Annotated in this window: 58 protein-coding genes (2 of these 58 cut by a window edge); 17 read left to right on the top strand and 41 right to left on the bottom strand. The window is 49.4% G+C overall.

Going from position 1 to position 57,671, the window contains the following annotated elements:
* The 4 genes in view from EHS89_RS13260 to lnt are tightly spaced (at most 11 nt apart) and all read left to right on the top strand, a layout consistent with a single transcriptional unit that may run on beyond the window.
* Positions 1-364: the 3' portion of a PhoH family protein gene (locus tag EHS89_RS13260; protein WP_124926635.1), read on the top strand. Its footprint begins 623 nt before the window's first position; 364 of the gene's 987 nt are visible here — the last part of the coding sequence; its start codon lies off the left edge, out of view; it ends in the stop codon at positions 362-364.
* The gene (ybeY, locus tag EHS89_RS13255; protein WP_124926634.1) at positions 364-822 is read left to right on the top strand and encodes an rRNA maturation RNase YbeY; all 459 of its coding nucleotides are present in this window, start codon (positions 364-366) and stop codon (positions 820-822) included. Before EHS89_RS13260 ends, ybeY begins: the two co-directional genes overlap by 1 nt.
* A gap of 11 nt (positions 823-833) precedes the next feature.
* Positions 834-1,676 carry an HlyC/CorC family transporter gene (locus EHS89_RS13250; protein ID WP_124926633.1) on the top strand — a complete coding sequence of 281 codons (843 nt, stop codon included), beginning with the start codon at positions 834-836 and terminating at the stop codon, positions 1,674-1,676.
* 11 nt (positions 1,677-1,687) lie between these two features.
* Entirely contained in the window at positions 1,688-3,229 is a 1,542-nt protein-coding gene (gene lnt / locus EHS89_RS13245) for an apolipoprotein N-acyltransferase (protein WP_124926632.1), read from the top strand.
* Positions 3,230-3,267: 38 nt separating this feature from the next.
* Here the strand turns inward: lnt and EHS89_RS13240 are convergent, their stop codons facing one another.
* On the bottom strand, positions 3,268-3,801 hold the full coding sequence (locus EHS89_RS13240; protein WP_124926631.1) for a zinc ribbon-containing protein: 534 nt from the start codon (positions 3,799-3,801) through the stop codon (positions 3,268-3,270).
* Between the two features lie 124 nt (positions 3,802-3,925).
* Here EHS89_RS13240 and leuS point away from each other — a divergent pair, with 124 nt between their 5' ends.
* From leuS to EHS89_RS13220, 4 genes are all read left to right on the top strand, one after another.
* Positions 3,926-6,517, top strand: coding sequence for a leucine--tRNA ligase (gene leuS / locus EHS89_RS13235; protein WP_124926630.1), 2,592 nt, complete (start codon positions 3,926-3,928; stop codon positions 6,515-6,517).
* A 10-nt stretch (positions 6,518-6,527) separates the two neighbouring features.
* Complete coding sequence (locus EHS89_RS13230) at positions 6,528-7,037, top strand: LPS-assembly lipoprotein LptE (protein WP_170167499.1); 510 nt, start codon at positions 6,528-6,530, stop codon at positions 7,035-7,037.
* A 6-nt stretch (positions 7,038-7,043) separates the two neighbouring features.
* Positions 7,044-8,066 carry a DNA polymerase III subunit delta gene (gene holA / locus EHS89_RS13225; protein WP_124926628.1) on the top strand — a complete coding sequence of 341 codons (1,023 nt, stop codon included), beginning with the start codon at positions 7,044-7,046 and terminating at the stop codon, positions 8,064-8,066.
* A gap of 61 nt (positions 8,067-8,127) precedes the next feature.
* The gene (locus EHS89_RS13220; RefSeq protein ID WP_124926627.1) at positions 8,128-8,454 is read left to right on the top strand and encodes a c-type cytochrome; all 327 of its coding nucleotides are present in this window, start codon (positions 8,128-8,130) and stop codon (positions 8,452-8,454) included.
* 156 nt (positions 8,455-8,610) lie between these two features.
* Here EHS89_RS13220 and EHS89_RS13215 read toward each other — a convergent pair whose 3' ends face one another.
* A complete protein-coding gene (locus EHS89_RS13215) occupies positions 8,611-9,027 on the bottom strand; it encodes a GFA family protein (protein ID WP_124926626.1) in 417 nt (138 codons plus the stop codon).
* Positions 9,028-9,170: 143 nt separating this feature from the next.
* On the opposite strand from EHS89_RS13215, the gene EHS89_RS13210 reads away from it, so the two are divergent.
* Complete coding sequence (locus tag EHS89_RS13210) at positions 9,171-9,752, top strand: TetR/AcrR family transcriptional regulator (RefSeq protein ID WP_124926625.1); 582 nt, start codon at positions 9,171-9,173, stop codon at positions 9,750-9,752.
* 458 nt (positions 9,753-10,210) lie between these two features.
* On the opposite strand, the gene EHS89_RS13205 is transcribed toward EHS89_RS13210, so the two are convergent.
* The 18 genes from EHS89_RS13205 to EHS89_RS13120 form a co-directional block, all read right to left on the bottom strand.
* On the bottom strand, positions 10,211-10,651 hold the full coding sequence (locus EHS89_RS13205; RefSeq protein ID WP_124926624.1) for an OsmC family protein: 441 nt from the start codon (positions 10,649-10,651) through the stop codon (positions 10,211-10,213).
* 171 nt (positions 10,652-10,822) lie between these two features.
* The gene (locus EHS89_RS13200) at positions 10,823-11,695 is read right to left on the bottom strand and encodes a phosphatase PAP2 family protein (RefSeq protein WP_124926623.1); all 873 of its coding nucleotides are present in this window, start codon (positions 11,693-11,695) and stop codon (positions 10,823-10,825) included.
* The gene (locus EHS89_RS13195; protein WP_124926622.1) at positions 11,670-13,256 is read right to left on the bottom strand and encodes an ArnT family glycosyltransferase; all 1,587 of its coding nucleotides are present in this window, start codon (positions 13,254-13,256) and stop codon (positions 11,670-11,672) included. Before EHS89_RS13195 ends, EHS89_RS13200 begins: the two co-directional genes overlap by 26 nt.
* Positions 13,231-14,265, bottom strand: coding sequence for a glycosyltransferase family 2 protein (locus EHS89_RS13190; protein ID WP_124926621.1), 1,035 nt, complete (start codon positions 14,263-14,265; stop codon positions 13,231-13,233). Before EHS89_RS13190 ends, EHS89_RS13195 begins: the two co-directional genes overlap by 26 nt.
* 132 nt (positions 14,266-14,397) lie before the next feature.
* Positions 14,398-15,333 (bottom strand): lysylphosphatidylglycerol synthase domain-containing protein, encoded by a 936-nt coding sequence (locus EHS89_RS13185; RefSeq protein ID WP_124926620.1) that lies wholly within the window; start codon positions 15,331-15,333, stop codon positions 14,398-14,400.
* Entirely contained in the window at positions 15,333-16,322 is a 990-nt protein-coding gene (gene lipA / locus EHS89_RS13180) for a lipoyl synthase (protein ID WP_124926619.1), read from the bottom strand. Before lipA ends, EHS89_RS13185 begins: the two co-directional genes overlap by 1 nt.
* Positions 16,323-16,976: a lipoyl(octanoyl) transferase LipB gene (gene lipB / locus EHS89_RS13175; RefSeq protein ID WP_188885248.1), complete on the bottom strand. Its 654-nt coding sequence runs from the start codon at positions 16,974-16,976 to the stop codon at positions 16,323-16,325.
* Positions 16,976-17,257, bottom strand: coding sequence for a YbeD family protein (locus tag EHS89_RS13170; RefSeq protein WP_124926618.1), 282 nt, complete (start codon positions 17,255-17,257; stop codon positions 16,976-16,978). Before EHS89_RS13170 ends, lipB begins: the two co-directional genes overlap by 1 nt.
* Positions 17,258-17,332: 75 nt before the next feature.
* Positions 17,333-18,235, bottom strand: a complete 903-nt coding sequence (locus EHS89_RS13165) for an aminotransferase class IV (protein ID WP_308430931.1) — start codon at positions 18,233-18,235, stop codon at positions 17,333-17,335.
* Positions 18,236-18,253: 18 nt separating this feature from the next.
* Positions 18,254-19,393: a D-alanyl-D-alanine carboxypeptidase family protein gene (locus EHS89_RS13160; protein ID WP_229753591.1), complete on the bottom strand. Its 1,140-nt coding sequence runs from the start codon at positions 19,391-19,393 to the stop codon at positions 18,254-18,256.
* A gap of 218 nt (positions 19,394-19,611) precedes the next feature.
* Positions 19,612-20,442 carry a septal ring lytic transglycosylase RlpA family protein gene (locus EHS89_RS13155; RefSeq protein WP_124926616.1) on the bottom strand — a complete coding sequence of 277 codons (831 nt, stop codon included), beginning with the start codon at positions 20,440-20,442 and terminating at the stop codon, positions 19,612-19,614.
* A gap of 3 nt (positions 20,443-20,445) precedes the next feature.
* Complete coding sequence (gene mltB, locus EHS89_RS13150) at positions 20,446-21,453, bottom strand: lytic murein transglycosylase B (RefSeq protein ID WP_124926615.1); 1,008 nt, start codon at positions 21,451-21,453, stop codon at positions 20,446-20,448.
* Between the two features lie 145 nt (positions 21,454-21,598).
* Positions 21,599-22,735 carry a rod shape-determining protein RodA gene (rodA, locus tag EHS89_RS13145; RefSeq protein WP_124926614.1) on the bottom strand — a complete coding sequence of 379 codons (1,137 nt, stop codon included), beginning with the start codon at positions 22,733-22,735 and terminating at the stop codon, positions 21,599-21,601.
* A complete protein-coding gene (gene mrdA, locus EHS89_RS13140) occupies positions 22,728-24,671 on the bottom strand; it encodes a penicillin-binding protein 2 (RefSeq protein WP_124926613.1) in 1,944 nt (647 codons plus the stop codon). The genes rodA and mrdA overlap by 8 nt, the downstream gene beginning before the upstream one ends.
* A 19-nt stretch (positions 24,672-24,690) precedes the next feature.
* Positions 24,691-25,158, bottom strand: a complete 468-nt coding sequence (rlmH, locus tag EHS89_RS13135) for a 23S rRNA (pseudouridine(1915)-N(3))-methyltransferase RlmH (RefSeq protein ID WP_124926612.1) — start codon at positions 25,156-25,158, stop codon at positions 24,691-24,693.
* Positions 25,159-25,271: 113 nt separating this feature from the next.
* Complete coding sequence (rsfS, locus tag EHS89_RS13130) at positions 25,272-25,622, bottom strand: ribosome silencing factor (protein ID WP_124926611.1); 351 nt, start codon at positions 25,620-25,622, stop codon at positions 25,272-25,274.
* Between the two features lie 16 nt (positions 25,623-25,638).
* Positions 25,639-26,295, bottom strand: coding sequence for a nicotinate-nucleotide adenylyltransferase (nadD, locus tag EHS89_RS13125; protein WP_229753589.1), 657 nt, complete (start codon positions 26,293-26,295; stop codon positions 25,639-25,641).
* A gap of 18 nt (positions 26,296-26,313) precedes the next feature.
* Positions 26,314-27,570 carry a glutamate-5-semialdehyde dehydrogenase gene (locus EHS89_RS13120; protein ID WP_124926610.1) on the bottom strand — a complete coding sequence of 419 codons (1,257 nt, stop codon included), beginning with the start codon at positions 27,568-27,570 and terminating at the stop codon, positions 26,314-26,316.
* A 75-nt stretch (positions 27,571-27,645) separates the two neighbouring features.
* On the opposite strand from EHS89_RS13120, the gene EHS89_RS13115 reads away from it, so the two are divergent.
* Positions 27,646-29,289 (top strand): hypothetical protein, encoded by a 1,644-nt coding sequence (locus tag EHS89_RS13115; protein WP_124926609.1) that lies wholly within the window; start codon positions 27,646-27,648, stop codon positions 29,287-29,289.
* A 118-nt stretch (positions 29,290-29,407) separates the two neighbouring features.
* Positions 29,408-30,190, top strand: coding sequence for a sulfite exporter TauE/SafE family protein (locus tag EHS89_RS13110; RefSeq protein WP_124926608.1), 783 nt, complete (start codon positions 29,408-29,410; stop codon positions 30,188-30,190).
* Positions 30,191-30,291: 101 nt separating this feature from the next.
* On the opposite strand, the gene grxC is transcribed toward EHS89_RS13110, so the two are convergent.
* Together grxC and EHS89_RS13100 are read right to left on the bottom strand one after the other, a co-directional pair.
* Positions 30,292-30,534 carry a glutaredoxin 3 gene (gene grxC / locus EHS89_RS13105; protein WP_124926607.1) on the bottom strand — a complete coding sequence of 81 codons (243 nt, stop codon included), beginning with the start codon at positions 30,532-30,534 and terminating at the stop codon, positions 30,292-30,294.
* Positions 30,535-30,611: 77 nt separating this feature from the next.
* Positions 30,612-31,013 carry a hypothetical protein gene (locus EHS89_RS13100; protein ID WP_229753588.1) on the bottom strand — a complete coding sequence of 134 codons (402 nt, stop codon included), beginning with the start codon at positions 31,011-31,013 and terminating at the stop codon, positions 30,612-30,614.
* Between the two features lie 168 nt (positions 31,014-31,181).
* Between EHS89_RS13100 and EHS89_RS13095 the strand changes: the two genes are divergently transcribed.
* Together EHS89_RS13095 and EHS89_RS13090 are read left to right on the top strand one after the other, a co-directional pair.
* Positions 31,182-32,090: an AraC family transcriptional regulator gene (locus EHS89_RS13095; RefSeq protein ID WP_124926606.1), complete on the top strand. Its 909-nt coding sequence runs from the start codon at positions 31,182-31,184 to the stop codon at positions 32,088-32,090.
* A gap of 3 nt (positions 32,091-32,093) precedes the next feature.
* Complete coding sequence (locus EHS89_RS13090) at positions 32,094-32,531, top strand: DUF3465 domain-containing protein (RefSeq protein ID WP_211340342.1); 438 nt, start codon at positions 32,094-32,096, stop codon at positions 32,529-32,531.
* A gap of 235 nt (positions 32,532-32,766) precedes the next feature.
* On the opposite strand, the gene EHS89_RS13085 is transcribed toward EHS89_RS13090, so the two are convergent.
* Positions 32,767-34,695 carry an FAD-dependent monooxygenase gene (locus EHS89_RS13085; RefSeq protein WP_124926605.1) on the bottom strand — a complete coding sequence of 643 codons (1,929 nt, stop codon included), beginning with the start codon at positions 34,693-34,695 and terminating at the stop codon, positions 32,767-32,769.
* A gap of 228 nt (positions 34,696-34,923) precedes the next feature.
* Here EHS89_RS13085 and EHS89_RS13080 point away from each other — a divergent pair, with 228 nt between their 5' ends.
* The 3 genes from EHS89_RS13080 to EHS89_RS13070 all read left to right on the top strand — a co-directional run bounded on the left by EHS89_RS13080 (position 34,924) and on the right by EHS89_RS13070 (position 37,336).
* A complete protein-coding gene (locus EHS89_RS13080) occupies positions 34,924-35,676 on the top strand; it encodes a helix-turn-helix transcriptional regulator (protein WP_229753607.1) in 753 nt (250 codons plus the stop codon).
* Positions 35,677-35,787: 111 nt separating this feature from the next.
* Entirely contained in the window at positions 35,788-36,792 is a 1,005-nt protein-coding gene (locus EHS89_RS13075; RefSeq protein ID WP_124926603.1) for an MsnO8 family LLM class oxidoreductase, read from the top strand.
* Positions 36,793-36,985: 193 nt separating this feature from the next.
* Complete coding sequence (locus EHS89_RS13070) at positions 36,986-37,336, top strand: hypothetical protein (protein ID WP_124926602.1); 351 nt, start codon at positions 36,986-36,988, stop codon at positions 37,334-37,336.
* A gap of 152 nt (positions 37,337-37,488) precedes the next feature.
* Here the strand turns inward: EHS89_RS13070 and parC are convergent, their stop codons facing one another.
* From parC to EHS89_RS13040, 6 genes are all read right to left on the bottom strand, one after another.
* On the bottom strand, positions 37,489-39,780 hold the full coding sequence (parC, locus tag EHS89_RS13065) for a DNA topoisomerase IV subunit A (RefSeq protein WP_124926601.1): 2,292 nt from the start codon (positions 39,778-39,780) through the stop codon (positions 37,489-37,491).
* 65 nt (positions 39,781-39,845) lie between these two features.
* Entirely contained in the window at positions 39,846-41,735 is a 1,890-nt protein-coding gene (gene parE / locus EHS89_RS13060; protein WP_124926600.1) for a DNA topoisomerase IV subunit B, read from the bottom strand.
* An 8-nt stretch (positions 41,736-41,743) separates the two neighbouring features.
* Positions 41,744-42,373, bottom strand: a complete 630-nt coding sequence (locus tag EHS89_RS13055; RefSeq protein WP_124926599.1) for a YqiA/YcfP family alpha/beta fold hydrolase — start codon at positions 42,371-42,373, stop codon at positions 41,744-41,746.
* 99 nt (positions 42,374-42,472) lie between these two features.
* Entirely contained in the window at positions 42,473-43,240 is a 768-nt protein-coding gene (locus EHS89_RS13050; protein ID WP_124926598.1) for a metallophosphoesterase, read from the bottom strand.
* Entirely contained in the window at positions 43,237-43,677 is a 441-nt protein-coding gene (locus tag EHS89_RS13045; RefSeq protein WP_124926597.1) for a DUF1249 domain-containing protein, read from the bottom strand. The genes EHS89_RS13050 and EHS89_RS13045 overlap by 4 nt, the downstream gene beginning before the upstream one ends.
* A 45-nt stretch (positions 43,678-43,722) precedes the next feature.
* Entirely contained in the window at positions 43,723-44,346 is a 624-nt protein-coding gene (locus EHS89_RS13040; protein ID WP_124926596.1) for an NUDIX domain-containing protein, read from the bottom strand.
* 170 nt (positions 44,347-44,516) lie between these two features.
* On the opposite strand from EHS89_RS13040, the gene EHS89_RS13035 reads away from it, so the two are divergent.
* The gene (locus EHS89_RS13035) at positions 44,517-46,259 is read left to right on the top strand and encodes a SulP family inorganic anion transporter (protein ID WP_124926595.1); all 1,743 of its coding nucleotides are present in this window, start codon (positions 44,517-44,519) and stop codon (positions 46,257-46,259) included.
* Between the two features lie 30 nt (positions 46,260-46,289).
* Here the strand turns inward: EHS89_RS13035 and nfo are convergent, their stop codons facing one another.
* The 12 genes from nfo to rimM all read right to left on the bottom strand — a co-directional run.
* Positions 46,290-47,138 (bottom strand): deoxyribonuclease IV, encoded by an 849-nt coding sequence (nfo, locus tag EHS89_RS13030; protein ID WP_124926594.1) that lies wholly within the window; start codon positions 47,136-47,138, stop codon positions 46,290-46,292.
* A gap of 142 nt (positions 47,139-47,280) precedes the next feature.
* Positions 47,281-47,463 (bottom strand): hypothetical protein, encoded by a 183-nt coding sequence (locus tag EHS89_RS13025; protein WP_124926593.1) that lies wholly within the window; start codon positions 47,461-47,463, stop codon positions 47,281-47,283.
* Positions 47,464-47,493: 30 nt separating this feature from the next.
* Complete coding sequence (gene recJ / locus EHS89_RS13020) at positions 47,494-49,227, bottom strand: single-stranded-DNA-specific exonuclease RecJ (RefSeq protein WP_124926592.1); 1,734 nt, start codon at positions 49,225-49,227, stop codon at positions 47,494-47,496.
* Positions 49,220-50,059, bottom strand: a complete 840-nt coding sequence (locus tag EHS89_RS13015; protein WP_124926591.1) for a YdcF family protein — start codon at positions 50,057-50,059, stop codon at positions 49,220-49,222. Before EHS89_RS13015 ends, recJ begins: the two co-directional genes overlap by 8 nt.
* A gap of 96 nt (positions 50,060-50,155) precedes the next feature.
* Positions 50,156-51,550 (bottom strand): threonine synthase, encoded by a 1,395-nt coding sequence (thrC, locus tag EHS89_RS13010; RefSeq protein WP_124926590.1) that lies wholly within the window; start codon positions 51,548-51,550, stop codon positions 50,156-50,158.
* A 14-nt stretch (positions 51,551-51,564) separates the two neighbouring features.
* Positions 51,565-52,860 carry a homoserine dehydrogenase gene (locus EHS89_RS13005; RefSeq protein ID WP_124926589.1) on the bottom strand — a complete coding sequence of 432 codons (1,296 nt, stop codon included), beginning with the start codon at positions 52,858-52,860 and terminating at the stop codon, positions 51,565-51,567.
* A gap of 166 nt (positions 52,861-53,026) precedes the next feature.
* On the bottom strand, positions 53,027-53,779 hold the full coding sequence (locus tag EHS89_RS13000) for a DsbC family protein (protein WP_124926588.1): 753 nt from the start codon (positions 53,777-53,779) through the stop codon (positions 53,027-53,029).
* Between the two features lie 104 nt (positions 53,780-53,883).
* A complete protein-coding gene (gene xerD / locus EHS89_RS12995) occupies positions 53,884-54,813 on the bottom strand; it encodes a site-specific tyrosine recombinase XerD (RefSeq protein WP_124926744.1) in 930 nt (309 codons plus the stop codon).
* 64 nt (positions 54,814-54,877) lie between these two features.
* Positions 54,878-56,278, bottom strand: a complete 1,401-nt coding sequence (locus tag EHS89_RS12990; protein WP_124926587.1) for an LSm family protein — start codon at positions 56,276-56,278, stop codon at positions 54,878-54,880.
* Positions 56,279-56,441: 163 nt separating this feature from the next.
* Positions 56,442-56,801 (bottom strand): 50S ribosomal protein L19, encoded by a 360-nt coding sequence (gene rplS, locus EHS89_RS12985; protein WP_124926586.1) that lies wholly within the window; start codon positions 56,799-56,801, stop codon positions 56,442-56,444.
* A 16-nt stretch (positions 56,802-56,817) separates the two neighbouring features.
* Positions 56,818-57,567, bottom strand: a complete 750-nt coding sequence (gene trmD / locus EHS89_RS12980) for a tRNA (guanosine(37)-N1)-methyltransferase TrmD (protein WP_124926585.1) — start codon at positions 57,565-57,567, stop codon at positions 56,818-56,820.
* Between the two features lie 3 nt (positions 57,568-57,570).
* Positions 57,571-57,671, bottom strand: partial view of a ribosome maturation factor RimM gene (gene rimM / locus EHS89_RS12975; RefSeq protein ID WP_124926584.1) — the final stretch only. The gene runs 433 nt beyond the window's last position; 101 of the gene's 534 nt are visible here — the last part of the coding sequence; the start codon falls outside the window, past its right edge; its stop codon occupies positions 57,571-57,573.

Raw genomic sequence — 57,671 nt, 5'->3', positions numbered from 1 at the left:
TGAGCGCGTCTCTAAGTTGATCGAACGAAATGTGATTGAAGTGGCACCCCTGGCTTATATGCGGGGCCGTACCCTGAATGGTTCTTTCGTTATTCTCGATGAGAGTCAGAATACCACTCGCGAACAGATGAAAATGTTCCTGACCCGAATCGGCTTTGGCTCAACCGCGGTTATTACCGGTGATACCACCCAGATCGATCTGCCTAAAGGTGTGAGTTCTGGTTTAATCCATGCCAGCGTTGTCCTAAAAGACGTTAAGGGGATTGGTTTTACCCAGTTCACTGCGAAGGATGTCGTGCGTCACCCATTGGTTGGACACATTGTCGAAGCCTACGATCGGTTCGAAAAAAAGCAGGATAGCTAATGACCTATTACGTTGATCGTCAGTGTCAGATCGAAGATAAAGATCTGCCTGACGAAGCACAACTTACCGGCTGGGTATCTGCCGCTCTTGCAAACTATATGGATCAGGCGGAACTCTCGATTCGAATCGTATCGGCGGATGAGAGCCAGGCGCTGAATCATCAGTATCGCGGCAAAGATAAACCCACCAATGTATTGTCGTTTCCTTTTGAAGTACCTGAAGGTGTCGAGCTCGATCTGCTGGGTGATCTGGTCATCTGTGCTGCAGTCGTCGAGGCGGAAGCCAAACAACAAAACAAGACGTTATCTGACCATTGGTGCCATATGGTGATACACGGGGTCTTGCATCTGCTTGGATTCGACCATATAAATAACGAAGAAGCGGAAGAGATGGAGCAGCTGGAACGTGATATTCTGAGCGGCCTGAACATCTCTGATCCTTACATGTTAACCGAATAAGCGAGCACCTAATGAGCGAAGACCGATCGGGCAATGGCCAACAGAAATCCTGGTTTGGCAAACTGACCCAGGCGTTTTCTGATGAGCCGAAATCCCGAGAAGACCTGCTAGCCGATCTAAAAGACGCCGCAGATGAAAATGTACTGGACCAGGAAGCTTTCAGTATTATTGAAGCTGCCATGTCGGTATCTGATCAACAGGTACGGGATGTTATGATTCCCCGTTCCCAGATGGTTGTCGTTGAAGCCGATCTGACCCCTAAAGAATTTCTCCCGCTTATTATCTCTTCTGCACACTCCCGCTTTCCGGTTATCGGCGAGAATCCCGACGATATCCTCGGTATTTTGCTGGCAAAAGATCTGCTGCCTCTGTTTCTTGAGGGCGATCTGGAAAATTTTGATATTACCAAGCACCTGCGCAAACCAACGGTTATTCCTGAAAGTAAGCGGCTTAACATATTGCTAAAAGAGTTTCGTGCTACCCGTAACCATATGGCGATCGTTGTCGATGAGTACGCCGGCGTATCTGGTTTGATCACCATTGAGGATGTGCTGGAGCAGATCGTCGGTGAGATCGAAGATGAGCATGACAGTGAAGATGATGATGGCAATATCAAGCCGTTCGATCAAAACGGTTTCATTGTCAAAGCGTTAACGCCGATCGAAGATTTTAATGAATTTTTCGATGTAGGCTTACCCGATGATGACTTTGATACGATCGGTGGTATTGTTACTCAAAAGTTTGGTCACCTGCCCCGCAAGGATGAGACAGTACAGATCGATGAATTTAAATTTAAAGTGCTTAGTGCAGACTCCCGGCGTATCCGTCTGCTACAGGTTATCCGCTCAGAATAGGATCTTTGCATATGGCTGGTAGCACCCCTTATATAGTCCCCAGGGTTCTGCTAAGCCTGATTGCAGGTGTTATAGCCCCTCTCTCACTAGCGCCATTTAATTATTGGTATCTGGGGGCCGCTTCAGTCGCGCTCCTCTACCTGTTATTGCATAACTGCTCAGCCCGGGCCGCAGGCTGGCTGGGCTGGTGTTACGGCCTTGGTTTTTTTGGTACCGGAGTCTCCTGGGTTTTTGTCAGTATCCACGAACATGGCAATGCTCCTATCTGGCTTGCCGCCTCTATGACCGCCCTGTTTGTTGCCGCCCTGGCCATTCTTCCCGCACTGCAGTGCTGGCTATCGAACAAGTTATTCCGTAACGCTTTAGGCTTTGCAGCGCTCTGGCTCGTATTCGAATGGTTACGCAGCTGGTTTTTAACCGGCTTTCCCTGGCTGTATCTGGGCTACGGTGTGATCGACACCCCCCTGGCAGCATTTGCACCCTTCGGCGGGGTCTGGATACTCAGTCTCTATGTCGTCATGGTCGGCACTTTGAGCATCAGCTTCTTCAAACACCTGAAACACCCGCTTCAGTCTGCCGCTATCCTGGTGCTATTAGCCGTTCCCTGGATCGCGATTCAACAAGATAAAGTCCCCGGTGGATGGACCCTGAAAAAGGGTGAACCTTTAGATGTCATGCTGGTACAGGCAGATATCCCTCAGGCTCAGAAGTGGCAGCCAAGCCAGTTGGAAAACATTCTGCAAACCTATGTTGATCTGAGTATGGAGAGCAACAAGGTCGATCTGTTGATCTGGCCTGAAACAGCTATACCAACCTTTTATCGCAACGCAACCGGCCTGCTGAGTCCGCTAACCGATTATCTCGACGAGAGCCAGACAGCAATGATCAGCGGCATCCCTTCTATCGTTGTTGATCCGGATCACCCCAAAGGCAGACGCTTTCAGAATACCCTGACCATTTTTGCCGGCGGAGAAGGCAGCTATAACAAACAACGATTAGTACCTTTCGGTGAATATGTGCCACTGGAAGCCCAGCTAAGAGGACTGATCGAGTTCTTTGATCTGCCGATGTCTGAATTTAGCCTGGGTGATAAAGACCAGGCACCGCTATCCGTAAAAGGCAGTCAAATAGCACCGTTTATCTGCTATGAGATCGCCTATCCTGAACTGGTAAGACAAAACAGTATCAATAGCGACCTGCTGCTAACCGTCAGCAATGACACCTGGTTTGGCCAGTCTATCGCGCCGGCTCAACATATGCAGATTGCCCGGATGCGGGCATTGGAAACAGGTCGCTGGCTAATCCGTAGCACTAATAACGGTGTTACTGCGCTGGTTAACCCACAGGGACAGGTAACCGCCACTATTCCTCAGTATCAGACCGGGGTTCTGGTCGGGAGTGTGCAACCTATGAGTGGTCAGACGCCCTATCAGACGTTTGGTATTGAACCCTTACAGATCCTGATCGGGCTGATGCTGATTTTTGCTTTCTTTACCCGAGGCAGCTTGCCCGGATACCGGTTCAGTGGATTAAAACAGAGGTTGCAAAGCTAAGCGATTCGATAGCCGGACAACCTCTGTACTAAATATAATTACTGGTCCGGTTCCCAAGGGGCAAATGATCGTACAAACACCTCAGAACCACATTTTTTACAGGGTTCCAGACGACTGGTCTGGGCATTGATCATCTGATCACCGCAGATAATACAGGCAAAAGTGCCTGCCGCTGCGATCTCTCCGGCACGATACTGATCTTCTCCGCTCGCCAGTCGTTGCTCCAACTCGACAATACCGATGCGGGTTCGGTCAGCCAGTTCCATTAGCTGCTTTGAGACCTTATGTTCCAGAATATTAAGGTCAAAGTTAAGCCAGGCAGCGATCCCTTCGCCGGTTTCATGGGCATAATAACCCAATCGTTTCAGGTCCCTTTTCAGATAAGCACTCAGAAGATCCAACTCATCCCGGGTCATCTCTTCTGCGGCTAATTCCAGCTCTACCGCTTCTTCGATTTTCTGCTGCATCAAGTCCCAGGATTTATGCTCAGCGGACTCAAGCTCCCCACGTAACCGGTTAAGAACCCGGTCATACTGCGCACTCCGGTCATGACTACTGTTTTTGTTGCTCATATCCCTCTCCAAAGCCGACGAAAAACTATATGTAGGATTGCATATATTGTATCCTATGCGCCATAGATCAAACTTTCCATTGACCGGCACCAATCATATTGCCGGTTTTTTATGATGAGTCCAAATGAACGAACAATATAAGCCGCAGCAGATTGAGCCTCAGGTACAGAAACACTGGGTCGACAACAACAGTTTCAAGACAACTGAAGATCCGTCAAAAGAGAAATTCTATTGTCTGTCCATGTTCCCGTATCCAAGCGGACGACTGCATATGGGCCATGTTCGTAACTATACCATTGGCGATGTAGTTTCCCGTTACCAGCGTATGCAAGGTAAAAATGTATTACAGCCAATGGGCTGGGATGCATTTGGTCTGCCAGCAGAAAACGCAGCACTGAAAAACAATGTACCACCGGCAAACTGGACCTTCGAAAACATAGATTACATGCGTAACCAACTGGACCTGATGGGTTTTGGTTACGACTGGAGCCGTGAAGTCGCTACCTGTCACCCGGAATATTACCGTTGGGAGCAGTGGTTCTTCACCAAGCTGCTGGACAAAGGCCTGGTTTACAAGAAAGAAGCTGAAGTAAACTGGGATCCGGTCGATCAGACCGTACTGGCGAACGAGCAGGTTATCGATGGTCGTGGCTGGCGCTCTGGTGCGCTGGTTGAGCGTAAAAAGATTCCTCAGTGGTTCCTGAAAATTACCGACTACGCCGATGAGCTGTTAGATGATCTGGATAAGCTGGAAGAATGGCCAGAACAGGTTCGCACTATGCAGCGTAACTGGATCGGCCGCTCCGAAGGTGTCGAACTGAACTTCCACGTCGACGGCTTTGGTGAGCTGGAAGTGTTCACCACCCGCCCGGATACCCTGATGGGTGTCACTTACGTCGCAGTAGCCCCGGCTCATCCTCTGGCACAACAGGCAGCAGCGAATAATCCTGAGCTGGCTGCATTTGTCAGCGAGTGTAAGAACATGAAAGTGGCTGAAGCTGATATGGCCACAATGGAGAAGAAAGGTTTCGATCTGGGTATTGAAGCTATTCATCCGATCACTGGTGACAAAGTACCGGTCTGGACCGCTAACTTCGTACTGATGGACTACGGCTCCGGTGCGGTTATGTCTGTACCTGGGCATGATCAGCGCGATTATGAATTCGCCAATAAATACGGCCTTGAGATCAAGCAGGTCATTCGTCCGGCTGATGACAGCATCGCTATCGACCTGGCTGAAGAAGCTTATACCGATAAAGGCGTATTGGTTAACTCCGGTGATTTCGATGAGCTGGATTTTGAAATGGCGTTCAAAGCCATTGCCGCTGAATTGCAAAATTCAGGTAAAGGTAAAACCACGATCAATTACCGCCTGCGCGACTGGGGTGTATCTCGTCAGCGCTACTGGGGCACACCTATCCCTATCGTTAATTGCAACAGCTGTGGTGCAGTTCCGGTACCTGAAGAGCAACTGCCGGTTGTACTACCGACAGAAGTGACTTTTGATGGCGTAGGTTCGCCAATCAAGAAAATGGACAGCTTCAAGAAAACCAGCTGCCCTAAGTGCGGCGACGATGCCGAACGCGAAACCGATACCTTTGATACGTTCATGGAATCTTCATGGTATTACGCACGTTACGCCTGCCGTAACGCTGAAACCATGCTGAACCCGGAACAAGCTAACTACTGGCTACCGGTAAACCAGTACATCGGTGGTATCGAGCACGCAATTCTGCACCTGCTTTATTCCCGTTTCTTCCACAAGCTGATGCGCGATGAAGGCCTGGTTAACTCTGATGAGCCTTTCGAACGCTTACTTTGCCAGGGTATGGTGCTGGCAGAAACTTATTACCGTGAAGATGCTAATGGCGGTAAAGACTGGATCTCTCCAAGCGACGTTAAAGTTGAACGGGATGAGAAAGGCCGGGTAATTAAAGCGGTTCATCTCGAAGACAACCAACCGGTTCTTTCTGCCGGTATGGGTAAGATGTCCAAGTCTAAAAACAACGGCATCGACCCGCAGATGATGATCGACAAATACGGTGCCGACACCGTACGTCTGTTTATGATGTTTGCCGCTCCCCCTGAGCAATCTCTGGAGTGGTCCGATTCTGGCGTTGATGGTGCTCAGCGCTTCCTGCGTCGCCTGTGGAAACTGGTATTTGACCACCTGCAGTATCCGGGTGAAATTGCGGCTCTGGATGTTGATGCACTGGATGATCGTCAAAAAGACCTGCGTCGTAAGACTCACGAAACCATCAAGAAAGTGTCTGACGATGTTGAACGCCGTCAAACCTTCAACACCGCGATTGCCGCTGTTATGGAACTGAGCAATGCGATCAGCCGCTTTGTTGACGACAGTGAACAAGGTCGTGCGGTAACCCGTGAAGCACTGACTGCAGCGGTGCAATTGCTGGCACCTATCGTGCCGCATATCACGCACCAGCTATGGCAGGATCTGGGCAATAGCAGCAGCCTGCTGGATGTTGCATGGCCGACCGTTGATGAAACAGCAATGACCCGCGCCAATGTACAGATGGTGGTTCAGGTAAATGGCAAAGTACGGGCTAAGATCAACGTACCCGCCGATGCTGAAGAAAGTGTTGTACTTCATACTGCGCTGGCAGATGAGGGTGTACAACGCCATATGGGCGGTAAAACAATCCGTAAACAGATTGTGGTACCTAACAAGCTCGTCAATATCGTGGTTGGTTAAGGGGATACAGATGTCTGGTTGCCTGAAACGGTTTTCAACAGCGGCACTACTCAGTTTGTGCTGCCTGACCCTGACTGCCTGCGGCTTTCACCTGCGTGGTTCAGCTGATATTGCTGAACCTCTCAGGCAGCTGACACTGCAAACTCAATCCAAAGTGCCGGGCCAGCTGGAGCTTACCCTGCGCCAACAGTTTCGCGCTTATGATATCGAACTTAACAGCAATTCAGGCTATGTGCTTGAGTTAGGACAGGTTAATCGCTCACGCCGGGAAGCATCCCTGAGTGCCAGAGCCAATGTTGATGAGTACGAACTAACCACTAAAGTCCCGCTGCTGGTTAAAAACCCACAGGGAGAAATAGTGCTTGAGCGACAACTCATTACTGAACGTATCTACGACTACAACTCCGATACTGAAACCGCCAGTAGTGTTCAGGAAGAGCAGTTGTACCTCGAGATGGATCAGCAGCTCGCTAAGCAGATCATTCGCCTGTACGTTAACCTGAAACCTGCCAGCAACTAATCAGATATGAAGATAAAACCGGAGCAGCTTGCCAATAACCTAAGCCAGCCAGCGGCTCCGGTATATCTGATCACCGGTGATGAAACACTGCTGATCGAAGAAAGCTGCGATCTGCTGCGCCAGCATCTTAGTAGCATTGGCTTTACCGAACGGGAAACCCTCTACGCCGAAGCCGGTTTCAAGTGGGAATACCTGCTTCAGTGCGCTAACGAACTCTCCCTGTTTGCCGAGCAAAAGATCATCGAACTTCGTCTGGGCGGCAGCAAGCCAAACAAACAGGCCAGTGAGATTCTGCGGCAGTACCTTGAGCGTCCTGCCGAAGACAACGTACTGTTAATCATCGCCGATAAGCTGGATGCCGGCGCCAAGAAAAGCGCCTGGTTTAAAGCAATTGATCAGCAAGGCATTATTGTTGAGGTCTGGCCAGTTGAACTGCAACAACTACCAGGCTGGATTAGTAACAGAGCCCGACAGATTAATCTGACCCTTGAAAATGATGCGGTACAGCTACTTTGCGAGCGTATCGAAGGTAACCTGCTGGCCGCAAAACAGGAACTGGATAAACTAAACCTGCTTTATGCCGGCCAGACTGTCACCGCCGATATGGTGATGGACAGTGTGTCCGACAGTTCCCGTTATGATATTTACGGTCTCACTGAAGCCGCTATTCAACAACAGGTTAGCCGTTGTAGTAAGATCATCGAAGTTCTGCGTCAGGAAGGCACCGAAGCCAGCGTGGCGCTCTGGGCAATCAGCCGTGAAATACGTTCATTGATCGCCATTCAGCAAGGCCTGCAAAGTGGCACGCCTTTCGATACTATCTGTCAGCGTGAACGGATCTGGGGCAAGCGAAAAAACTGGGTTCGCACTGCAGCTCAGCGAGTTCCTGCCGATAGCCTTAAACAGATGCTAAGTCGTTGTTCCGAGGCAGATTCTCAGATTAAAGGTGCACTCGGTGACCCCTGGCTGACACTGACAAGCATCACTTTGCAGCTTGCCGGCGTAGAGCTATCTCTAAGGCACAGCTGAACATTGTTTGAAAGATAGCTAAGCTAGCTATTAACTATCGCGTTAACAAAAGGATTTCACCGTGTTTAAGTTCCGGTCCCTGCTTATCCTGATAACAGCTTTAACCGCCAGCCTGTTAAGCGGCTGCTTCAATAACGAACCCACTGATTCACTGGATGGCGAAGAACTCTACTCCTACTACTGCAAACAGTGCCATAAAAAAGATGGTAGCGGCGACCCTATCGCAGGCTTCCCCGCGAACAAACGCACCCAACTGCTAGAAGAACAGGTCATACTACTGATTCGCAAAGGTGATCCGGCCAGACCCGCTATGCCGGTATTCCCGCAGCTGAGCGAAGAACAGGCTGCGGCGGTGGTGGATTACCTGTTTAACCTTAAAGGGCAATAACTAGTTGCCGTAAGCCGCCAGGCGGAAAGCTATGCTTCCCTAGCTAGATCAGGGCATAAAAACAAACATTCTCACTGTCGTTATATGTCTGTTTTCGGCTGTGGTTTCAATGAGTCAATGCAACACCTATCTTTAATTGATAGCCTTGTTAGGCATTTAGCTCCCCATTCCTGGCGGTAGAATGTCAAACTTTGGCACATCGTTAGGGAAGACTGCCCATGATGGTGCTGAAGATACGTAGATTGACATTTTAGGAGCGAACTTATTACTTCTTAGTGAAGTTGCTGATACAGAGTAAAAAACACCCGCAGTTACCTCAGCGCACAAAGCAGTGCTACAAGTGCCACAGAAATGATAATTAACCTCTTTGCCTGAATCACCAGAACGCGTATACGATGAAGGTGTGCCTTTTGTAAATTTTAAATTATCTTTTGACACCCAAAGCCCAAACCACTTGTCTGAGCCAGTGAGTGCTTGACACTCCTTGCAATAGCAAAAAATCGAATTTATCGGGTCGTTATCAAAGTAAAATTCAATGTCGCCGCAGCGACAACTTCCAATATGCCTTTCCATGTTATCTCCGATCTGGTTGATGTCCAACGACGATATCGTAAAAGATATTCATATTTAATTTCATTTCCAAAGATGGGACTTCATCCTAGATTAGATTTTATATATGATAAAGAACATATATAAGTATGCGAAGGCTCAGCCCTATGCCCTATACAAAGACGCACAAAAACAAAACCCGCGAAAGAATTCTTGATAGCTCCTTCAGACTATTTGCAATAAAGGGTTTTGAAGGCGTTACAATCGATGATTTGATGAATAATTGTGGGCTTACTCGAGGCGGGTTTTATGCGCATTTCACGAGTAAAGCAGAACTTTACCGTGAGGCATTAAAATTTAAAGCCAGCAGTACTAAACTTGCCAACCCTAAGCCAGAGGACACATCTAATAAACAGTGGTTGTCTTTGTTGCTAAATAAATACCTAAGCTTGGAGCATGTGAAAGGAGAGCGCTCTTTGTCTTGCCCGTTAGCATTCTTGGTCACTGACATAAATATGCAGGATAAAGCAATAAAAACAGCTTATTCCGACGTTTACTATGGCATGAATACAGCAATTATGGAGTATGCGAGTAGCTATACCGACTGTGACGAACAAGATGTTTTATCAGTAACAGCAATGATGATTGGCACTGTCGCTATAGCCAGAACGCTTCAGAATCAAGATTCGATTGAGAGTTTACTAGCAGCCTCCAGGCGAGAAGCAGGTGTAAAATTGGGCGGAATATAACGACTAGCTAACAGGTCACGGTTTTGGTGATCGCAATTCAGCGAATTGTTGTTTGAGTGCATTCATTTCGTCGGTCGCCCTGCGTTGAAAACGCGCTTTGGAGTGACTGACAAACCGCACGTGAAGAGACGGGAAAATATATATCGATGAGGATTGGGTTTCCAAAAAACGGGCAATAGACTTCAGCGATTTACCCTGCTGATACCGATCCCAGATCTTGGATTTGATTTCTTTCGTGTATTTAATCCGTGTTTTTCGGGCCATTTTTAACACTCCATCTTTGAGCTAAAGATAGCGTGTTGCGTTGACTCATTGAACCCACAGCACAAAACAGACGAAAAGAGCGCCACTGGCGCTCTTTAAAATCTTTCTCTAACATGACAGGTTCAGTTATCTATCTAGCCAGTCGCAAAACAACGTTTAGTTAGAAGCCTTCGTTTCTGATCTTGTCTTAAGTATTAAGCACTCAAAGAGTGATCAACCACTGTTGCCAGGCGGATATTGTCATGCAGCGGGCAACGATCACAGACCGCGTCCAGGAACTCGGTCTTTTCGGCATCGGTCAGGTCGGCATCGATCTGCGCTTTGACAGTAATGGTCTGAAAACCAACCCGATCTTCGGTCTCTTTACCCAGCAGCCCTGCTGGATTCAGTGTTGCTTCAACATCGATATCGATACCGCGCATTTCGATTTTCTGTTGCGTCGCTGCGATACGGGCGATGCTCTGGATACAACCAGCCAGTGAGAACAGGAAGAACTCCAGAGGTGTTGGACCCTCATCGGTTCCGCCAGCCTGCTTTGGCTGGTCGATTGTTACTTTGTGGCCCCGGATATCCGCATGAACCTGCGCACCGGCTTTCATAGAAGTAGAAACAGAGATAACTTTACTTGCAGCCATATTAACCATCCATAATTAAGATATATCTAATATATTAATTATCGCACAATATTAGCAAAGATAGATATAACCCAAACGGGCGGTGCTGGAAAATATTTAACCGAAACGGGCAGTTAGGGAAGGTGCCATTTTTAAAACGAACTTTTTAAGAAACCTTTCGTGAAATGGCTTTTATTGAAGAGTCTGTTTTGAAGAACTTTTATAAGGAAAAAAGTAGTCAACAATGAACATCAGTAGTGCACTGAACGCGATCAGCTTACCAAACAGGTGAGCTTGTGGATAACCACCATCATGTCCGGTCAGAATCATAAGTGAAGCCACAACCAGCAAAAACACAATAAACAGATGCAATGGCACTTTAAAGCCCCAGTGAATATGCTGCGCTGTCACTACTGCAGCCACGGTTACCAGCAGACCAAAGCCGCTACCTACAAACACATCAACAGGCCAGTGCGCCGCCACCATAACCCGACTAAAGGCAATAAGAGCACCGGTCAGCAGCAGGGCGATTCGCAGGTAGAAATTACGGAAAAAATAAAATGCGATAGAGACAAATACAAAGGCAGTGAGGGAGTGGCCGGATGGAAAACTGCCATTTTTCAGTGCTTTACCCACCAGATTATATTCACCTGTAACCAGGGAAACCGGGGGCCGTTCGGCACCGACCAGATTTTTCAGGCCATGGGTTACCAGCGTACCGTAGACAGCGGCAATCAACAGTACCCAGAGAATTGCAGGGTTACGCCGGGCGACCAGAAGCGAGATACTGAGTACGACAGTTGTATCCCCCATAAACGTCGCGATCTGCCAGAAAGTATCCGGCAGTAATGGGGTAAACTGATTCAGCAGATGAAAGGCGCCATGATAACCGGCCACTGCCCAGAGCAACACAGCCAGAACTAAAAACACCCCAGCTAACTGAGTAAGACGTTTTAGTGATTCGGTATCATAGTGCAGTGCGAACTGCTGCCGGGAGCTTTGTAGCTGATCCGGCAGGCCTGTCACAATAAAACAGCCTTTAATCTGTGCCAGCAGATTTTGCATTTAGCCACTCCACTAATCGAATACCACCCTTGTTATAGATCACCTCAAAAGACGCCTGCGGGAACTCCTTTCGCAGAGGAGTTATATTATCGGCATCGGTAAAGATCAGGTCACCTGAGCGGGGCTTCACTTTTGCAGTAATACCCTCGCGGTAAACACTGAAACTGGGCATAGTAATATGGTAAGCCACCACATTCTGTCCAGGACGCTGCTTTGCCATCATGGCCGCTTCACGAATCGGCTGCTGCTGCAAACCGCCCATCACCTGGATAAAGAAATTAAACATAAATATTGTCTGAATAAACCCGATCGATACCATCTTCGCAGGACGACTGAGTTTAGGTGACAGAATCAGACCGATGGTCAGCAACAGCGCGACGACACTGGCGGCGACATAAGGCCAGCCCACCACATCCCAAACCCGGGACAACATCTCCTGTTGATAAAGCTTCTTACTCTCGCCAGCAACCGACTCCAGTATCCAGGGCAACGCTAACATCAGACCAAAAAACAGCAGTGGGAAAATAAAGCTCCAGCCACGGAACAGCTGATCACGGTAACGGGCAAATATTAACAACAGCCCGGTAATGCCATACACCACATAATGGGGTAACTGCGTACCGGAGATTGATACCAGCACAAAGACTACAGCCAGCCAGATAAACAGATACAGCGTAAGTGAGTCTTTACACAGCGCCTTTGCACGACGTAACGCGGAGAATAACGGGGCACTGAAAGGCAGTAATACCAAAGGCAACGCAAACAGGTAGTACCAAAGCTTACCACCATGCCCTTCACGGGTATCGCTGAAGCGCTTCAGGTTATGATCCAGCAGGAAACCTTCAAAGAAGCCAAACCCCTGATCCAGATACACCAGCCACAGCCAGGGAGTAAGAATGAGTAGCAGTAAGACCCAGCCCGGAATGAAAAAGATCGCTTTTAACCAGCGCCGCCATTCCCCCTGCAGGATAAAAAAGATACCACTGACCAGCAGTGGAACCAGAATAGCCACGGGTCCTTTAGTCAGCATACCCAATGCCATCCAGAGATAAACTCTGAACAATAGCGATCGACGTTCTGGCTGCTGCCAGTATCGCCAGATATCAAGTACCGTCAGGGTAACAAACAGGTTCAGCCAGGCATCCGCGATCGCCGCTTTACCGATGATGCTGATCCACAGCGTATTTGCCATGATCAGAACAACATACAGCGCCGTTTCAGCATCCCATTGCTGTCGGGCAAAACGGTAGCTCACCCACACCCAGCAACTGGCAGCAATCGCCGATGGCAGACGTAGTGCAAACTCATTCAGATCAAACAGCGACACACTGAGCGCCTGAAACCAATAACTCAGTATTGGTTTATCGTAACGCGGCGCGCCATCCAGATAAGTGGCAGCGAAGTTACCGCTGGCCAGCATCTCACGGGTCGCTTCAGAGAATGCTCCCTCATCCAGATCAAACAGGGGAAAGCCCCAGATATTCCAGAAGAAAGCAAAGAAAACTGCTGCGAACAGCAGCCCGTAATGGGTCAGATTACTGCTTCGCAGTATCGGCGTCATGTTCTACTATCTCATCCATTACCGTTGGCTGTGGATTGAACCACTGCCCCTCTTCCTCATCACTAACATGCTCACGCAAGCTATAACCCCGGGTATTTGAGGTTTCAAAGAAGATCCGCGACATCATCTCGGCCAGTACACCGGTGGTAATAAACTGCAATGACACCACCAACAGGAAGATACCCACCATAAACAGTGGTCGACTACCGATATCCTCACCCAGAAAGATTTTCACAACGATCAGCCAGGTCATGATAAGTGAACCCATCACCCCCATACCTAAACCCAGATAACCGAAGAAGTGGCCTGGACGGGCTTTAAAGCGGAGGAAGAAGAATACAACCAACAGATCGAGTATTACCCGGAAGGTACGGGACAGGCCGTACTTAGATTCACCAAACTGACGGGCATGATGATCAACAACCGTCTCGCCAATTCGCTCAGGCTTAGTAACAGAGGCGACCCAGACAGGGATAAAACGGTGCATCTCGCCAAACAGACGGATCTGTTTAATAACACTGGCGCGATAGACTTTAAGGCTGCAACCGTAATCATGTAATTTTACACCGGTCACTTTGGCGATCATTTTATTCGCCTGACGAGAGAAGAACTTACGGGTAGATTCATCTTCACGCTTTTTGCGCCAGCCCTGTAGCATATCCAGGTCGCGCTCTTCCATCTCAGTGATCATGCGCTGGATATCAGCAGGATCATTCTGCAGATCACCGTCCATAGTGGCGATAATCTCACCACGGGCAGCATCGATACCCGCCTGCATCGCTGCGGTCTGACCGAAATTACGCTGCAGCTCAACCACGCGCAGGTGATCGCCCCACTTATCCTGAGCTTGTTTCAGCCGTGCAACAGTACCGTCCGGGCTGCCATCATCGACACAGACCAACTCCCACTTACCGTCATAATTAATAAGAGACTCATGTACCCGCTCGACCAGCGGAAATACACTGTCCTCTTCTTTGTACATAGGTACGACGATCGATAATGATTTCATAAATTACCCGGACGTAGGTCATTAAAATTTAAAGCGGACTCTATCACAAAGCCCCTTTTATATGAAGAAAAGCTCAACTATCAACAGGGCCTTCAAATACTGCTACCAGTCCCGTCACAACACGCCTGCAGGTTAATCAGCCACTACCTGAGTTCGGCACCATCGCGCCGAAACTTTTGCCGTCAGCCAGCCAAGCAGAAAAGCGACGAAAGACATCAGCAGTAAAAACAGATGTAGCTGCACTGCAATTTTCAGCAATGAAGCCGTATCAATCGCATAAAACTTGCCCGCTAATACAAAGGCTGCTTCAAACGTACCCGAGCCCGCCACACCATGAATAGGCAGAATCGAAGACAAGTCAGCAACCGCAACACTGGTTACCGCCTGCGCCAGTGTCAGATCAGATAACTGCAGTACCACACCCAGAAAAGCGATCATCTTGGTAATCCAGACCGCATAAGTGCTAAGCACTATGGCACCAAAGTGTCCACCTCGTGTAGGTAGTGCAGTAAACGCCTGGGCAAGCTTAGCCAGCCTGGCATTGTTAAACCGTCCTAGCAGCCATACCACCAGCTGTTTACCCTGATCAAACAGTAATAACCCCACCACCGTGATCAGCGCCAGTCCCATCGCAGCCAGACCACTGTATTGCCACAACGCAAGGACACCGGCGATAGACAGCAATGCCACCAGATCCAACAAGCGATAGAGCAAAAGATGGGATGATGAATCCACCAAACCAATACCGAAATAGCGCTTAATCAGGACTGGAAACGCAACCTCACCGGTGCGCATAGGTAACAGGTTATTGAGTAAATTATGGTTAGTGCTGAGATAAAACATCTGCGCGAAACGCTGCAGCGGCAATTCAAAACTGATCTTAATCCGCACCGCGCGCAGTACATTACTGGCCAGTGACATCAAAACTAACAGCGCCAGAATAGGGCCGGAAAAACCCTGCCAGGAAGTCAGCAGGCTATACCAGCCGATTTGTGTCTCTACTACGATCAGGGTGATAACCAGTATCACCACTGACAGCAGAAGTTTCAGAAGTTGTGCACGGGTCATCAACTGATTGTTTCGCCTTTAGCCTGAAGGTCAGCATGGTAAGAGGAGCGCACCAAAGGTCCACTGGCGACCTGCGAGAAGCCCAGTTCTTTTGCCAGGGCCGCATACTCATCAAACTCTTCTGGCGTGACATAACGATCAACCGGCAGATGATCCCGGCTTGGCTGCAGATACTGACCTATCGTCAGCATATCAACATCGTGAGCTCGCAGATCTTTAAGTACCTCAAAGATCTCCTCTTTGGTTTCACCCACACCCACCATCAGGCCCGACTTTGTCCGTACATCCGGACAACGCTGCTTGTATTTTTGTAACAAGGTCAGCGACCACTGGTAATCCGCCCCCGGACGCACTTTACGATACAGGCGAGGCACGGTTTCCATATTATGGTTGAACACATCCGGCGGGGTCTGCTGCAAAATATCCAGCGCCACATCCATACGACCACGGAAATCAGGCACCAGGGTTTCAACCTGAATCGATGGAATCGCCGCACGGGTTTCACTGATACAGCGAGCAAAGTGATCGGCACCACCATCACGCAGATCATCACGGTCTACCGAGGTAATCACGACATAACGCAGCCCCATATCGGCAATTGCTGCCGCCAGCTCTTTAGGCTCATTCTCAGGTAAGGCTTTTGGCCGACCGTGGGCAACATCACAAAAAGGGCATCGACGGGTGCATATATCGCCCATAATCATAAATGTAGCCGTACCATGGCTGAAACATTCACCCAGATTCGGGCAGCTGGCTTCTTCACAAACCGATGCGAGCTTATGCTTACGCAGCTTATCTTTAATGCCATTTACTTTAGGCGAGGTACCCAGCGATACCCGCAGCCAATCGGGCTTACGCAGTATCTTATCCCTTTCTGTCGGGATTACCTTCACTGGGATACGGGCAACCTTATCGGCGCCGCGTAACTTTACCCCAGCTTCTACTTTGTGTGGTTTAGCACTTTGCTGTTTTTCTGTTTTATCAGACATCTAGTTTTCCAGCGAGTTAGTTCTGGTCTGCTCGTTATAGCCGAGTCTTTTTACCAGTATTTCTGTAAGCGAATCTTTAACAGCGTTTCTATCATTTATCTCTGTCAAATTAGTAAGGCGCGTTACCGCCATGCCGGCATAGCCACAAGGATTGATCCGGTTAAACGGCTCAAGATCCATATCCAGGTTCAACGCCAGTCCGTGAAAAGAACAACCTTTACGAACCCGCAAACCTAATGAACAGATTTTAGCGTCATTCACATAGACACCCGGCGCATCCGGTTTAGCATAGGCTTCAACACCGTAACCTGCGAGCAGATCAACAATACTCTGCTCCATGCGGGCGACCAGCTCGCGTACGCCAAACTTTTTGCGACGCAGGTTCAGTAGTAGATAGACCACCAACTGACCCGGACCGTGATAGGTTACCTGACCGCCACGGTCAACCTGCACTACCGGAATATCACCGGTGCCTAGCAGATGTTCAGCTTTACCAGCCTGGCCCTGTGTAAATACAGGTTGATGTTCCAGCACCCAGATCTCATCCATGGTGTCAGGTCCGCGTGCCGCGGTAAAATCCTGCATCGTTTGCCAGGTTGGCTGATACTCAACCAAACCCAGATCACGGACAATCACCTGTTCTGCCAGCGCCATCAGATCACCATCTGTACACGGCCAGTGGCTTTCAGCTCCTGATGCAGGGCATCCAGCTGATCAGCGCCGGTGGCGGTAATTTTCATGCGTACAGAGGTAAAGGTGCCTTTACTGCTGGGCTGTTCATCAATTTTTTTCAGATCCAGATCCGGCGCATGTTTGCGTACGATATCAATGACCAGCTCTTTAAAGTCCGGCGCCGCCCGACCAATAATCTTGATCGGATAATCAGGACAGGGAAACTCAATCTTAGGTGCGTCTTGCTCGGTCTGTTGTGCCATATCTCTCGGTACTCGGGTCTTAATTTTCTAACTGTTTAAGTCGTTAGCTGCTTAAATCGTTAACTGTTTAATAGCTTAAACTCCCCCCTGCATCAGGTCTCGCTGATAGCGGGTAAAGAGTTCAAACATACGCGCCCACAATGGGCCTTTTTTGCCGTCAGCAATTAGCTGATCATCAATCTTTATAACCGGCACGACGGCTCGGGTAGAACTACTGATCCATACTTCATCAGCATTCATCAGGTGGTCATAATCTATATCAACTTCCTGAGTGGGTATGCCATTAACGGCCGCCAGCTCAAGAATAAGTTCCCGGGTCGTCCCACCCAGGATCTCTGAACTTCGCTTAGGCGTATAAATAACCCCTTTATCCACCATAAACAAGTTACAGGAAGCGCCTTCGGTTAGCAGCCCATCCCTGATCATCAGCGCCTCTGTGGCTCCCGCCTGTCGCGCTTGTTGCATCACCAGTATATTTGGCAAAAGGCCTGTTGCTTTAATATCACAACGGTGCCAGCGCAGATCCGCCGTTACAATAGCTGAAATACCGGCAATGGAGTCGGGGCCTTCATCGTAAATATCACGAATAGGATTACAGCAGGCAAAAACAGTCGGCTGCATCTGCTCATCATAGGCATGACTTCGCTGACCGGAACTCCCACGACTTATCTGCAGATATACAGACAAATTACCACCGCCATTCTTAGCGACTAGTTCCGTCAGTATTGCTTTCCAGTCCCGGGCGATACTGATCTGTATACCCCGCAGACTATGCTCAAGACGCGCCAGATGCTCATCAAGGCGAAAGCCCTGCCCCTGGTAAAAAGGAATTACCTCGTAAACGCTGTCGCCGAACAGAAATCCCCGGTCAAATACCGAGACCTGAGCCTGATCTGCTGCGACAAATTTATCGTTAAGATATACAGTTTCCATGTTCCGATAACGACAGATGCCCGAACCAAAAGGCCGGGCATCCATTCCTCACCAACCGCTGAGTTAATTAATCAGGTTATAAAAGAATAGCGCAATAGCATCCCAAATACGCTGTAAGAAACCTGCCTGTTCAATCGTTTCAAGCGCAACAACCGGTGAACTGGCAACCAGCTCGCCATTTAACATCACTTTGACCGTACCGTACTTCTGGCCTTTTGAAACGGGCGCTTTAATGACTTTATCCAGATCCAGAACAGCTTCAAGCTGCTCACTCTGACCCCGTGGAATGGTGATCGCCATCGCTTCGGTCAGGCCTAGTTTCAGTTGATCCTGTTGACCGGCCCATACCTTAGTTGATTCCAACACCTGGCCGGCACTGTACAACTTGTGGGTACGGAAATAACGGAAAGCATAAGCCAGTAGTTTCTGGCTCTCCTGGGCTCGGGCTTCTTCACTATTCGTACCCATCACTACTGTAATCAGGCGCATACCATCACGCTTAGCTGACGCCACCAGGCAGTAACCTGCTGCATCGGTATGTCCGGTTTTCAGACCATCAACCGAATTGTCACGCCAGAGTAATTTATTACGGTTTGGCTGACGGATTTTGTTATAGGTAAAGTATTTCTCTGAGTAGATACCGTAATGCTCAGGGTAATCCTGGATAATTGAACGGGCCAACAGAGCCAGGTCATGGGCTGAGGCATAATGTTCTTCTGCCGGCAGACCAGTGGCATTCATAAAGTGAGAGTTTTGCATACCCAACTGGACTGCATGTTGATTCATCATATCGGCAAACGCAGCTTCGCTACCGGCCAGATATTCAGCAACTGCAACACTGGCATCATTACCCGACTGGATAATAATCCCTTTCATCAGATCGCTCAGCAGCACCTGAGTACCTTCCTGAATAAACATACGCGATCCAGGGGCTCGCCACGCCTTTACCGAAACAGGTACCAAATCACCCTTAGCAACATTACCTTTATTCAGTTCAGCTGCCAGGATATAGCTAGTCATCATTTTGGTCAGACTCGCAGGAGGAAAACGTTCCTCTTCGCGATTAGCAACAATAACCTTACCGGTGTCTGCATCCATAACAATATAAGCACGAGCAGCAACCTGCGGTGCAGCTGGCATGATAGTCGCGGCCTGAAGGGGCAGGGCAATAACGGTGATCAATAGCAAAGCTAAACGAAGCATATTTTTTTTCATCATGATATTTATGAGTACTTTTTTACAGTTGCTCTAATTCCGGGAATTAACCGGAGTACGGGTCCGAGTACAGATAGGACCAACGATATTGTTAAAGGTTCTCGACCTTTTAAAACCTTTTTCTCTCAAGCCTGAGAGCCAGGCCTGACCAGTAAAACCTGTCCGGCTAAACGCTGACAGACTGTCATCCTGCCCGACTAAAAAGACTAGTCTACCAAATGCGGACGCAGATAACCTGCCGCTTCAACTCGGGATATCAGCTCTGCCAGATTCGCATTCAGTTGAACCGGACCAAGCTGCACCCGATACAAGCGACGATCCTGCAACTGCAAGGGAACTATTCTGACCTGATATCCGGGCAACATTGTCTGTAACTGTCGCACCGCTTCATCTGCGGTTGCCTGAAGACTAAAGGCACCTACCTGAAGATAGCGACTAGCGGCTCCCGCCTGTGTGGCTGGCGCAGGCGGTGCTGCGGCAGTCACAACAGCGGCCTTAGTGTTCCAGCTATTCGGGTTAATTGCCTCTACTTCAACCTTAGCGGTACCTGCGCCTAACATATCCAGTTTCGATGCCGCTGCGTAAGACAGATCGATAATACGTCCACCGTGGAATGGCCCCCGGTCATTAACCCGCACAATCACCCGTTTGCCATTTTTCAGGTTGGTCACCTGAACATAGCTGGGCAGTGGCAACGATTTATGCGCTGCAGTCATGGCGTACATATTGTAGGTTTCGCCATTAGAGGTTTTATGTCCGTGGAACTTTTTACCGTACCAGGAAGAGACACCGCGCTCTTTATAGCCGAGACTAGACGGCATCACATAATAGGTTTTACCCAGCACGCGATAAGGGCTTTTATTGCCGCCCCGACTTTTCGGCTCTGCCCGGGGCACTGCATCAGGCACATTAGATACATCAACCGCTTTGGACGGCCCGTAATCCTGCTCTACCGCATATCGCCCACCGGAGGACGAACAGCCCCCCAGAACTACCAGTACAGATAGCGCACAAAGATTCAGGATTATTCGTTTCATTTTCTAGCCCGTAGATTTTTTTCGTTTCTCAGCCACTGCCTGGCTTAACTCATACACCGCCATTGCGTACAAACGGCTGTGATTATAGCGGGTTATGACATAGAAGTTATGCAATCCAAACCAGTGTTGAAATTCGCCCTTAGCTTCAAGACGCATCAGGGTCGCTTTGCTATCTGCATTCAGACCTTTACGTGTTTTAATGCCCCGCTCCGACCATTCGTTCAGGGTCAGACTGGGTTTTAAACCATCATTAAACCAGCTGTCATCAGCCAGTTCACGCATCACAACATTACTGCGTACCGGCTCTCCATTTTTCCAACCATGCTCTTTGAAGTAGTTAGCAACACTACCAATCGCATCGACCGGGTTATTCCAGATATCTTTTTTGCCATCCCTATCAAAATCGACCGCGAAATGCCTGAAGCTGCTCGGAATAAACTGGCCAAAGCCCATCGCGCCGGCATACGAACCTTTCAGGCTGAATGGATCAACACTCTCTTCTCTAACCAGATAGAAATACTCTTTCAATTGCCCCCGAAAGAATTTACCCCGTTTCGGATAATCAAAACCCAGCGTCGACAGTGCATCAACGACCCGGTAGCTCCCCATATTACGACCATACCGGGTCTCTACACCGATAATAGCCACAATAATTTCAGCCGGTACGCCGTATTCTTTCTCAGCGCGTTCTAAGGTGTCTGCATACTGATCCCAAAACTCGACCCCTTGCTTAATACGCTTCTGCTTGAGAAAAATATTCCGATACTCTCCCCAGGTCAGGCGCTTCTCGGCCGGACGTGAAATAGCCTTAAGAATACTTTCCTTACGTTCAGCAGAACGCAATATGGTTTTAATTTCGTTTTCATCGAAGCCTTCAGCAGCCATATCAGCGATAAACTGCTGCGCTGCAGGATGATCGCCATACCCATGGGCCGCCACTGGCGCTCCCCAGAGCAACCCGGCACAAAAAAATGTTCCGGTCAGTAACCCGGTTAACTTAGATCTGATCATTTCACCTTATCCCGAAGACCCTGCGGTCAAAATCCCTGAATATTATTAAAGACGCTACTCAAACATCCCTGAGCTGAACCCAAACTGTATCACAGAGCCCGCTGAACAAAACCGCTAAATGCTATGCAGTTTTTTTTATAACGGCTTAGTGACTTATCATCTTGCGGTGTGCCTGCACCGACATCAATAATCCAAACCCGGCCATCAGGGTAACAATTGAGGTACCGCCGTAACTTACCAATGGCAGAGGCACACCTACCACTGGCAGCAAACCGCTCACCATGCCGATATTGACAAAAATATAGACAAAGAAGGTCAGGGTTACACTACCTGCCACCAGACGACCAAAGCTATCCTGCGCTTTAACCGCGATAACCAAACCACGGGCAATTATCAGCAGATAGATAGCCAACAAAATCAGCACACCCACCATCCCCATCTCTTCTGCCAGTACCGCAATAATAAAATCGGTATGACTCTCCGGCAGAAAATCCAGTTGCGACTGAGTCCCCTGCATCCAGCCTTTGCCGTCAAGTCCACCTGAGCCTATGGCCGCCTTGGACTGAATAATATTCCAGCCAGAACCTAACGGATCACTTTCCGGGTCCAGAAACGTCAGCACCCGCTGTTTCTGATAATCTTTCATCACCATCCACAAGCCAGGCAAGCCTGCAGCAGCCACCCCTAACGCGGCAAAAATATAGCGCCAGTAAATACCCGATAAAAGCAGAACAAACACCCCTGAAGCGCCTATCAACAAGGAGGTACCCAGATCCGGCTGTTTCATAATCATCACCACCGGTACAAATATCAACACCAGCGAGATCATGATATGCCTGAAACTTGGTGGTAACGGACGGCTCGCCAGATAGCAGGCGATCATCAGAGGTAGCACCAGTTTTAAAATTTCCGATGGCTGAAACCTAAATCCGGGTAACGCAATCCAACGCTGTGCGCCTTTCGCACCTACACCAACGAGTATTACCGCCAACAATAACCCGATACATACCACATACATCGCCGGCGCCCAGCGGGCGAAGAGCTGAGGCCGAAGCTGGGCCAGCACCACCATCACAAAAAAACCCGCCCCCATCCGGATAGCCTGTCGGGTGACATATCCCATATCGCCACCGGATGCGCTGTACAGAATCAGCAAACCATAGCCGCAGAGAATAAAGACCAACAGCAGCAACCAGGCATCAAGCCGGGTGTAAGACCAGAGTCCACGACGGCGGGCCAGGTGAGGCTGAGCATCAGGCATACTCCGCTGAAAATCACGCATCCGGACTACCCTTCTGTTCTGCCGAAGTTATCAACTGACCCTCATCCTGCAGTTTAAGTTCCATGAACGCATCTATTACTTTACGCGCCACCGGTGCAGCAGTACTGGAACCACCGCCGCCATTTTCAACAATAACGGCTACCGCTATTTCAGGTTTAGCCGCCGGTGCAAAAGAGATAAACAGGGCATGATCTCGGTTCCGCTCAGACAGTTTCTCTGCATCGTATTCTTCATCCTGTTTGATACCTACAACCTGAGCAGTACCGGTTTTACCGGCGATCTGAAAATCAATGCCTGTACCTATTTTCCGGGCGGTCCCCCGGGGTCCATGAACAACCGCAATCATCGCATCAACAATTCGCTGCCAGTATTGTTCGTTATCCAGCTTTACATCAGGTAATACCGCACTGGTACCTTCAAGTCCGCTAATATCAATGACTGAACCTTCTGTGATCGCATCACTACCGGACTGACTACGCTGCATCACGCCTTTCAACATACGCGGCTGTTTCCAAACACCCCGGTTAGCCATCACGGATGTCGCGGTCGCTAATTGTAACGGTGTAGCCAGCATCCAGCCCTGGCCAATACTCAGGTTCAGTGAATCACCGGAATACCAGGATCCACGACCGGTTTTTTTCTTCCAGGCCCGGGATGGCAAAATACCAGGTAACGCTTCCGGCAGGTCCAGGCTGGTCACCTGTCCAAACCCGAAGCGCCCCAGATAATCCGAAATCACATCAACACCGGCCCGGTTAGCCACATCGTAAAACCAGACATCACAGGACTGATAGATCGCCATATCCATCCCGACTTTGCCATGCCCACCCCGTTTCCAGTCACGATAGCGTCGCCCGCCTTTAGTCAGCGTATAAAACCCCGGATCACTGACTGTATGAGAAGGGCTTATCTCACCACTGTCGATGACCCCCATCGCTACCATTGGCTTAATGGTGGATCCCGGTGGATACTGCCCTCGCAGGGCACGATTAAACAGAGGCAGATCTGGTGATTCACGTAACGCAGTATAATTTTTGCTACTAATACCGGTGACAAACATATTCGGGTCATAGCCCGGATTACTTACCAGCGCCAGGATTCCCCCAGTGTTCGGGTCGATCGCGACTATTGCAGCCCGGCGACCGTGAATTAACTTCTCAGCCGCTTGTTGTAAACGGATATCTAGATGCAGAACTACATCTTTACCCGGCACCGGATCGGTACGCTCCAGCACCCGCATTACCCGACCCCGGGCATTGGTTTCTACCTTGTGATAACCCACTTCACCGTGCAACAGCGGCTCGTAAAACTTTTCGATACCCAGCTTACCGATATAATGGGTGGCACTGTAGTTGGTTGGGTCTACCCGCTTTAACTCTTTCTCGTTAATACGTCCTACGTAACCCAGCGCATGAACCAGCCCGGCACCAAAGGGATAATATCGAATCAGATCAGCTTCAACCTGCACCCCGGGGAGACGCTGATAGTTAACCGCTATACGGGCGATCTCTTCATCGGTCAGACGAAAGCGCAAAGGCACAGTTTCGTATGGACGGCGACGCTGTTTCAATCGTTTTCTGAACGAGACCATCTCACGCTCGGTCACCGGAATCAGCTTTTCCAGTTCCGCCAACGTGGCATCTACATCTTTCACTTCCTCTTTCAGGAGCGTGACGCTGTAGCTGGGACGGTTATCCGCCAACAGGATTCCGTTACGATCATAGATCAGCCCCCGGGTAGGCCCCACAGGTTTAAGCTGAACCCGGTTGTCGTCAGAAAGTGCCGCCAGATTTTCATGCTGCACCACCTGCAAAAACCAAAGACGACTAATCAAAACACCCATTAGCAGTAACACGATGGCAAAAGCGATCAGCGACCGGGAGAAAAATACCCGTCCCTCTTTTGTATGATCCTTCAAGCTATCGAATGCTGACATCTGAGCAATGATCTACCGGTTATTTATGATAAGGATGGCCCTGGAGGATACTCCAGGCCCGGTACAACTGTTCAGTCAGAATAATGCGTACCAGAGGGTGCGGCAGGGTAAGGCCGGACAAAGACCATTTCTGATCGGCGATGGCAACACACTCCGGCGCAAGCCCATCTGGCCCACCTACTAAAAGACAAACATTCTGACCCGACATCTGCCAATTTTCAGCCTGCTGCGCCAACTGCTCTGTACTCCAGTTACGGCCGCCGACTTCCAGCGCGATAACCCGATCGCCTTTGGGTATAGCCGCCAGCATCTGTTCGCCTTCCTGACGCTTAGCCCGGGCCAGATCAGCACCTTTGCCCCGATGCCCCAGAGGGATCTCAACTATTTCCAGTGAAAACTCATGGGGCAGGCGCTTAATATATTCATTGCAGCCTTCAATAACCCAACCCGGCATTTTGGTGCCGACGGCGATCAGTCGAATTTTCATATCAGACCTTAATATCAGAGCTTAAATAGCAGAACCTTCATACAAAGCCTGTCATACAAGATATTCCTATCAAACCGAGAACCTTACTGATAATCGGTTTAAGATCTTATAATTCAGGCGTCAGAACCAGCTGATTCGGCTTCGTCAAAGCCCCACAGGCGTTCAAGGTCGTAGAAGGCGCGGGCATCTGGCATCATCACATGAACAACGACATCCCCCAGGTCTACCAGCACCCATTCGCCGGTATCCAGGCCTTCTATACCCATAGGCTGCAGGCCTTTATGTTTCATCTCTTCCTGCACATGCTGGCCAATAGACATCACATGACGCCTTGAGGTTCCGCTGGCAATAATCATGCGATCGGTTACTGTTGATTTATTGCGCACATCCAGCTCAACTATATCGCGAGCTTTCATGTCATCGAGTGCTTCACGCACGGAGCTGATCATTTGATCCATTTCCATTACTAATTACTTACCTTTAAATTTTACTTTCAAAGCCATACAGCTTCTGTTGTTGTATAAAGTCCCACACCGCATCAGGAATCAGATACCGGGGCGACTGGTCAGCGGCTATCAGATTCCTGATCTGAGTTGCTGAGATGCTCAGCGGCGTCAGCTCACGAAAGATCACATGTCCCGCCGGACTATTAAACAGTTTATCTTTATCGGTTATTTCATGCCGACGGCTGATCTGCTGCATCAGTTCACAGGGCTGATATACCCAGCCCGGTCTTTTGACGACCAGAATATGGCACAGATCCAGCAATTCCTGCCAGCGCTCCCAATGGGGCAAAGACAGGTAAGAATCCATTCCCAACACCATACATACAGGTGTTGTATCCCCCACCTCACGGCGCAGGGACTCTAGAGTTAATACTGAATAAGAAGCTTCGTCTGACAAGACTTCCCGATCATCCGCTATCAACCCCGGCTCATCCGCGATAGAGAGCTTAACCATCGCCAGACGCTGCTCGCCGGAACGAGCAGGTTGCTGACGATGAACAGGAACTTTAGAAGGTAAAAGAGTCACCTGGGCAACCCCAAGCCACTGCTTAATTTCCAGCGCAGTACGCAGATGTCCGTTATGAATGGGATCGAAGGTCCCACCCATAAAAACTCTTGCTGTATCAGTCATCAGGACTTACTAATCCTGTTACTGGCGAATATGGCCATCACCCAGTACTACATATTTCTGCGATGTCAGGCCATCCAGTCCAACCGGCCCCCGGGCATGAATCTTATCGGTAGAGATACCAATCTCAGCACCCAGCCCATACTCAAAGCCGTCAGCAAAACGGGTTGAAGCATTCACCATCACCGAGCTTGAATCTACTTCACGCAGAAAGCTACGGGATTTAGTGTAGTTCTCAGTAATAATCGAGTCTGTGTGATGCGAGCCATACGCATTAATGTGACTGATCGCCTCATCCATATCGGCCACCAGCCTGATCGACAAGATCGGTGCCAGATACTCAGTACTCCAATCTTCTTCTGTCGCTGCTACAGCCGCCGGCAGAAGTGCACAGGTTTTTTCACAACCGCGCAGCTCAACACCAATCTGCTGATACTGTTCAGCCAGTTCTGGCAGAATTTCAGCGGCTCGCGCCTCATGAACCAACAGCGTTTCCATGGTGTTACAAGTACCATAACGATGAGTCTTGGCATTGATCGCCACATTGATCGCTTTGGTCTTATCAGCATCGTCATCAATATAAACGTGACAGATACCATCCAGGTGCTTAATCACGGTGACTTTAGCATCGCGACTAACCCGCTCGATCAGCCCTTTACCACCACGCGGTACAATTACATCGACAAATTCAGGCATGGTGATCAACTCACCAACCGCTTCGCGATCAGTGGTTTTAACGACCTGAACCGTGTGCTCAGGTAAACCTACGGCCTTCAAACCGGTCTGAATACACTCTGCCACCGCTGCGTTACTATGGATCGCTTCAGATCCACCCCGCAGAATGGTCGCATTACCTGATTTCAGGCAGAGGCTGGCCGCCTCCACTGTTACATTTGGCCGGGATTCATAAATGATACCGATCACCCCCAGAGGCACCCGCATCTTACCTACCTGAATACCGCTCGGCAGATAGTTCATATCAGTAATGGCGCCGATGGGATCGGGCAGACCCGCCACCTGGCGTAAACCTTCAATCATGGTATCGATCTGAGACTGTTTTAGCTCCAGACGATCCAGCATTGCATCATCAAGACCGTTCGCACGCCACTGATCAAGATCTTTAGCATTAGCAGCAACCAGCTGATCACGCGATTCATCGATCGCTTCAGCCATTGCCAGTAATGCCCGGTTTTTAATTCCGGTATCAGCTTTAGCGATTGCGCGGGCTGCGACCCGTGCTTGCTGACCCAGTTCTGCCATATACTCTTTAACGTTCATAACTATCCTTCTCCGTCGAGACCGGCCATTATAACCTGCTACAGCCTATGGGCCATAGCCAACACTGGCGATTCTGTGAAAAAAGCCGTTTATCGGCGATATAAGTTACTGTTATCATCTGCAGGCTCTTCAGCCTGGAACCAGAACCGTCGGAATATGGATAAACCGCACTTCTCCGCAACATCAGATAACCAGCGTACGCGATTGGTGGCTTTGCTTGCCTGTATCATGCTGGGTGGTCTGTTGCTGGCCGGGGTTTATCTGTCACTGGTTGCGGAGCGTATCGCGGCACAACAAACACAACAGCAAGGTGAGTTACTGGGACAACAGACGGTTACCCTGATAAAACCTGCACTGCTGGCAGCCGATCCTGTCAGCCTTAACTTCATTCTCAACCAACTGGTGCGTCAGCCGCATATCGATGCCATTCGACTCACCGATACCAAAGAGCGGGTACTGGGTCGTGCAGGAGAGTCCAGCGAAAGCAACGATCTTCATCTGAACATCACTATTCAGCAGCAGAAACAAACGCTGGCGTTTCTTGAATTGCAGCTAAACTCAGCCCCTTATCTGCAACAACTGAACAACCTTCTGATACAAGCATCTATTCTGGCCTTTATTGTTATTATCCTGGCGTTGATCGGCTGCTGGTTCCTCATCAACCAAACAAAGGCCCCATCCCGCAAGCCCGATGACAAACAAGATCTTAAACCTGTATCAGCTGGCGCTAATAATGAACCTGAAACTGAAGCGATCATTAGCAAGCCGACTCTAACCTCTAACGCTTATGATCCCGAAGCAGACTCCGACCTTAAACAAGTGCCTGCACTAGCAACATCTGAGCTATCCGAGCCCCGGACATTAACGATTCCCCGGCCGAACTCTTCATCGGAGCAGGATGATGAACAACTGGTAGACCTGTTACGACCGTCCGATGATGCACCGCAGATGCCAGGTTTTGCTCCCTTCACCGAACACAAGCAAAACGACAAAGCTGAATTACAGACCTCTCCTCAGCAACACCCTATTGTTGAAGAGATAGATATCGCGCCTCAGCCGCGGCCGAAAACTAAAAACCCGCTGTTCGAGAATGCTAAACATGAAGTACAGCTGGATCTCTATGCTTTTGAACAGGAGCTGGAACTGATAGTAGCGGCAGAAAATGCCGGCTACCTACTCTATCTTGATCTGGCTACGGGCCATTCCGATAACATCCAGAGCGATGAGCTACACGAACTACAGGAATACTATTACCGCATGCTGGACATGGTCATCGCCATCTATCAGGGTGAAGCTGCCAGAATCAGTAATGGCGACCTGCAACTGGCATTCCTCAAGCCCCATAAAGATGACTCCCATGGTATCAACGCTATCTGTGCAAGCCAGCTGTTTAACCGCCTCTATAAGCTGTTTAATCAGCAGCGTATCAGACAGCTGAAGCCGGTTTTAAATCTGCATATGGCACTGGTACGGGGGCATCATAAAAAACTGCCACGGCTACAGGAAGAAGCCCGTTACCTGACCCGCAGCACCGATAGCAACGAGCTGATCACCCATACCGCATTGAGCGAAGCACCCGATCTCAAGGTCAGTTTACTGGCGGGTGCAGGAATACAGCGCGCCGAAGAGGATAAGGTTTTAATTGTAACGGTGAATGAGAACTACCAGAAATTGCTGGATAAACAGGCTCAGCACCTGCTGAATAAACTTTCCCCCTGAACAACCTGTACTCTTTATACAGTACAGTTTTCACAAAACTACGCAAACAGTGTATCTGTACCGGATTAGTCTTCTTGCCTATGCTCTGTCTTATCCTTAACTTTTCGCAGGCCTGACCATGTTCACCGAACTGATTATTCTGTTTATTGCCGGTATTCTGGGCGGCATAATCAACTCGATTGCCGGCGGCGGCAGCTTTATCACCTTTCCCGCCCTGCTCTTCGTTGGCGTCCCACCCATCAGTGCTAACGCCACTAACACCTTTGCATCCTGTTCCGGCTATATGAGCGGCACCTGGGCGTTCCGCAAGGACCTGAGAGAGGCGAAAGCAGATCTACCCCGGTTTATCATACTCAGTCTTATCGGTGGTATTGCAGGCGCCTGGCTACTACTACAAACCCCTGAAACAGCATTCAGAATTGCGATCCCCTGGCTACTGCTGTTTGCAACGCTGCTGTTTATCTTCGGCGGCCAGCTTAATCTCGCACTGAAAAAGTTAAGTTCCGCTCATCGTCACGCATCAGCCCTGGGCGGCGTGCTTTTAGCGTTGCTACTGTTCGGAGTATGCCTGTATGGCGGTTTTTTTAATGCGGGGCTAGGCATCATCACATTGAGCTACCTTGCACTGGCAGGCTACACCAACATCAACACCATGAATGGTCTTAAGTTACTGATATCCACCTTTGTATCACTGATTGCGATCGCGCTATTTATTTATGACGGCGTTATCGCCTGGTATGAAGGTACGGTAGTGCTGACGGGCACATTGCTGGGAGGATATTTCGCCGCTCATCTCTCACGCAAGTTACCACAGCAATGGGTGCGCAATTTTGTCATTTTCGCCAGTATCGGCATTACACTGTACTTTTTTTACGATGTGTACTTCTCTCAACTAGCTTAATCTGCAAGTACCGTAATCTATCAATGTCGTAAGCTGCTCTGTAGTAACAGAGCAGTGCTTTGATTACCGACATACAGATACTTTGCAGTCCTGGCTTATTATCAGGCTAGCTTCGATAAATGGCGGATATAAGCCGAAAAGTCATCGTAACCACCAATATGTTCATCTGCTATAAACAGCTGCGGAACGGTCCTGCGACCCGAACGGCGCACCATCTCTTCACGTTTTCTGAAGTCGGAACTAATCTCATATTCGGTATAGCTCCAGCCCAACTGATTTAGCAACGTCTTTGCCGCCTTGCAGTAGGGACAATAGTCCTTGGTATAGATCTCTATCTGACGCATAACGGCTCTCCACAATCATTTAGTCATCATTAAACAAATAATCGGCGAGCCTTCCGGCCCGCCAGTTAATCTACTGCTTAGCTTTTTACGTTATCAAGGTCATACCAGGGCGTTGGATTAATCGGACAACGGAAGCGCACACCATCACCGGTAACTGTTACCCGGGAGATACGCTGTTCACCCGGCTCCAGCGGAAACATATCCAGCCCTTCGTGGGTCTTAAAGTTCTGGATCTGGAAACCCACCAGCTTGTCGGATTTATTGGTGACAACAAACTCATACTCACCAGCCTTCAGTCCTGCAATTGTCTCTTTAGCAGAAAAATAACCGCTGTATTCATCCAGATGAATAACTGTCACCCCATCAGCACGGGTTTCCGGTGTGCCAGCACTGGCAAACGGAGCCATCAGGATGGCTGTTAATAATACGAACGCAGTTGTTACTTTTTTAATAACACTCATGGGGCTTATAACATTCATAGGTTTATCCTCACTTATCAGAACAGTCTGTAAATCCCTGCCGTGGCCAATTCAGGCACCGCATGAAGAGCCTTACTTTAAAACAGTCTGGCTGGACGATGTATGCCAGATAAGCCATAATTTATAACCATTAGTACGAGAACTTAACTATTAAGAGAATATATTTGAATGCAGAGTGACGGATTAAGCTCAATGCTTTCCTGGCTTCGCCTGAAAGCAGAGGTCTATATCCATACCGACTTTCAGGGTTGTTGGGCGGTGGATACGTCAGGCAGCCGCCGGGTTCCATTTCATTTGGTTCACAGCGGACAAAGCTGGCTACATTTACCCGATAAAAAGCCCCGGCTACTTAATGCCGGTGACCTGGTGGTATTCCCCCATGATCAGCAACATTTCCTTAGCAGTGAGCCCCACTGCCCTACCAAAGCGTTGGTAGAGGAAACCGTTAGCAATACAGAACATTTGGATATAACAGGGTCGATTACAGGGCTTACCTGCGGTTTCTTTGAATTTGACAATCCGGCAAGCTGGCCACTGTTGAACAGCCTGCCAGAGGCGATAGTACTTGAACTAAACAACAACGATCAGCTGAATAACACCCGCACATTACTAAAGCTGATGATATCTGAACTGGAGCATAATGCCCCCGGCACTGCCATTTCGGTAAGCCACCTGACCCACAGCCTGTTTATCCACATTCTTCGCAGTCAGATTGGCAGCAATCCTCAACAGGGAATACTGGCGGCACTGTTCGATCCACGGATCGGCAAGGCACTGAACCAGATCCATGATCAGCCACAACAAGAGTGGACTCTTGAACAGATGGCACAGACAGCCGGCATGAGCAGAACAGGCTTTAGTGAACTGTTTAAAGAACTCACCGGACAAACGCCGGTACGCTATCTTGCAGAATGGCGCATGCTACAAGCCAGCGAGTTGTTACGAACCACCGATCTATCCGTCATCAGTATTGCCGAACAATGTGGCTATACTTCCGATGTTTCCTTCAGAAAAGCGTTCAAAAGTATTACCGGGCAAGCTCCCGGCGCAGTGCGGCGCTCAGGCAGAGAGGGCTAAACAGTGAATCGAATCAATCGCATTATCATACTAATCGTTATCGCTGTGGCTGCATCAATACTGATGCCCTACCAGCCTCCGGCCCCGGAAAATCCTCAGACACAAACCAGCGATCAGCGTTTACTCCAGGCCTTTAAGGATCTCGAAAGTGATCTTCAGATAGAGGGCAGCGCCGTGGTTAAAAAAATACTGTCCGATGACCTTAAGGGTAGTCGCCACCAGCGCTTTCTAATCCGCCTGAGCCACGATCAAACTATTCTGGTCGCACACAATATCGACCTGGCTCCCAGAATTAACAGCCTCAGAGAGGGAGACAGCATTCGTTTTTACGGTGAATACGAATGGAATAATCAGGGTGGCGTCATCCATTGGACCCACCGAGACCCTCAGGGAAAACATCCCCATGGATGGATTGAGCATGATGGGATCAGATACGAGTAGGCCTGTCTCGCTTCGCAGAGTCGCCAGGCCCTTGATACGCCACAGGCTATAGAGGTAAATTCTTATTACCTGTCAGACAAGAGGATTTCAGGAGCGCCAGAAGCGCTCCTGTCATACCTGATTTCGCCCCCTAGTAAGTTCTTTAGAATGTCGGAAAAAAACGAGTTACGCGCCACCATCTTATCCCATCTGGAATAACGATTGACTCAAGGCGCTTTAGTAACCTGACTTTGCCTTATGAAACCATAAACGCATCAAAAAAATCGCTTAATTCATCGTATGCATGAAGGGGTAAAATGTTGGCAACGTGCTGATCAGGTCGCACCACAACCATACAGCCGCTAGAACGATCCACACCGCGTTGCTCAAATATATTATTACCTTCCTCGGCATAAAATACTTTTTCGTAATCCCTCAATCCATATTTGCCCTTTGCTGGCCATAAGTAATCAGGCAGTTCTTCAATTGACAGGTTTTGTTGCTGAAACACAGCATAAACATCAATTACTGAATCTATATCTGCGCCTACGGGTGTATATTTTTGTATCGGTGACGACTCAGAATTCTGTAGAAACTGTATCAATTTATAGGCACCCGAAGAGCTATCAACAGGACTCTTCTCATCACCAAAAACAAAAATACGCCAGCGGCCATCCGCTTTATTCAGATGCCCTAAATGTTGTCGTCTGGCATCTGAGACTCGAATAGCCTCGGCTGAATGAAAACGCTGGCCAATTTTAAATCCACACGCTAAGTGCTGGTTCTTTACTCCAGTACAGATGTAAGAGGGATCGTACTGAATAGATGTTCCCGCAATAAATCCATTTTGTCTGGCTATGAATTTCTCAATATCAGCTGTATTCGTGTCAGCCTGAGTAGCATCTTTCTTTGCTGTAGGGCGGGTCGCCACCAACGCTGACATTTGTTTATCTGCATCAATCAGCATTTGCGCGACTTTCCGCCGTTCTAAGGAGTAAGTTTGCAATAATTTTGGCTGACATTTTCCTTGTATAACAGACGCCAGCTTCCAACCCAGATTAAAGGTATCGGGTAGCGATGTATTCAAGCCCCAACCACCTTTAGGACTGTGCGTATGACAAGCATCACCGGCAACAAATGCACGCGGAATTAAATCTTCTGTATCATCAGCCGGAGTATCATCAAATCGATCTGCGACTCGCTGTCCAACCTCATAGATTGACCACCAGGCAACCTCCTTCACATCCATTTTATAAGGGTTCATGATGAGTTGTGCCTTGGCAATAATATCATCGACGGTAAGGTTAAGATTTGACGCTCGCTGATCACTATCCAACAGGTCGAGCTCTACATAAAGCCTGACCAGGTAGCCGCCTTCGCGGGGGACGAGCATCACCGCGCCGTTTTCCTTTGACTGTATAAAACTTTTGACTCTGATATCGGGAAAGTCTGTCACTAACAAAACATCCATAACCCCCCAGGCTTTGTTTGCTGAATCACCCTCTAAAACTATCGATAAATTTTTACGGACAGCACTTCTAGCCCCATCGCAACCTACGACATATCGTGCTCGAACAGTTTCTACTTTGGACGATTGAGAAACATCGTTCCGCTCAAATACTGCTGTAATCGGATGCGCATTCAGATCTTGGGTGAGGTTAGTATCAACATCTAACTCAAGCAGACGGCGGTCGTAATGGGGCACAAGATGCGATACTGAGTTTTCCATTCCTTCGAGTAACAGATCGTGTAGCCGTGCCTGATTAACAACTCCATGCGAAAACTCAGACAGACCAATCCTTGTATCGGGAACTTTGTGAGTACGCTTTATGCTATTTGGCTGTTCGTTATCAGGTTCCCAGAAAGCGTTCTGGTTTAGCTGATATGTTTCTTTAACAAGCATTTCGCTACTGTTAAACCCTTCCATAATTTCCATTGTGCGGCAGGATATCCCGTCAGCTTGTCCGAACAGTAAAGGGCCTGATTTCTGTTCAACGATACAGGTTGTAATGTCAGTAAACTCCGATAGCTGCCTCGCCAGCGCCAGACCTGCAGGACCGCAGCCGACAATCAAGACATCAACGTCTTTTGGCAGATCCGTCATTGGCGGTGGCGTTGCGGGTTCTCGAGCTGAATCAGGAATCTGATAATTGCCGGGTTTAAATCCATTGAGATGATACTGCATCACATAATCCTCTTAGCTGGCTCAGTATTTTTTTGTATGTCATTTTTTATTCATCATTTACTGATGGTGTAGAGTCTAAATGTATAAGCTAAGCGGGCCTGTCATCTAAAAATGGGGACGCTGGAATGATGGCAATCTTGTAAGCTTGAGCTACAGCAGGGTAGCGCCAGAGAAATGCTCTCAGGCATAAAACTATACTTCGCGGTATATGGAGAGTTAGAGGTGAAGATGCACAGTGCTCGTGATATTTGGCAGGATATACCTGAGCAGGTTGCAGCCTGCATAGATCGACTCGGAAGCGGTGAGTTTTATCCTAAATTCTTTCAAATGATGAAATGCTTTGCCCAAATCGACCAGTATATGGTTTTTGAATTTTCACCCAATGGCGATTACGCTACCTGCCGCTTAGCGCATAATGTGGAACGTCCTGATCTTGGACTCGAGCTGGCCTCACTATATCTGGATGGTTCCTATCTGGATGATCCGCTGTTGAAAGAACTGAAGGAATCCGTACTCTCTGACACTGACGTAGCACCTTGCCGCTTGTTAGAAAAAAGAGGACTCCCTCCTGTTTATCGCAAACGTTTTTTTAATGTACCTAATTTCGATACCAAGTTCTCATTTGTCGTACTGGACCGAAAAAGCCAACATCTCTTTTATGTGAATTTTTATAGTAAGAAGGAAGACGCCTTTACTGAAATACAGCTTAACTCGCTGAAACAGGCATCCTCCTTAATCGGTTCTTTACTGTTAAAACACTTCCGTGATGAACGTAAACAACGTGGTGTGATTAAGTCGCTACTCGCATCAGGACTCTCGGAGCGGGAAGCGCAGATCTGTAATATGATTCTTCAGGGTCATACGGCAAAATCGATCTGTAATGAACTTCAGTTGTCTGAATCGACAGTTACCACCTATAAAAAAAGGGCTTTCAAAAAGCTTAAAATCAATCGTAAGTCCGAATTAGTCCGGTTTATATGAACAGAGCCACAATGTCTGGCATTTCGGAGCTACTAACTCCCATTAAGCTTACCGATGATTGATATATCTCCAATATATAGTTAATATATTAACTATATATTGGAGATATAAATGAATATTAAACTGTCTGTTGTTGATCAATCCCCAGTCCATGGCTCCCATCCGGCTATAGACGCACCTAAGCTGACTGTAGAGCTTGCCAAAGCCTGTGATGAACTGGGTTATTACCGTTACTGGGTTGCTGAGCACCATGACAGTATCCACTTCGCGATTCCTTGTCCTGAGATAGTGGTAGCAGCCATTGCCAGCGTCACTAACAACATTCGCGTGGGTAGCGGTGGTGTAATGATGACTCACTACAGCCCACTTAAAGTTGCCGAGAGTTTCAAGATGATGGCCACGCTCTTCCCGGATCGGATCGATCTGGGTATCGGCCGTGCACCGGGCGGTACCGGGCTTACATCCCATGCTCTGGCATTTCCACATCAGCCTAACGGCGAAATATACGGCAATCAGGCACAGGACCTGAAAGGCTTTGTTAATGGCAGCATGCCGAGCGACAACCCTTTCCACAGTATCAAAGTGCTGCCCGACAGCTCACCAAAGCCGGAACTATGGATGCTGGGTTCAAGCGGTGGCAGTGCAGGCCTGGCCGGACATTTAGGCTATAACATCGCGTTGGCCCGGTTTATCGATCCGGATAACTGCCGTCCTGAAATATTCACCGAATATATGGAACAGTGGAAGCGTGCGGGCCACCAAACCACACCTAACAAGATGCTCGGTATCGCCTGTATCTGTGCCGCTACTGAAGAAGAGGCCAAGCTTCGTGCAGGCACTGCGGTTTACCGTAAGCTGGCCGCTCAGCTGGGTATGCGTGAAGCATTCCTGACGCCGTCTGAAGTGCAGGATCGCTATCAGCAACTGTCTGTTAGCCAGCAGGCTGATTATGATCATATCCTTAAGGGATACACCGTCGGTACACCGGAGCAGTGTGCTGAAGAGATTACTCAGCTGGCCAGCGCCTTTGACTGTGATGAAGTCACCACCGTGACCGTCACTCATAGCTTTGAAGACCGCTTAGATAGTTATAAGCTGCTGGCACAGGGGCTATAACGCAGGCAAAATTACGCCTGCATTATTGGCTAGTCACCAGAGCAACTAATTTTTAAGAGAGCGCCTTTGGCGCTCTTTTTATATCTGTCTTACGTTGACAGTACAGCCAAAAGCGAACCGGGCCAATTAAATCTATAATTGTTTTAACGAGGGGGACATAAGGTAATCAATTTAAAAACGCAGGAGAAAAGCCATGAAAAACATCTTTGTTTCGCTGGCTTCCATTGTCTTCTTAGTTGCGTTATCTGGCAGCGCTTTTGCCAACTGTGCTGACGATGCCGTCAACACATGCAATAAGAAGCACCCCACCCCTAATAGCTCCAGCAACGCTTACGACAAGTATGAGTTATGCATCAAGGCACAACTAGGCCAAAAGTGTCCTAACAACTCATCATCTAAAGCTCTTAAATCTCAGGTAGCAAAGAATAAAAAAGGGCTTCGACCTGGCTGCCCCAAAGGCTATACATTAAAAATCAATTGGTCAGGCAAACAAGACAAATGCGTTACAAACAACACCCGACCGAAGCGCGCCACTCTACAGTGATATAAAGCTTATTCCCGCTTCAAAAAGGTATTAATGCTAGACAAAACTTCCGCCTATCATTGATCAGACATAATAGATGAAACAAAAAGAGCGCCAACAGGCGCTCTTTTTAATGCTCTTTCTGGCAAGCCGCGAAGCTGCGCTCTAACGCTTTACTCCCCGGACTCCGCTTCACCATCAGCTTCCTGCCCCGCCTTAACCAGAACATCCAGCGAATCGACCCGCTGATAACCCCGCGGAAGCTTATTACCTCTGCGGCCCCGCTCACCCCGGTAATGCTCAAGATCTGAAGGTTTCATCTTCAGATGCTGACGGCCGGAATTCACCTGCAAAGTATCCTCTGGCGATAAAGTAACCAGCGCCACGAGAAGCTCTTCACGGGCAGCCGCTCTTGCCGACGGAATATTGATAATCTTATTACCTTTACCCCGTCCCAGTTCGGGCAGATCAGCCACCGGGAAGACCAGCATCCGCCCCTCATTGGTCACGGCAACCAACAGGTCATTCGCCTTATCCTTAATCGCCAGTGGTGCCATACCCATCGACGCTTTAGGCAGCGTCAGAGCGGCTTTACCGGTTCGGGTCTTACTGGTCATATCAGCAATCTTAGTTACGAAGCCATAGCCCGCATCTGAAGCCAGCAGTACCGCATCTTTATCTTTACCCGCAATAGCGGCATCGATAGTAGCCCCTTTTGGCAGGGTCAGTTTACCGGTCACCGGCTCTCCCTGGCCCCGTGCTGATGGCAGTGTATGCGCTTCCAGCGAATAGGCACGGCCGGTGCTGTCCATCAGAATGATCGGCTGATTCATCCGACCTTTACAGGCTAGCTTAAAGCCATCACCCGACTTATAGCTCAGTCCGGCAGGATCAATATCATGACCTTTAGCGGCACGGATCCAACCCTGTTTGGATATAACAGCAGTCACCGGGTCTGCACTGAGTAACGCCTTTTCATCCAGCGCTTTGGCTTCTTCACGAGCGACAATAGGAGAGCGACGATCATCACCGAACTCTTTAGCATCGGCTTTCAGCTCATCTTTTATCAGCTTACGCATCAGACGTTCTGAACCGAGAATCTCTTCCAGTTGTTGACGCTCTTCCGACAGTTCATCCATCTCACCGCGGATCTTAATCTCTTCCAGCTTAGCTAACTGACGCAGACGAATCTCAAGGATCGCTTCCGCCTGAATTTCGCTAATACCAAAGCGCTCTATCATTACCTGCTTGGGCTTTTCCTCGGTACGGATGATTTCGATTACCTCATCGATATTGAGATAAGCAACCATCAGACCTTCGAGAATATGCAAGCGTGCCAGCACTTTATCCAGGCGGTACTGCAAGCGTCGACGAACTGTTTCAGTACGATAGGTCAGCCATTCGGTGAGGATCTGTTTCAGATTCTTAACCTGTGGCCGGCCATCGATACCGATCATATTCATATTGACCCGGTAGGTGCGCTCCAGATCCGTACTGGCGAACAGATGAGCCATCAACTGCTCTACATCGATCCGGTTTGAACGGGGCACGATCACCAACCGGGTTGGATTTTCATGATCAGACTCATCCCGAAGATCGGATACCATCGGCAGCTTTTTCTGCTGCATCTGCTGCGCTATCTGTTCCAGGATTTTGGCACCGGACACCTGATGAGGCAGCGCGGTGATAACAATATCACCCTGCTCCCGGCTATAAACCGCCCGCATTCGCAGGCTGCCTTTGCCGGTTTCATACATTTTACGCAGTTCATGGCGCGGCGTGATCAGCTCGGCTTCGGTCGGCATATCCGGCCCCGGCACTATCTCACACAGGTCTTCCAGGCTCGTACTCGGCTTTGATAACAGCTGAATACAGGCCTGAGTCACTTCGCGCAGATTGTGCGGCGGAATATCTGTTGCCATACCAACGGCAATACCCGTAGTACCGTTGAGTAAGATATTAGGCAAACGCGCCGGCAGAGTCAGTGGTTCTTTAATCGTACCGTCAAAGTTCGGACCCCATTCAACGGTACCCAGGCCAACCTCTTTCAGCAATATCTCTGCATATTTAGCCAGTTTGGATTCGGTATATCGCATCGCGGCGAAGGATTTCGGATCATCCGGCGAGCCCCAGTTACCCTGACCATCAACCAGTGGATAACGGTAAGAAAACGGCTGCGCCATCAGCACCATCGCTTCGTAACAGGCACTGTCACCATGGGGATGGAATTTACCCAGCACGTCACCGACCGTTCGCGCCGACTTCTTATACTTCGCGTTCGCTTTCAGACCCAGTTCGGACATCGCATAGACGATCCGTCGCTGTACCGGCTTCAGACCATCGCCAATATTCGGCAACGCCCGATCGAGAATGACGTACATGGAATAATCCAGATACGCTTTCTCGGTATATTCTTTCAGTGACAGGCGTTCTACGCCCTCATCGATATGTACTGTTCCGCTCATCCGCAGGACCTTTTAATACTGAACCGGCTCTGCTACCAGAGTCAGTTGAATTCTTTAATATAGAGTTAAACTTCTGCCAGGTTGCCTTTGCTTTCCAGCCACACTTTACGGTCGGAGGAGCGTTTTTTAGCCAGCAACATATCCATTACTTCGTTGGTGCCATCGCCCGGCTCAATAGTTAACTGAACCAATCGACGAGTATCACGGGACATAGTGGTCTCCCGCAGCTGCAGGGGATTCATCTCGCCCAGACCCTTGAAGCGCTGCACACCAATCTTGGCATTTTTACGCTCTGCTTTGATCCGTTCAACCACACTGTCTTTTTCTGCATCATCCAGGGCATAGTGAACATCTTTCGCCACATCGATACGATATAACGGCGGCATAGCTACATAGATATGACCGGCATTGACCAACGGTCTGAAGTGACGTACAAACAGGGCGCACAGCAGCGTAGCGATATGCAGACCGTCGGAGTCCGCATCGGCAAGGATACAAACCTTACCGTAACGCAGGCCGTCAAAATCATCCGAGCCCGGCTCGACCCCGATCGCCACTGAGATATCGTGCACTTCCTGCGAACCCAGTACCTCACCGGCATCGACTTCCCAGGTATTAAGAATCTTACCCCGCAGCGGCATCACCGCCTGATACTCACGACTTCGCGCCTGTTTAGCTGAGCCTCCTGCAGAGTCACCCTCCACCAGGAACAGCTCGCCCTGCATCGCATCACCGCCGGTACAGTCGGCCAGTTTACCTGGCAGAGCAGGCCCCTGAGTGACTTTCTTACGGATCACTTTCTTATTCGATCGCATCCGTTTCTGAGCATGGCTAATCACCAGTTCAGCCAGTTTTTCACCGTCTTCTACATGACGGTTAAGCCACAGACTAAAGGCATCTTTAGCGGCGCCGGAGACAAAAGCTGCGATATGACGAGATGACAGACGTTCTTTGGTCTGACCTGAGAATTGTGGGTCCTGCATTTTTACAGACAGGATATAGCAACAACGCTCCCAGATATCCTCGGCGGAAATTTTCACCCCCCTTGGTAGCAAGTTACGGAATTCACAGAATTCACGCATCGCGTCCAGCAGACCGGTACGCAGACCGTTCACATGGGTGCCGCCCTGAGCAGTCGGGATCAGGTTAACGTAGCTTTCGCAGGTCAGCTCCCCTCCTTCCGGCAACCACTGTAGTGCCACATCCATCGCATCGACTTCACCTTTCATCGATACTGTGAAAGGCTCTTCCGGCAGGGTTTCAAATACCTGAGTGGTACCTTTAAGATAATCGATCAGACCATCTTCGTAATACCACTCTTCTTTCTCTTTTGTTGCTCCGGTCGCATCGGTAAAGGTTACCCGCAATCCAGAGCAAAGCACCGCTTTAGCCCGCAGCATATGCTTCAGCTTAGTGACATGGTATTTCGGGGTATCGAAATACTGACCATCGGCCAGAAAGCGTACTTCGGTACCGGTATTTCGCTGACCGCAGCTATCGACGATCTCCAGTTCAGAAACTTTCTCGCCATCGGCATAGGTCATTCTATAAACATTACCACCCCGGCGAATGGTGACTTCAAGCAGTTTGGAGAGCGCATTAACAACTGATACGCCCACCCCGTGCAAACCACCGGAATAGTTATAATTGTCGTTGGAAAACTTACCACCCGCATGCAGGCGGGTAAGGATTAGTTCAACGCCGCTGACGCCCTCTTCCGGATGGATATCTACCGGCATCCCCCGACCATTATCTTTAACACTGATGGCGCCATCTTTGTGTAAGGTAACATCCATCTGCGACGCATGGCCGGCCAGCGCTTCATCGACACTGTTATCGATAACTTCCTGAGCCAGGTGATTTGGCCGGTCGGTCTCGGTATACATACCGGGACGACGCCGGACCGGATCCAGTCCGCTCAGTACTTCAATTGCATCGGCATTATAATTCGTCATCTGAAGTATCAGTCCTTCTCTTCCATCGCATTCAGATCGGTCAGCGATGGTAGTTCAATCCAACCTTCGGCAAACGCCAGAATAGTCGGAATTACAAGTTCAAATTGGTCAAAACCGTGCGATCCACCCTGCTGCACAAGCATCGGTGATGCGCTGAATTTTTCTACCCCTTCACGATAATCCAGGGTTTCATCGGCAGTCTGAGTTAATAACAGGTAGTGCTGCGGGTCATTCAGTTCACTGCAATTTACCGCCAATAGCTGATCCAGATGCTTTCGGGTCAACTCATATTTCTCATCGCTGTAATAATTGCCCTGTTCTCCCAGCATATCCGCCAGCAACTCATAGGGACGCACCGCCGGATTAATCAACACCGCACGTAAGCCGTATTTTTCCACCAGCCAGGTACTGTAATAACCACCTAATGAGCTGCCTATGAGGGTAATATTACGGTCGGCATTCGCCTCAACCAGCTGCTCCAACAGCGCTACCGCCCGGGCAGGCCAGTGGGGTAACTGCGGCACGATAACTTCTTCAGCCCGCCCATTTTCAGCCATCCAGTCGGCAAAAAATCGCGCCTTAAAGGAATCTGGCGAGCTGTTAAAACCATGGATGTAGATAAACAGTGGCTGAGCCATCGGTACCCTTATTTAAATCTGCACTTACGCCAGCGCATGCATCTGTATATATATACATGCTTTTGCTAAAAGTACCGGAGTGCCGGGTACGTTGCAACCTTAACAGCGGACTCTTTTGACCGAGGTCTGAATCTGGCCGTCGGATCGCAGTTCCAGTAACCGGTAGGCCGGCTTTTTATCGTCATCAAGCTGGAACTGATCGGAACATTTTTTAAACTCCACAGAGCTGGCGGGAGTCATTAATACCCGCACCCCCTGCCAGTCCAGATCCCAGTCCTGATGCACATGACCACAGACTACCGCTTTTGCCTGGGAATAGTTATGTAGCACCTCCCAGAATGAGGCGGCATTCGCCAGCATAATAGAATCCTGCCAGCCACTCTGTACCTTCACCGGGTTATGGTGCAGCACGACCAGACAGTGCCGGTCTGAATACTGATTCAACTGCTGCTGAAGATAATCCAGCTCATTCTGCGCCAGGGTCCCACTACCTTTGCCATCAGGCAGAGAAGTACTGTCCAGTAAGATAATAACCCACTCGCCACACTCAAGGGTACGCAGGTTCAAAGCCCCGCCAATCTGCATCATCAAAGCAGTATCATCATGATTGCCGGGAATCCAGTAACTGGGTACCGGGAGCTGAGCAAGACGTTGCTGCAACCGCAGATAGCCTTGCGGCCCACCATGATGAATCAGGTCACCGGTCCATAATATAAGGTCTGGCGGTCGGGAAAACTCAGCGGGATGAAACAGATCTTCGAGCACCGCATCCAGATGCTGTTCAACATCAAGGCCGCGGTATAATTGTTCAGGATCGTTCTGCAGGTGGCAATCGGTTATCTGGGCGATCAGCACAGTGTCACTCATGAGTAGCTATATACCGTTTCAGCTTCATGGCCATGGGTCAGACAGTGGCTCAGCCACTCCCCCAGATACTGATTCAGCTGGGCCTTTTCATCCCGCTGATGCATCTGATTATTAGGGTAGCTATAAACCCCTTTAAACTGTCGTCGGCTTTTCAGACAGATCACCTCAGCAGCACGGGCGTCATGGTACATTCTTACGATCAGGCTTGGAGCTTCCAGCCAGCTATGCTCCAGCGATTGCGACACCAGGACGGTTGTTGTATAGGTAAAACGCTCCTCAACCTTGAGCCGTACGGTACTGTGCTGATTATGCCAATGGACCTCAAACTCGCGCTCGTCGCACTGTTCAAGATCCGGCATCAGCCGCATCAGCCGCAGATAATTGGCTTCACAATCAGCCATCTGCTTAACCAGGTCAGGGATATATCGTTTCTTCATACTAAAAGCTGTCGCAATGATCCGTTATCCGACAGTGTTTTGTCCTTATTTACAGCCCCACTGCTGCAGGAGCCTCTGTTTATTTATCTGTAACCATTGTACCGCAATTATGGTGGCAGCATTATCAATAGTGCCATCTGCCACTAGCTGACAAACCTCAGCAAAGGGTAGCACATGCACCAGAATATCTTCGCCCTCTTCCGCCAGACCATGCACCCCACCCGCTTGAGCGCTATCCACTCTGGCACAGAGCAGATCAACATATTCATCACTGCCACCGGCACTGGGAAGATAGCGGGTTATAGGCACAATATCGCTAATAGATACTCCGGCTTCTTCAACGGATTCCCGCGAGGCAACATCTTCAGCGGTTTCTCCGGGCTCTACAATTCCTGCGACTAATTCCAGTAACCAGGGACTGCCCGGCTTACCGATTGCGCCAACCCTGAATTGTTCAATCAGTAACACCGCATCCCGAACGGGATCAAATAACAAAACACAGACCGCATCATCACGCTGAAACTGCTCACGGATAATCTCTATCTCGCCACCCTCAAACAGTTTATGCCGGATTTTTAACCGGCCAATCTTAAAAAAACCATCGCAGATACGCTCATGTTCAACCACTTCCATATCTTGCGCACCAAAGCGCGGATGCCACTGTGCCATCGTATTTTCCTGCTCCAGATCACTAAACTTCACTCATAGGTCGAATGCCAATATAGCATGACTGGTATCAGCCACCTTTAACTGTATATAATTAACTGATATATCAATATTACCTAAAGGAATATATAAGAATTCCCTAATATTGATACAGCTTTTTATACAGGACCAGCATGTCACGACTCTTAGCCTACTTACCGCTTTATAGCTGGTTAAAGAACTATCAGCGGGATAGCTTTGTCAGTGATATGGTGGCCGGGATTGTCGTGGGTATCATGCTTATCCCTCAAGGTATGGCCTATGCATTTCTGGCCGGCTTGCCGCCACAGTACGGTTTGTATGCTGCTATTATTCCGCTGTTCTTATATGCCCTGCTAGGTTCCAGCCGCAGTCTGGCTGTCGGTCCGGTCGCCATCGCCTCCCTCATGGTAGGTTCAACTATTGCAGACTCCACCGCGCGCGGCCTGGGCGACCCTGTCACTATTGCGATCAACCTTTCGCTATTAGTGGGCGTAATTCTGATCCTGCTACGCATCATGCGGCTGGGTGCTATCGTAAACTTTATGAGCCACTCGGTAATATCCGGCTTCACCAGTGCCGCAGCACTATTAATCGCTATCAGTCAGATTCGGCACCTGACCGGGCTCAATATCCCCTCAGGTGGCTTTTTTACCGATACCTTCAGCTACCTGCTAAGCAATCTCCAGGCAGTTAACAGCGCAACCTTATTACTCGGCTTATCTGGTCTGTTCACCCTCTGGTTTGTAAAGGCCAAACTTTGCTGCCTGCTGGAACGCTCTCCTTTGCCTGTCTGGCTGGTGCAGCCTGTCTGCCGTGCCGGACCGATGTTTGCCATGATCGTTGGCATTGTACTGGTTGCCAGCTTGCAACTGGAGCAAAGCCATCAGGTTGCTATTGTAGGGGCCATCCCTGAAGGCTTACCTACGCTGAGCTTAATCAGTATTGATCTGCAGCTATGGCAGCAACTGCTTACCCCTGCGTTTCTGATCGCACTGATCGGTTTTCTGGAAAGCGTATCTGTCGGGACTACTCTGGCCAGTAAGCGACGCGAGCGCATCGATCCGAATAAAGAGTTAATCGCACTTGGGGCTGCCAATCTGGGGGCAGCATTTAGCGGAACCTATCCGGTTGCCGGCGGTTTTGGCCGTTCAATGGTTAACCACTCTGCCGGCGCTCAAACCACTATCGCATCGATTATCTCAGCACTGATGGTGGTGATCACGGTCAGTTTCTTCACCCCACTGTTCTACTATCTGCCAAAAGCAGTATTAGGCGCAGTCATTATTATGGCGGTGATACCGCTGATCGATGTTAAATCCTTTACCGATAGCTGGCGGTTCAATAAAGCCGATGCACTGACCCTGCTGGGCACCTTCGCCTTTGTTCTGTTACTTGGCGTCGAGCTGGGCATAATGGCCGGTATCGCCATCTCCTTCATACTTCTGCTTTACCGTAGCAGTCAGCCCCATATTGCCGTGGTGGGCCGGGTGGGTGATAGTCAGCACTTCAGAAATATTCAGCGCCACGATGTCGCTACCGACAAGCATATTCTGGCGATCCGGGTAGATGAAAGCCTGTACTTTGCCAATACCCGCTTCGTTGAAGACTTTATCCGGGCACAGTGCGCCAGCCACCGCCAGGTTGAACATGTAGTTCTGATCTGTAACGCCGTTAACTTTATCGATGCCAGTGCGCTGGAGAGCTTAGAAAACCTCTCAGTCCATCTGCAGTCTCAAGCTATCACACTGCATTTTGCCGAGGTCAAAGGACCGGTAATGGATCAGTTACAAAGCACCCGGTTTATTGAACAGATCAGTCCGGGAAGAATATTTTTCACCACCGATGAAGCGGTACGTGAGCTTGGCCTGGGTGACGCTGAAGTTTATGAGATCTGAAACCTGTTTAAACGACTGAGCGTCAATTCTTCAAGCCGGGTTCTGAAATGAGCGTAACATCTGAATCTCTTCCGCCCAGATCGTATCATCGATAGTTTCCAGCACCATCGGGACTCCCCGGAAGCGATCATCGGTCATGATATACCGGAATACTTCTAAGCCGATCTCACCCATTCCCAGACTATGATGCCGGTCCTTGCGGCTGGCATATTCAGCTTTAGAATCGTTCAGATGCATACCCTTGAGGTACTGAAAGCCCACATAACGTTCAAATTCAGCAAAGGTCGTCTCACAATCATCACGATCCCGCAAATCATAGCCTGAAGCAAAGGTGTGACAGGTATCCAGACAAACACCGACGCGACTTTTATCTTCCACCCGCTCGATAATATGACCCAGCTGTTCAAACCGGTTCCCCAGGTTGCTGCCCTGGCCAGCGGTATTCTCAATCACTGCGGTGACACCACTGGTTTGATCCAGCGCGATATTGATCGATTCAGCAATCGTATTAAGACAGACCTCTTCATCCACTTTGCGCAGATGACTACCGGGATGAAAGTTCAGATAGCAGAGCCCCAGCTGTTCACAACGTTGCAGCTCATCAATAAAAGCGTTGCGGGATTTTTCTAACGGCTCAGCTTCCGGATGCCCCAGATTGATCAGGTAACTGTCATGGGGCAGCACCTGTTCAGGTGCAAATCCCAACCGCTCACAGCTATCGCGAAACTTTTTGATGCTGCCTTTAGTCAGCGGTTTAGCTTCCCAGCGACGCTGGTTCTTAGTAAACAGGGCAAAAGCATTTGCGCCAAGTTTAGCCGCATTAAGCGGGGCATTTTCAACACCGCCGGCAGCACTGACATGAGCTCCCACATAGTACATATTTAACACCTTAAAGAATCGTTACGAGCAATCAATGGGCAAGGCGCCCGGAGCGCAAGAACCGCAGTATATAAGTGATATATGAGGAATCTGAGCACCGCGCAACGCCGCCCATTGATTGCGCAGTAGATTATCTCAGGTGTTACAGCTTACAAGCACCGCCTAGGCAGTCATCAAAATCCATACTCTCTAGCTCAGCACGCTCAGCCTGTGCAGTCTTGATACGGTTGAACATCTCAGCTTCCACACTGCCATCTTCAGCAATGCCCGCTTTTTCAAATACAGCAACCAGAGTGTTCAGCTCATCCAGGGTAAAATCATTCATCGTTTAGTCTCTCTTATTACATGCTGCCAGCTACAAAGGCAGCAGGTGATCTATCATTAGTTGCAGGCTACGTTGCCCACGGAATTCGTTTATATCTAATCGATACACCGCACGGACACGCTGTATCGTTTCATCAGGCCAGGTATCGGTATCAGCATTAAAATGAATCGCATCAATCGCGATACCTGTATCTGGTTCCATTAACACCAGTTTCAAGTGTCGCTGACCAACTATTCGCTGTTGCAGCAGAGAAAACTCACCATCAAACAGCGGCTCAGGAAACTGATGCCCCCAGGGGCCGGCTTCACGCAACAGCTCCGCCATCTCCATATTCAGCTCAGATCCCAGCAGGCCACCATCGGTTAACACTGAATGCTGTAACTGCTCGGCACTCATCTGGCGCCTGACCTCAGCATCAAACGCCTGTTGAAACAGCGCCAGATGCTCAGCTGCGATAGTCATACCCGCAGCCATCGCGTGACCGCCAAATTTTTTCAGCAGTTGCGGATGTTTAGCCGCTACTGCATCCAGCCCATCACGGATATGGAACCCCGGTACCGAGCGGGCAGAACCCTTCAATTCGCCGCTATCGCCGATCGCAAAAGCCACCACGGGACGGTTTACTTTCTCTTTGATCCGCGACGCCAGTATCCCTATCACCCCCTGGTGCCAACTAGCGTCATAAAGACACAGTCCAAAAGGCAATTCGCCCTCAGCATCCAGTTGCAGCTCGTCTAACAAGCCATTGGCCTGCTGCTGCATCTCCTGCTCAATACTGCGTCGCTCCTGATTCAACCCATCCAGCTTCAACGCCAGTTGTTTTGCCTGTTCAGGATCACCGGTCAGCAAACATTCAATGCCGATCGACATATCATCCAGTCGTCCCGCTGCATTCAGGCGCGGCGCCAACGCAAAGCCAAGATCGGTAGCCGTAAGGCGGCTGCGCTGACGACCACTGATATCGATCAACGCCAGAATACCAGGACGGGCTTTACCGGATCGAATCCGCTGTAATCCCTGATATACCAGAGTACGGTTATTCTGCTCCAGAGGTACTACATCGGCCACCGTACCTAAGGCAACCAGATCCAACAGCGATCCCAGATTCGGCTTAGCCAGGTTATTTCGCGTAAACCAGTCCAGCTGTTCAAGCTCACGGCGCAGGGCCGTAATCAGATAGAAAATAACGCCCACACCGCAGGTCGACTTCTCGCTAAACCGGCAATCCGGCTGATTAGGATTCACAATGGCACAGGCATCCGGCAGTCTCTCGCCCGGCAGGTGATGATCGGTAATAATGACATCAATTCCCAGCGCATTTGCCTGAGCAACACCTTCGACGCTGGAGATACCATTATCAACAGTAATGATCAGATCCGGTTGCTGTTGCGCCGCAACTTTGACTATTTCAGGGCTTAAACCATAACCAAACTCAAAGCGATTCGGGACCAGATAACTGACGCGCTCAGCGCCCATCATTCCCAGTCCAAGGATGCCGACGGCGGTGCTGGTCGCACCATCACAGTCAAAGTCACCCACGATCAGAATATGCTGTTTCTGTTCCAATGCGATAATAAGACGAGCGACTGCGGCAGATAAACCCAACATATCCTTGCCAGTCTGCAGCTGTTGCAGGCTTCGCCCCAGATTATCCAGATCATCAAGACCCCGACTGGCGTATATGCGTGCCAATAGCGGATGTGCCTGATTAAATATCTTACCTTTATCGTCTGCGCTGCGACGACGAATGATCAGTTCAGTCATTCCGAGTTATCTCAGAAGCAGGAGTTATCTCAGAAGCGGGAACGCTCTCCGGCGAGGGAAAGAGTACCGCTGTTTTTTCAGTCAGGTAGTAAGCCGAAAGACCCAGCCACTCACGCATACCGATACCCAGCTCAAAAAGATTGCGGCCCAGATCAGCCCGCCAGTTTTCTACTGTTACCGGTTTAGAGTAATAATCCACCGGATAGGGAATAACATTCCAACCCTGATTCTGGAATATGCCCATGGAACGGGGCATATGGAATGCCGAAGTCACCAACAACCAGCCTTCTGCATCGGCAATATCACTACCAGCAGGCAGGCTATCATGGCTATAGATCGCATTTTCAAAGGTATTACGAGAATTGCGTTCATAAATAACCCGGTTATCCAGCTGCTGCGACTGCAACCAACTCTGCAAGACATCAGCACCACGAAACTCCGGCTTAGTTACAGAACCTGAGCCACCTGTCAGCACGACCGGCACGTCTTTATAGCGCTGCAGAAGCGGCAGTATCGCCATATCCCGCTCCGCCGCCATATTAAACTGCGGTTGTTGCCAGACTGAACTAAGCTCAGCTTCTTCAGCCCCGCCTAAAACAATAATACCGGCAACGTCAGCCGGCATCTGCTGGGGTTGTGGAAATCGCTTCTCCAACGGTTGTAACAACAGATTTCCCATCGGGTAGAACGTGATCAGCAACAGGCTGAAAACCACCAGTCCTGTAATTTTACGCCAGCCAAACAGCAGTGAGATCAGCAACAGCAGCGCCAGAAAATTACCCGGATTTGCCAACACCCAAAACACTTTCGACAGTAGAAAAAACAGATCCATCAATAATTCCCCCCCAGGAATTTAAATATCACTTTTCAGAGCCAAAAAAACCCGTTACAGCTAGCTGTAACGGGCTCATCTTAAGCCTGTATAGACTCAGTCATTATGTATATTACCAGCCACAAACTGCTGCACCTGGCTCAGTTCGTTTGGCAGTACAGTAAACTGCTCTTCACGCTCAAACAGGTCAGCCATATGAGGCGGCAGCTGAGGTGATTCAAGGCCTGCTTTCAACACAGCTTCCGGGAACTTAACCGGATGTGCAGTCGACAGAACGATCATCGGTACGCTGGCATCACGATTACATTCACGACCCGCAGCAACGCCGATCGCAGTGTGAGGATCCAGCAGATAGCCGGTCTCATCGGCGACCTTGGCAATCACATCGCAGGTTGCTTCATCATCACAGGCAAAGCTATCGAACAGCTCGCGAACCTTAGTCCAACGCGCTTCATCCAGCTGTACCGGCTCAGTTTTAAACTTATCCATCAATGCACTGATCTCTGCACCATCACGACCATAAACATCAAACAGCAGACGCTCAAAGTTAGACGACACCATGATATCCATGGAAGGCGATAAGGTATGCACCAGCTCACCTTTACTCATATCATTGCCGGAGATAACCCGGTGCAGGATATCGTTCTTGTTGGTAGCAACCACCAGCTGACTGATCGGCAGGCCCATCTGTTTCGCCAGATAACCGGCAAAAATATCACCAAAGTTACCGGTTGGCACAGAGAACGCGACTTCGCGATGCGGACCACCAACAGCCAGAGACGCTGAGAAGTAGTAAACGATCTGGGACATGATACGCGCCCAGTTGATCGAGTTAACAGCACCCAGCTTGCGACCGCCCAGGAAGCTCTGATCGGCAAAGCTGTCTTTAACCATCTGCTGACAGTCATCGAAGTTACCTTCCAGGGCAACATTGAACACATTATCTTCGATAATGCTGGTCATCTGCTTGCGCTGTACTTCAGATACACGGTTATACGGATGCAGAATGAAGATATCCAGATGTTCGCTATGACGACAACCTTCAATCGCTGCCGAACCGGTATCACCGGACGTCGCACCCAGAATAACCAGACGTTCCTGACGCTTAGTCAGGGCGTAGTCCATCAGGCGACCAAGCAATTGCAGAGCAAAGTCTTTAAATGCCAGTGTCGGACCGTGGAACAGCTCCAATACCCACTCGTTGGTGCCCAGCTCTTTCAGCGGTGCAACAGCGCTATGGTTAAAACCGGCATAGGTCTCGTCAATCATCTGTTTAAGATCGGCATCAGCAACACAGTCATCAACAAATGGCTTGATGATTTTATACGCCAGTTCGTTGTATGGCAGACCCGCCCAGGAAGCGATCTCTTCCTTGCTGAAAGTAGGCAAAACTTCTGGCACATACAGACCGCCATCACTGGCCAGGCCAGCCAGCAGTACTTCTTCAAAATTCAGTGCTGGGGCTTCACCCCGGGTAGAGATATATTTCACTGTCTTATTCCTGCTTACAGGTGCTCAACACGGATACGGGTAACAGGCTCGTTTACATCATCAAGCGCTTCGATCTTAGCGATCGCTTCATCCATCTGTTTTTCCTGCACTTCCTGAGTCAGGATAATCACAGGTACCTGGTCTTCATGGGTCTCTTTCTGAACGATCGCATCAATACTGATACCTGATTCGCTCAGGATAGAAGTCACCATCGCCAACACACCCGGACGCTCATTCACATTCAAACGCAGATAGTAGGCACTGATAACATCTTCAACAGGTAATACCGGAGTCTCAGACAGACTACCCGGCTGGAATGCCAGGTGAGGTACACGGTTATCACGATCAGCAGTCAGGGTACGAACCACATCAACGATATCAGCAACCACCGCAGAAGCGGTTGGTTCAGCACCGGCACCGGCACCGTAATACATAGTCTGACCGACCGCGTCGCCATCTACTAATACAGCGTTCATTACACCGTGAACATTCGCCAGCAGCGCTTTTTCAGGAATCATGGTTGGATGCACACGCAGTTCAACACCGTTCTCGGTGCGACGGCTGATTCCCAGATGCTTGATCCGGTATCCCAGCTCTTCGGCGTACTGAACATCTTCAGCGGTAATCATGCTAATACCTTCGGTATAAGCTTTTTCAAACTGCAGCGGAATACCGAACGCCAGTGACGCCAGAATAGTCAGCTTATGCGCAGCATCGATCCCTTCAACGTCAAACGTCGGATCGGCTTCGGCATAACCCAGCGCCTGCGCTTCGGCCAGCACATCAGCAAAATCGCGGCCTTTGTCACGCATCTCGGTCAGGATAAAGTTACCAGTACCGTTGATGATACCCGCCAGCCAGTTGATCTTGTTTGCAGACAGGCCTTCACGGATCGCTTTGATAATTGGAATGCCGCCAGCAACAGAAGCTTCAAAAGCAACCATCACATTTTTCTTCTGGGCCGCTTCAAAGATCTCGTTACCGTGCACTGCGATCAACGCTTTGTTCGCAGTAACAACGTGCTTACCGTGTTCGATAGCCGTCAACACCAGCTCAAGTGCGATGTCATAACCACCGATAAGCTCTACTACAACATCAATTTCAGGGTTGCGGGCAACCTCAAAAATATCTGCTGTAATATGGGTACCTTTAGTGTCGCAATCAGGATTTTCACGACGCGCGCCAATCGCTTCGACAACGATGCTACGACCCGCACGACGGGAAATCTCTTCAGCGTTACGTTTAAGTACATTGAAAGTACCGCCACCAACGGTGCCAAGCCCACAGATACCAACTTTTACTGGTTTCAAACCATTACCTCGCGCTATTACTCTGCTGTTCGATCGGCAGACATTACTGCGGTTAAAAAATAGGCACGCATTATAGCGAAAAGCCGGCCTGAGAACTATGCAGCAAAACCCTTAGGCAATAAAAAAAGGGAGCATAAAGCCCCCTTCTTTGAAAAATACCACTCTATTAGTTGGCTACACCCAACATTTTTGCCAACTGATCAGCAGGAACATAACCTGGCACCAGAGAACCATCTTCCAGAATCAACGCCGGCGTTCCGGAGATACCCATCTTCTGACCCAGCTGCCACTGCTCCAGCACCGGGCTTTCTGCACAGCTATCAGCCGGAATAGACTGACCGGATTTAGCCCGGGTCATCAGCTTACCCTGCTCGCTCTTGTCAGCACACCAGATCGCATCCATGGTCTTATGCGCTGCAGAGCCAGCTCCGGCACGAGGAAACGCCAGATAACGCACCTCGATACCTTTAGCGGTAATCTGCTTCATCTCTTTGTGTAGCTTACGACAATAAAAACAATCCACATCAGTATAGATAGTGACATGCGCCTTCTTGTCACCATCGGCAGGAAAGACCACCATATCTTCAGTTTTTACGGCGACTAACTGCTCAACCCGCTCAACCTTTTTTCCCTCTTCCGAGAGATTAACCAGCATGCCATCGGCTTTTACTTTATAAACTTCACCCACGATAAAGTGCGAACCGGTTTCATTAGCATATAGCAGCTCACCACTGGCCAGCGTCACTTCATACAATCCCGGGAACTGCGCTTCCTGTATCGCAACAATCGGTACCCGGGCATCCAGCGCACTCAAAGCAGAACGAATCGCTTCTTCTTTTGCAGCATCAGCTGACGCATTAAAGCTCAGCATTAGCGTCGCCGCCATCATTAACAATAAATTACGTACAGAATTACGCATAGAGCCCTCAAATGTTCTTTGCCTTCATTGGCCATGCGTTATATGACGCACTAAAGCCTGTTAAAGTTCCAGCCTACAACCGGAAAATGAAAAATACCTGAAAATCATCCCCGCGGATGATGCTGACGATGCAGCGATTGTAAACGATGCTGCGCTATATGCGTATAGATCTGTGTTGTCGACAGGTCACTATGACCCAACAACAACTGCACCACTCGCAGATCGGCCCCATGGTTAAGCAGATGTGTCGCAAATGCATGCCGAAGCACATGGGGAGAGGGCAACTTTTCAATGCCCGCTGTAACGCCATGACGCTTAATTCGGTACCAAAAAGTCTGCCGGGTCATCTGCTGGCCACGTTTACTGGGAAACACTACCTCATTGACCGGATCATCGATCAACAATGGCCGAACCTGCTTTACATAGCGAACCAGCCAGTCTGCGGCTTCATCTCCCAGGGGGACCAACCGTTCTTTATCACCCTTACCCATCACCCGAATCACGCCCTGACGCAGATTGATCTGCGATAGCTGCAAGCTGACCAGCTCAGTAACACGCAAGCCCGATGAGTAAAGCAGTTCAAGCATAGCACGATCACGAAAATCAATAGGTTGCGCCAGATCCGGTGCTCGCAACAACGCCTCAACTTCGATCTCGGTCAGCGTTTTAGGTAACGGCCGGCCTCGCTTAGGACTTTCAACCTGCAACGTTGGGTCTTCACTAATCTGATTTTCCCGCAACAGATAGCGAAAGAAACCCCGCAGGCAGGAGAGCATTCTTGAAGTAGAACTGGCCTTCACCCGCTCTTTAACGCGCCAGTTCAGGTAAGCCAACAGATCAGTTCGCTGCGAATTAAACAGAGTAGTATTGCGCTCGTTTAACCAACAAGCATAAAGCGAAAGATCCCTGCGATAGGAACTCAGGGTATTCTTGCTCAAGCCTTTTTCCAGCCACAGCATATCGAGATACTGCTGAATCAGCTCAAGATCTGGCTGAGCAGGTGATCTGGCTGTACATCTTGCATCAACTGTCAGATCGACAGTATCAGAGCTGTTTTTTTCCTCTATCACTTATGCCATACCTATTCCCGGCACAGCGTCAGTAGAGCACCTGTAATCCGGAGAGTTTTGTTCTGTTTATCGGGTAGATAGCACTACCCTGGCCGGTATGCTCATCCACATAAAGCATATCGCCATCAATTCGCTCTAGTGTACCTGCTACCTTACGCCCATAGTAGGTTTGGAGCTTAACCCAACTACCGATAAAACGGTCGAGTTGCTCCGGCCGGACTTCCCGGTAAGTTTTATCCCGAACCGGCTCAGCCTCAGATCCCAATACCGCTTTGCGTATCGCCGCACGGGTTTCCTGACGTCTCATTTCAGCCTTATCTGAAGCATTATCCTGAGCATACTCACCCGTGCTACTGCCAGCTCCCGGTGCCCGCAAAGCCGTTTCAGTCTGTATCCGCGCTACCGCTTCATCCAGGGTAGCAGCCACAGCACGCTCCGAAAAATGGATCCATTGCCCGCCCAGCTGCACTTTTGGATTCAGGAGACGCCAGTCTCTGGTCAACTCGATTGATTTTAACTGCTCGAAAAGCATCGGTTCTACAGGCTGAAACTCAAACTTCACCGCACCACTGTTTGACACCAGCAACTGATAATCAAGCAGCTCTTTACTATTTGACTGCCACCCCTCCTGATCAAGCAGTACAGCTACCCGGTCCAGGTGAAGCTTCAGATACTGATCGACAATGTCGTCATCCAGGCCGGCGCAATAAGCGTTGCGCCGTCCGTTATAACCCCGGTCAGCATAAGCCAGGTCAGCTTGTTTCAACCATAACGGATAGCCCGCCAGCATCGTATCAGACACAGCCGGAAGATCGGTTTTAAACTGCGTTGCCAACGAAAGATCAAATAGCGACCTAAAGGATAAAGACAGCTCTGCCTGCAGCACTTTACCCGTCGGATTCAGTTCAAAACCAAACTGACCATCACCGGTTAACGACTCGACACCTACTTCATAGAACTGCTGCATACTTAAAGACCGGTGCCCACCACAGGCCATCATCAGGGTTTCACTGAGTCGGTTTTGAGGTATCAGAGATGCCGTTAGCTGGTCGGTCAGGATTATATTGGCCGGCGTCAGATTAAACGCCAGTTGTTTAAGAGAGAGTTGTAACTTTGATGGCCAGACTATCTGACCCGCAGACTGCGCACCACTGAGCAGATAGCCCCAACCCGGACTATCAATAACGATCTGCCCTACGGATACACCACCACTACCTTTTGACGGATTGACGGATACATCTTTGAGGGTAATATTGCCGCTCAGATCCACCGACAGATCACTATAACTGATCTGCATTAGCGGTCTTAGCTTTACAACCGTCTGCTCTACAGCCGAGTCAGCCTGACTGTGCACATAGCCATACCCCCCGCCTAATGAGAGCAGCAATAGCGCAGCGACTGATCCCAGCAAGACTCCCGTTCTCGCCATAGAGTTATCCTTTAATTATTTCGCCTGACTGACCTTAGCGGCCACTGTGGCACGTGAAATACTATTCTGATAATTCTAGTGTGGTATTAATCCGGGAGCGAATTTCAGGCAATAAAAAAGGCGGCCTAGGCCACCTTTATTACTCAAACTGACAGGTAAGTGATTACTTAGACAGTTTCTCTTTAATACGTGCAGACTTACCACTACGCTCACGCAAGTAGTACAGTTTAGCCTGACGAACGTCACCACGACGCTTAACTTCGATGCTATCTACAGTCGCAGCGAAAGTCTGGAAAGTACGCTCAACACCCACACCGTGAGAGATCTTACGTACAGTGAATGCAGAGTTAACGCCACGGTTACGCATACCGATAACTACACCTTCAAACGCCTGCAGACGCTGACGCTCACCTTCAACAACTTTTACCTGAACGATAACAGTATCGCCCGGTGCAAATTCTGGCACTTCTTTATTCATCTGTTCAGCTTCGATCTGCTGAATGATTAGGTTTTTGCTGCTCATAGCTCGCTCCTAAATACTAATCCTGAGACGTTTCTGTCTCGCGGATAAATTCGTTTAACAATGTCAGCTGCTCTTTATCTAACTCGAGGTCATTCAGCAGGTCCGGGCGCCTTTGCCAGGTTCGTCCCAGTTGCTGTTTCAGACGCCAGCGTCTGATCGCCTCGTGGTTACCGCTAAGCAACACATCAGGTACGGACATATTGTCGAGTTCTTCCGGTCGGGTGTAGTGCGGACAATCAAGCAGTCCATCACTGAAGGAGTCTTCGGTTGCTGAATCCTGATGCCCTAATACACCGGGTACCAAGCGGGATACCGCATCGATCATTACCATTGCTGGTAACTCGCCACCGCTGAGGACAAAATCACCCAACGACCACTCTTCATCGATTTCGGTTTCCACCAGACGCTCATCAATACCTTCGTAGCGCCCTGCAACCAGAATCAACCGCTCACTCGCGGCCAGCTCCTTTGCCCCGGCATGATCAAGTCGGCGCCCCTGGGGTGAAAGATAGATTACTCTGGTCTTTTCACCTGCGGCTTGCTTAGCTGCCTGGATCGCGTCCCGCAGCGGCTGCACCTTCATCAACATCCCGGGACCACCGCCATAAGGACGGTCATCCACCGTACGGTGTTTATCCCTTGTGAACTCCCGAGGGTTCCAGCACTGCACATCGAGCAAGCCGTTGCGCACTGCCCTTCCGGTTACGCCGTTGCGAGTTACCGCTTCAAACATCTCCGGAAAAAGGGTTACAACACCGATCCACATCGGTTAAAACTCCGGATCCCAATCGACCCGCATCGTACCTTCTTCAAGGTTTATCTCTTTCACCACCTGATCCGGCAGGTAGGGAATCAATCGCTCTCTGCGAT

This window comes from Amphritea balenae (genome assembly GCF_003858655.1).
Classification (GTDB): domain Bacteria; phylum Pseudomonadota; class Gammaproteobacteria; order Pseudomonadales; family Balneatricaceae; genus Amphritea; species Amphritea balenae.
Note: the sequence above shows the minus strand (reverse complement) of the source record. Positions and strands in the feature narration are given on the sequence as shown.

What these genes read in the sequence shown, in the direction of transcription:
- ybeY (WP_124926634.1), top strand. Translation starts at nt 364, where the DNA reads ATGACCTATTACGTTGATCGTCAGTGTCAGATCGAAGATAAAGATCTG.
- EHS89_RS13250 (WP_124926633.1), top strand. Translation starts at nt 834, where the DNA reads ATGAGCGAAGACCGATCGGGCAATGGCCAACAGAAATCCTGGTTTGGC.
- lnt (WP_124926632.1), top strand. Translation starts at nt 1,688, where the DNA reads ATGGCTGGTAGCACCCCTTATATAGTCCCCAGGGTTCTGCTAAGCCTG.
- EHS89_RS13240 (WP_124926631.1), bottom strand. Translation starts at nt 3,801, where the DNA reads ATGAGCAACAAAAACAGTAGTCATGACCGGAGTGCGCAGTATGACCGG.
- leuS (WP_124926630.1), top strand. Translation starts at nt 3,926, where the DNA reads ATGAACGAACAATATAAGCCGCAGCAGATTGAGCCTCAGGTACAGAAA.
- EHS89_RS13230 (WP_170167499.1), top strand. Translation starts at nt 6,528, where the DNA reads ATGTCTGGTTGCCTGAAACGGTTTTCAACAGCGGCACTACTCAGTTTG.
- holA (WP_124926628.1), top strand. Translation starts at nt 7,044, where the DNA reads ATGAAGATAAAACCGGAGCAGCTTGCCAATAACCTAAGCCAGCCAGCG.
- EHS89_RS13215 (WP_124926626.1), bottom strand. Translation starts at nt 9,027, where the DNA reads ATGGAAAGGCATATTGGAAGTTGTCGCTGCGGCGACATTGAATTTTAC.
- EHS89_RS13210 (WP_124926625.1), top strand. Translation starts at nt 9,171, where the DNA reads ATGCCCTATACAAAGACGCACAAAAACAAAACCCGCGAAAGAATTCTT.
- EHS89_RS13205 (WP_124926624.1), bottom strand. Translation starts at nt 10,651, where the DNA reads ATGGCTGCAAGTAAAGTTATCTCTGTTTCTACTTCTATGAAAGCCGGT.
- EHS89_RS13200 (WP_124926623.1), bottom strand. Translation starts at nt 11,695, where the DNA reads ATGCAAAATCTGCTGGCACAGATTAAAGGCTGTTTTATTGTGACAGGC.
- EHS89_RS13195 (WP_124926622.1), bottom strand. Translation starts at nt 13,256, where the DNA reads ATGACGCCGATACTGCGAAGCAGTAATCTGACCCATTACGGGCTGCTG.
- EHS89_RS13190 (WP_124926621.1), bottom strand. Translation starts at nt 14,265, where the DNA reads ATGAAATCATTATCGATCGTCGTACCTATGTACAAAGAAGAGGACAGT.
- EHS89_RS13185 (WP_124926620.1), bottom strand. Translation starts at nt 15,333, where the DNA reads ATGACCCGTGCACAACTTCTGAAACTTCTGCTGTCAGTGGTGATACTG.
- lipA (WP_124926619.1), bottom strand. Translation starts at nt 16,322, where the DNA reads ATGTCTGATAAAACAGAAAAACAGCAAAGTGCTAAACCACACAAAGTA.
- lipB (WP_188885248.1), bottom strand. Translation starts at nt 16,976, where the DNA reads ATGGCGCTGGCAGAACAGGTGATTGTCCGTGATCTGGGTTTGGTTGAG.
- EHS89_RS13170 (WP_124926618.1), bottom strand. Translation starts at nt 17,257, where the DNA reads ATGGCACAACAGACCGAGCAAGACGCACCTAAGATTGAGTTTCCCTGT.
- EHS89_RS13165 (WP_308430931.1), bottom strand. Translation starts at nt 18,235, where the DNA reads ATGGATGCCCGGCCTTTTGGTTCGGGCATCTGTCGTTATCGGAACATG.
- EHS89_RS13160 (WP_229753591.1), bottom strand. Translation starts at nt 19,393, where the DNA reads ATGCTTCGTTTAGCTTTGCTATTGATCACCGTTATTGCCCTGCCCCTT.
- EHS89_RS13155 (WP_124926616.1), bottom strand. Translation starts at nt 20,442, where the DNA reads ATGAAACGAATAATCCTGAATCTTTGTGCGCTATCTGTACTGGTAGTT.
- mltB (WP_124926615.1), bottom strand. Translation starts at nt 21,453, where the DNA reads ATGATCAGATCTAAGTTAACCGGGTTACTGACCGGAACATTTTTTTGT.
- rodA (WP_124926614.1), bottom strand. Translation starts at nt 22,735, where the DNA reads ATGCGTGATTTTCAGCGGAGTATGCCTGATGCTCAGCCTCACCTGGCC.
- mrdA (WP_124926613.1), bottom strand. Translation starts at nt 24,671, where the DNA reads ATGTCAGCATTCGATAGCTTGAAGGATCATACAAAAGAGGGACGGGTA.
- rlmH (WP_124926612.1), bottom strand. Translation starts at nt 25,158, where the DNA reads ATGAAAATTCGACTGATCGCCGTCGGCACCAAAATGCCGGGTTGGGTT.
- rsfS (WP_124926611.1), bottom strand. Translation starts at nt 25,622, where the DNA reads ATGGAAATGGATCAAATGATCAGCTCCGTGCGTGAAGCACTCGATGAC.
- nadD (WP_229753589.1), bottom strand. Translation starts at nt 26,295, where the DNA reads ATGACTGATACAGCAAGAGTTTTTATGGGTGGGACCTTCGATCCCATT.
- EHS89_RS13120 (WP_124926610.1), bottom strand. Translation starts at nt 27,570, where the DNA reads ATGAACGTTAAAGAGTATATGGCAGAACTGGGTCAGCAAGCACGGGTC.
- EHS89_RS13110 (WP_124926608.1), top strand. Translation starts at nt 29,408, where the DNA reads ATGTTCACCGAACTGATTATTCTGTTTATTGCCGGTATTCTGGGCGGC.
- grxC (WP_124926607.1), bottom strand. Translation starts at nt 30,534, where the DNA reads ATGCGTCAGATAGAGATCTATACCAAGGACTATTGTCCCTACTGCAAG.
- EHS89_RS13100 (WP_229753588.1), bottom strand. Translation starts at nt 31,013, where the DNA reads ATGAATGTTATAAGCCCCATGAGTGTTATTAAAAAAGTAACAACTGCG.
- EHS89_RS13095 (WP_124926606.1), top strand. Translation starts at nt 31,182, where the DNA reads ATGCAGAGTGACGGATTAAGCTCAATGCTTTCCTGGCTTCGCCTGAAA.
- EHS89_RS13085 (WP_124926605.1), bottom strand. Translation starts at nt 34,695, where the DNA reads ATGCAGTATCATCTCAATGGATTTAAACCCGGCAATTATCAGATTCCT.
- EHS89_RS13080 (WP_229753607.1), top strand. Translation starts at nt 34,924, where the DNA reads ATGCACAGTGCTCGTGATATTTGGCAGGATATACCTGAGCAGGTTGCA.
- EHS89_RS13075 (WP_124926603.1), top strand. Translation starts at nt 35,788, where the DNA reads ATGAATATTAAACTGTCTGTTGTTGATCAATCCCCAGTCCATGGCTCC.
- EHS89_RS13070 (WP_124926602.1), top strand. Translation starts at nt 36,986, where the DNA reads ATGAAAAACATCTTTGTTTCGCTGGCTTCCATTGTCTTCTTAGTTGCG.
- parC (WP_124926601.1), bottom strand. Translation starts at nt 39,780, where the DNA reads ATGAGCGGAACAGTACATATCGATGAGGGCGTAGAACGCCTGTCACTG.
- parE (WP_124926600.1), bottom strand. Translation starts at nt 41,735, where the DNA reads ATGACGAATTATAATGCCGATGCAATTGAAGTACTGAGCGGACTGGAT.
- EHS89_RS13055 (WP_124926599.1), bottom strand. Translation starts at nt 42,373, where the DNA reads ATGGCTCAGCCACTGTTTATCTACATCCATGGTTTTAACAGCTCGCCA.
- EHS89_RS13050 (WP_124926598.1), bottom strand. Translation starts at nt 43,240, where the DNA reads ATGAGTGACACTGTGCTGATCGCCCAGATAACCGATTGCCACCTGCAG.
- EHS89_RS13045 (WP_124926597.1), bottom strand. Translation starts at nt 43,677, where the DNA reads ATGAAGAAACGATATATCCCTGACCTGGTTAAGCAGATGGCTGATTGT.
- EHS89_RS13040 (WP_124926596.1), bottom strand. Translation starts at nt 44,346, where the DNA reads ATGGCACAGTGGCATCCGCGCTTTGGTGCGCAAGATATGGAAGTGGTT.
- EHS89_RS13035 (WP_124926595.1), top strand. Translation starts at nt 44,517, where the DNA reads ATGTCACGACTCTTAGCCTACTTACCGCTTTATAGCTGGTTAAAGAAC.
- nfo (WP_124926594.1), bottom strand. Translation starts at nt 47,138, where the DNA reads ATGTACTATGTGGGAGCTCATGTCAGTGCTGCCGGCGGTGTTGAAAAT.
- EHS89_RS13025 (WP_124926593.1), bottom strand. Translation starts at nt 47,463, where the DNA reads ATGAATGATTTTACCCTGGATGAGCTGAACACTCTGGTTGCTGTATTT.
- recJ (WP_124926592.1), bottom strand. Translation starts at nt 49,227, where the DNA reads ATGACTGAACTGATCATTCGTCGTCGCAGCGCAGACGATAAAGGTAAG.
- EHS89_RS13015 (WP_124926591.1), bottom strand. Translation starts at nt 50,059, where the DNA reads ATGGATCTGTTTTTTCTACTGTCGAAAGTGTTTTGGGTGTTGGCAAAT.
- EHS89_RS13000 (WP_124926588.1), bottom strand. Translation starts at nt 53,779, where the DNA reads ATGCGTAATTCTGTACGTAATTTATTGTTAATGATGGCGGCGACGCTA.
- EHS89_RS12990 (WP_124926587.1), bottom strand. Translation starts at nt 56,278, where the DNA reads ATGGCGAGAACGGGAGTCTTGCTGGGATCAGTCGCTGCGCTATTGCTG.
- rplS (WP_124926586.1), bottom strand. Translation starts at nt 56,801, where the DNA reads ATGAGCAGCAAAAACCTAATCATTCAGCAGATCGAAGCTGAACAGATG.
- trmD (WP_124926585.1), bottom strand. Translation starts at nt 57,567, where the DNA reads ATGTGGATCGGTGTTGTAACCCTTTTTCCGGAGATGTTTGAAGCGGTA.